Origin of the sequence: Flavobacterium sp., assembly GCF_031363805.1 — a bacterium.
In the GTDB taxonomy this organism is placed as follows: domain Bacteria; phylum Bacteroidota; class Bacteroidia; order Flavobacteriales; family Flavobacteriaceae; genus Flavobacterium.
The window spans coordinates 1-57,671 of record NZ_JANLVD010000052.1 but is presented as its reverse complement, the minus strand read 5'-3'; the positions used below and the strand labels follow the sequence as shown (position 1 = coordinate 57,671).

General features: G+C 32.1%; 50 protein-coding genes (1 of these 50 running past the window's edge). 36 read left to right on the top strand and 14 right to left on the bottom strand.

Annotated features, from left to right (window positions below; all coding sequences use genetic code 11):
• From porU to RMN92_RS03125, 5 genes are all read left to right on the top strand, one after another.
• A protein-coding gene (gene porU / locus RMN92_RS03145; protein WP_309608010.1) for a type IX secretion system sortase PorU crosses the window boundary here: on the top strand, positions 1-1,101 show its 3' portion. 2,727 nt of this gene lie to the left of the window's left edge; only the last 1,101 of its 3,828 coding nucleotides appear in the window; its start codon lies beyond the left edge, outside the window; its stop codon occupies positions 1,099-1,101.
• Between the two features lie 41 nt (positions 1,102-1,142).
• Positions 1,143-2,336, top strand: a complete 1,194-nt coding sequence (gene porV, locus RMN92_RS03140) for a type IX secretion system outer membrane channel protein PorV (RefSeq protein ID WP_309608009.1) — start codon at positions 1,143-1,145, stop codon at positions 2,334-2,336.
• A 71-nt stretch (positions 2,337-2,407) separates the two neighbouring features.
• Positions 2,408-2,890: a cytidine deaminase gene (gene cdd / locus RMN92_RS03135; protein ID WP_309608008.1), complete on the top strand. Its 483-nt coding sequence runs from the start codon at positions 2,408-2,410 to the stop codon at positions 2,888-2,890.
• A gap of 146 nt (positions 2,891-3,036) precedes the next feature.
• On the top strand, positions 3,037-4,035 hold the full coding sequence (gene pdhA, locus RMN92_RS03130; protein WP_309608007.1) for a pyruvate dehydrogenase (acetyl-transferring) E1 component subunit alpha: 999 nt from the start codon (positions 3,037-3,039) through the stop codon (positions 4,033-4,035).
• A 3-nt stretch (positions 4,036-4,038) separates the two neighbouring features.
• Complete coding sequence (locus RMN92_RS03125; protein WP_309608006.1) at positions 4,039-5,712, top strand: 2-oxo acid dehydrogenase subunit E2; 1,674 nt, start codon at positions 4,039-4,041, stop codon at positions 5,710-5,712.
• 64 nt (positions 5,713-5,776) lie between these two features.
• Here the strand turns inward: RMN92_RS03125 and RMN92_RS03120 are convergent, their stop codons facing one another.
• Positions 5,777-6,346, bottom strand: coding sequence for a GNAT family acetyltransferase (locus RMN92_RS03120; protein ID WP_309608005.1), 570 nt, complete (start codon positions 6,344-6,346; stop codon positions 5,777-5,779).
• Positions 6,347-6,508: 162 nt separating this feature from the next.
• Between RMN92_RS03120 and RMN92_RS03115 the strand changes: the two genes are divergently transcribed.
• The 5 genes from RMN92_RS03115 (at position 6,509) to RMN92_RS03095 (ending at position 10,261) form a co-directional block, all read left to right on the top strand.
• A complete protein-coding gene (locus RMN92_RS03115; protein WP_309608004.1) occupies positions 6,509-6,985 on the top strand; it encodes a GNAT family N-acetyltransferase in 477 nt (158 codons plus the stop codon).
• An 80-nt stretch (positions 6,986-7,065) separates the two neighbouring features.
• The gene (locus tag RMN92_RS03110; RefSeq protein ID WP_309608003.1) at positions 7,066-8,046 is read left to right on the top strand and encodes a M20/M25/M40 family metallo-hydrolase; all 981 of its coding nucleotides are present in this window, start codon (positions 7,066-7,068) and stop codon (positions 8,044-8,046) included.
• 75 nt (positions 8,047-8,121) lie between these two features.
• A complete protein-coding gene (locus RMN92_RS03105) occupies positions 8,122-8,799 on the top strand; it encodes an SDR family oxidoreductase (RefSeq protein WP_309608002.1) in 678 nt (225 codons plus the stop codon).
• Positions 8,800-8,822: 23 nt separating this feature from the next.
• Entirely contained in the window at positions 8,823-9,659 is an 837-nt protein-coding gene (locus RMN92_RS03100) for a Bro-N domain-containing protein (protein WP_309608001.1), read from the top strand.
• A gap of 2 nt (positions 9,660-9,661) precedes the next feature.
• Positions 9,662-10,261 carry a SprT-like domain-containing protein gene (locus RMN92_RS03095; protein ID WP_309608000.1) on the top strand — a complete coding sequence of 200 codons (600 nt, stop codon included), beginning with the start codon at positions 9,662-9,664 and terminating at the stop codon, positions 10,259-10,261.
• Here RMN92_RS03095 and RMN92_RS03090 read toward each other — a convergent pair.
• On the bottom strand, positions 10,258-10,527 hold the full coding sequence (locus RMN92_RS03090) for a hypothetical protein (protein ID WP_309607999.1): 270 nt from the start codon (positions 10,525-10,527) through the stop codon (positions 10,258-10,260). The two genes, RMN92_RS03095 and RMN92_RS03090, sit on opposite strands and share 4 nt — an antisense overlap.
• A gap of 13 nt (positions 10,528-10,540) precedes the next feature.
• On the opposite strand from RMN92_RS03090, the gene RMN92_RS03085 reads away from it, so the two are divergent.
• The 5 genes from RMN92_RS03085 to RMN92_RS03065 all read left to right on the top strand — a co-directional run bounded on the left by RMN92_RS03085 (position 10,541) and on the right by RMN92_RS03065 (position 18,947).
• Entirely contained in the window at positions 10,541-10,726 is a 186-nt protein-coding gene (locus RMN92_RS03085) for a hypothetical protein (protein ID WP_309607998.1), read from the top strand.
• A 573-nt stretch (positions 10,727-11,299) separates the two neighbouring features.
• A complete protein-coding gene (locus RMN92_RS03080; protein WP_309607997.1) occupies positions 11,300-13,285 on the top strand; it encodes a BspA family leucine-rich repeat surface protein in 1,986 nt (661 codons plus the stop codon).
• Positions 13,286-13,325: 40 nt separating this feature from the next.
• Positions 13,326-15,845: a T9SS type A sorting domain-containing protein gene (locus tag RMN92_RS03075; protein WP_309607996.1), complete on the top strand. Its 2,520-nt coding sequence runs from the start codon at positions 13,326-13,328 to the stop codon at positions 15,843-15,845.
• A 38-nt stretch (positions 15,846-15,883) separates the two neighbouring features.
• Complete coding sequence (locus RMN92_RS03070) at positions 15,884-17,545, top strand: T9SS type A sorting domain-containing protein (RefSeq protein ID WP_309607995.1); 1,662 nt, start codon at positions 15,884-15,886, stop codon at positions 17,543-17,545.
• A gap of 349 nt (positions 17,546-17,894) precedes the next feature.
• The gene (locus tag RMN92_RS03065; RefSeq protein ID WP_309607994.1) at positions 17,895-18,947 is read left to right on the top strand and encodes a mannose-1-phosphate guanylyltransferase; all 1,053 of its coding nucleotides are present in this window, start codon (positions 17,895-17,897) and stop codon (positions 18,945-18,947) included.
• 337 nt (positions 18,948-19,284) lie between these two features.
• Here the strand turns inward: RMN92_RS03065 and RMN92_RS03060 are convergent, their stop codons facing one another.
• The 4 genes from RMN92_RS03060 to RMN92_RS03045 all read right to left on the bottom strand — a co-directional run bounded on the left by RMN92_RS03060 (position 19,285) and on the right by RMN92_RS03045 (position 22,630).
• Positions 19,285-20,052 carry an ATP-binding cassette domain-containing protein gene (locus RMN92_RS03060; RefSeq protein ID WP_309607993.1) on the bottom strand — a complete coding sequence of 256 codons (768 nt, stop codon included), beginning with the start codon at positions 20,050-20,052 and terminating at the stop codon, positions 19,285-19,287.
• Positions 20,052-20,798 (bottom strand): ABC transporter permease, encoded by a 747-nt coding sequence (locus RMN92_RS03055; protein WP_309607992.1) that lies wholly within the window; start codon positions 20,796-20,798, stop codon positions 20,052-20,054. The genes RMN92_RS03060 and RMN92_RS03055 overlap by 1 nt, the downstream gene beginning before the upstream one ends.
• 127 nt (positions 20,799-20,925) lie before the next feature.
• Positions 20,926-21,684, bottom strand: a complete 759-nt coding sequence (locus RMN92_RS03050; RefSeq protein WP_309607991.1) for a hypothetical protein — start codon at positions 21,682-21,684, stop codon at positions 20,926-20,928.
• Between the two features lie 94 nt (positions 21,685-21,778).
• Positions 21,779-22,630 (bottom strand): glycosyltransferase family A protein, encoded by an 852-nt coding sequence (locus tag RMN92_RS03045; RefSeq protein WP_309607990.1) that lies wholly within the window; start codon positions 22,628-22,630, stop codon positions 21,779-21,781.
• A gap of 59 nt (positions 22,631-22,689) precedes the next feature.
• Between RMN92_RS03045 and RMN92_RS03040 the strand changes: the two genes are divergently transcribed.
• The 11 genes from RMN92_RS03040 (at position 22,690) to RMN92_RS02990 (ending at position 39,037) form a co-directional block, all read left to right on the top strand.
• Positions 22,690-23,565, top strand: a complete 876-nt coding sequence (locus RMN92_RS03040) for a glycosyltransferase family 2 protein (protein ID WP_309607989.1) — start codon at positions 22,690-22,692, stop codon at positions 23,563-23,565.
• A gap of 2 nt (positions 23,566-23,567) precedes the next feature.
• Complete coding sequence (locus tag RMN92_RS03035) at positions 23,568-25,019, top strand: hypothetical protein (protein ID WP_309607988.1); 1,452 nt, start codon at positions 23,568-23,570, stop codon at positions 25,017-25,019.
• Between the two features lie 751 nt (positions 25,020-25,770).
• Complete coding sequence (locus tag RMN92_RS03030) at positions 25,771-26,790, top strand: LacI family DNA-binding transcriptional regulator (protein ID WP_309607987.1); 1,020 nt, start codon at positions 25,771-25,773, stop codon at positions 26,788-26,790.
• A gap of 204 nt (positions 26,791-26,994) precedes the next feature.
• Positions 26,995-28,353 (top strand): MFS transporter, encoded by a 1,359-nt coding sequence (locus RMN92_RS03025; protein ID WP_309607986.1) that lies wholly within the window; start codon positions 26,995-26,997, stop codon positions 28,351-28,353.
• Positions 28,354-28,355: 2 nt separating this feature from the next.
• Positions 28,356-29,012 carry a beta-phosphoglucomutase gene (gene pgmB / locus RMN92_RS03020; RefSeq protein ID WP_309607985.1) on the top strand — a complete coding sequence of 219 codons (657 nt, stop codon included), beginning with the start codon at positions 28,356-28,358 and terminating at the stop codon, positions 29,010-29,012.
• Between the two features lie 87 nt (positions 29,013-29,099).
• The gene (locus RMN92_RS03015) at positions 29,100-31,403 is read left to right on the top strand and encodes a glycoside hydrolase family 65 protein (RefSeq protein ID WP_309607984.1); all 2,304 of its coding nucleotides are present in this window, start codon (positions 29,100-29,102) and stop codon (positions 31,401-31,403) included.
• Between the two features lie 100 nt (positions 31,404-31,503).
• Positions 31,504-33,879 (top strand): TIM-barrel domain-containing protein, encoded by a 2,376-nt coding sequence (locus RMN92_RS03010; RefSeq protein WP_309607983.1) that lies wholly within the window; start codon positions 31,504-31,506, stop codon positions 33,877-33,879.
• Position 33,880: 1 nt separating this feature from the next.
• Positions 33,881-35,533: an alpha-amylase family glycosyl hydrolase gene (locus tag RMN92_RS03005; protein ID WP_309607982.1), complete on the top strand. Its 1,653-nt coding sequence runs from the start codon at positions 33,881-33,883 to the stop codon at positions 35,531-35,533.
• A gap of 154 nt (positions 35,534-35,687) precedes the next feature.
• Positions 35,688-37,091 (top strand): alpha-amylase family glycosyl hydrolase, encoded by a 1,404-nt coding sequence (locus RMN92_RS03000; RefSeq protein ID WP_309607981.1) that lies wholly within the window; start codon positions 35,688-35,690, stop codon positions 37,089-37,091.
• Between the two features lie 69 nt (positions 37,092-37,160).
• The gene (locus tag RMN92_RS02995) at positions 37,161-37,820 is read left to right on the top strand and encodes a glycerophosphodiester phosphodiesterase family protein (protein WP_309607980.1); all 660 of its coding nucleotides are present in this window, start codon (positions 37,161-37,163) and stop codon (positions 37,818-37,820) included.
• Complete coding sequence (locus tag RMN92_RS02990; RefSeq protein ID WP_309607979.1) at positions 37,820-39,037, top strand: NAD(P)/FAD-dependent oxidoreductase; 1,218 nt, start codon at positions 37,820-37,822, stop codon at positions 39,035-39,037. The genes RMN92_RS02995 and RMN92_RS02990 overlap by 1 nt, the downstream gene beginning before the upstream one ends.
• Here RMN92_RS02990 and RMN92_RS02985 read toward each other — a convergent pair whose 3' ends face one another.
• Positions 39,038-39,514, bottom strand: a complete 477-nt coding sequence (locus RMN92_RS02985) for a TspO/MBR family protein (protein WP_309607978.1) — start codon at positions 39,512-39,514, stop codon at positions 39,038-39,040.
• A 57-nt stretch (positions 39,515-39,571) separates the two neighbouring features.
• On the opposite strand from RMN92_RS02985, the gene RMN92_RS02980 reads away from it, so the two are divergent.
• The 6 genes from RMN92_RS02980 to asnS are packed head-to-tail and all read left to right on the top strand — an operon-like array spanning position 39,572 to position 44,635.
• The gene (locus RMN92_RS02980; RefSeq protein WP_309607977.1) at positions 39,572-40,681 is read left to right on the top strand and encodes a diphosphomevalonate decarboxylase; all 1,110 of its coding nucleotides are present in this window, start codon (positions 39,572-39,574) and stop codon (positions 40,679-40,681) included.
• Positions 40,682-40,718: 37 nt separating this feature from the next.
• Entirely contained in the window at positions 40,719-40,937 is a 219-nt protein-coding gene (locus RMN92_RS02975) for a hypothetical protein (protein ID WP_309607976.1), read from the top strand.
• Positions 40,937-41,236, top strand: a complete 300-nt coding sequence (locus tag RMN92_RS02970) for a type II toxin-antitoxin system RelE/ParE family toxin (RefSeq protein WP_309607975.1) — start codon at positions 40,937-40,939, stop codon at positions 41,234-41,236. The genes RMN92_RS02975 and RMN92_RS02970 overlap by 1 nt, the downstream gene beginning before the upstream one ends.
• Before the next feature lie 13 nt (positions 41,237-41,249).
• A complete protein-coding gene (locus RMN92_RS02965) occupies positions 41,250-42,188 on the top strand; it encodes a mevalonate kinase (protein ID WP_309607974.1) in 939 nt (312 codons plus the stop codon).
• A gap of 46 nt (positions 42,189-42,234) precedes the next feature.
• Positions 42,235-43,152 carry a geranylgeranylglycerol-phosphate geranylgeranyltransferase gene (locus RMN92_RS02960; RefSeq protein WP_309607973.1) on the top strand — a complete coding sequence of 306 codons (918 nt, stop codon included), beginning with the start codon at positions 42,235-42,237 and terminating at the stop codon, positions 43,150-43,152.
• A 46-nt stretch (positions 43,153-43,198) separates the two neighbouring features.
• The gene (gene asnS / locus RMN92_RS02955) at positions 43,199-44,635 is read left to right on the top strand and encodes an asparagine--tRNA ligase (RefSeq protein WP_309607972.1); all 1,437 of its coding nucleotides are present in this window, start codon (positions 43,199-43,201) and stop codon (positions 44,633-44,635) included.
• Between the two features lie 567 nt (positions 44,636-45,202).
• Here the strand turns inward: asnS and RMN92_RS02950 are convergent.
• The gene (locus tag RMN92_RS02950) at positions 45,203-45,691 is read right to left on the bottom strand and encodes a dihydrofolate reductase (RefSeq protein WP_309607971.1); all 489 of its coding nucleotides are present in this window, start codon (positions 45,689-45,691) and stop codon (positions 45,203-45,205) included.
• Positions 45,692-45,696: 5 nt separating this feature from the next.
• Positions 45,697-46,026, bottom strand: coding sequence for a 2TM domain-containing protein (locus RMN92_RS02945; RefSeq protein ID WP_309607970.1), 330 nt, complete (start codon positions 46,024-46,026; stop codon positions 45,697-45,699).
• 231 nt (positions 46,027-46,257) lie between these two features.
• Between RMN92_RS02945 and rplM the strand changes: the two genes are divergently transcribed.
• From rplM to tsf, 4 genes are all read left to right on the top strand, one after another.
• Positions 46,258-46,713 (top strand): 50S ribosomal protein L13, encoded by a 456-nt coding sequence (gene rplM / locus RMN92_RS02940; protein ID WP_309607969.1) that lies wholly within the window; start codon positions 46,258-46,260, stop codon positions 46,711-46,713.
• Entirely contained in the window at positions 46,713-47,099 is a 387-nt protein-coding gene (rpsI, locus tag RMN92_RS02935) for a 30S ribosomal protein S9 (protein ID WP_309607968.1), read from the top strand. The genes rplM and rpsI overlap by 1 nt, the downstream gene beginning before the upstream one ends.
• A 253-nt stretch (positions 47,100-47,352) precedes the next feature.
• Positions 47,353-48,156, top strand: coding sequence for a 30S ribosomal protein S2 (gene rpsB / locus RMN92_RS02930; RefSeq protein WP_309607967.1), 804 nt, complete (start codon positions 47,353-47,355; stop codon positions 48,154-48,156).
• A 107-nt stretch (positions 48,157-48,263) separates the two neighbouring features.
• Complete coding sequence (gene tsf, locus RMN92_RS02925; protein ID WP_309607966.1) at positions 48,264-49,088, top strand: translation elongation factor Ts; 825 nt, start codon at positions 48,264-48,266, stop codon at positions 49,086-49,088.
• Between the two features lie 317 nt (positions 49,089-49,405).
• Here tsf and RMN92_RS02920 read toward each other — a convergent pair whose 3' ends face one another.
• From RMN92_RS02920 to RMN92_RS02900, 5 genes are all read right to left on the bottom strand, one after another.
• Positions 49,406-51,955: a sodium-translocating pyrophosphatase gene (locus RMN92_RS02920; protein WP_309607964.1), complete on the bottom strand. Its 2,550-nt coding sequence runs from the start codon at positions 51,953-51,955 to the stop codon at positions 49,406-49,408.
• Between the two features lie 425 nt (positions 51,956-52,380).
• Positions 52,381-52,983, bottom strand: a complete 603-nt coding sequence (locus RMN92_RS02915; protein WP_309607963.1) for a DNA-3-methyladenine glycosylase 2 family protein — start codon at positions 52,981-52,983, stop codon at positions 52,381-52,383.
• Positions 52,984-53,150: 167 nt separating this feature from the next.
• Entirely contained in the window at positions 53,151-55,631 is a 2,481-nt protein-coding gene (locus RMN92_RS02910; RefSeq protein WP_309607962.1) for a DUF5686 family protein, read from the bottom strand.
• 81 nt (positions 55,632-55,712) lie between these two features.
• The gene (locus RMN92_RS02905) at positions 55,713-56,690 is read right to left on the bottom strand and encodes a pyruvate dehydrogenase complex E1 component subunit beta (protein ID WP_309607961.1); all 978 of its coding nucleotides are present in this window, start codon (positions 56,688-56,690) and stop codon (positions 55,713-55,715) included.
• Between the two features lie 176 nt (positions 56,691-56,866).
• Positions 56,867-57,505 carry a hypothetical protein gene (locus RMN92_RS02900; protein ID WP_309607960.1) on the bottom strand — a complete coding sequence of 213 codons (639 nt, stop codon included), beginning with the start codon at positions 57,503-57,505 and terminating at the stop codon, positions 56,867-56,869.
• Positions 57,506-57,671 lie beyond the last annotated feature (166 nt).

Below are 57,671 nucleotides of genomic sequence, written 5' to 3'. Positions count from 1 at the left end.
AAACCTAAAGTGAGGCTAACCAAAATAAATGATGTGCAAATTAATGCCATCGTAGATCCTATAAAAGCTTTAAGTTATGCCAAACTTACTGGAGAAGTGGTAGATGAAATGGATAATTTACTTTCCAATTACAATGGTTCTTTGGCAGTAAATATATATGATAAAGAAATCCAAAGAGCAACTCTAGCCAATGATAATTTTATATATTTAGGCGTTCCTTTTATTTTACAATTCAAAACACTTGGAGAAACTATTTTTCGAGGCAATGCCTCTATAAAAAATGGTCAGTTTGAATTTGGATTTATAGTACCTAAGGATATTAAACTTCCTGTTGGCACTGGAAAAGTGAGTTTTTATGCCAAACAAACTGGGGTTTTAAATGACCAAACAGGTAGCGATTTTAATATAAAAATTGGTGGGTTAAATGAGAATGCTGTGGCTGATAATGTGGCTCCAAAAATCAGACTCTATATGAACGACGAAACATTCGTTTTTGGCGGAATTACCAACCAATCTCCACTATTTTTAGCATTTCTTGAGGATGAAAACGGGATAAATTCTGCCAGCGGAATAGGTCATGATATCATTGCTTTTTTGGATGGCGATGAAACCAAACCTATTGTATTAAATGACTTTTACGAAACCGAATTGGACAATTATAAAAATGGAAAATTAAAATACCAATTCAAAGATTTATCAGTCGGATTGCACACTTTAACTTTTAAAGCTTGGGACGTATACAATAATTTGGTCACTTCCGAGTTACAGTTTATAGTCGTAGGAAATGAAACGTTAACATTGAGCAATGTACTGAATTATCCAAATCCTTTTGTTAACCATACGGAATTTTGGTTCAGTCACAACAGGCCATTTGAGCCATTGGAAGTTCAAATACAAGTTTTCACCATAACAGGAAAAGTGGTATGGACAAAAAATGAAACTATAAACACTAACGGATTTTTATCAAGAAGTATCACTTGGGATGGTCGTGACGATTTTGGAGACAGAATAGGAAAAGGCGTTTATGTGTACAAATTGACGGTAAAATCAACGTTAACGGATAATAAAACTGAAAAGTTTGAGAAATTGGTAATACTTTAAGAAAAGAATATATATTTGTCGAATAATTTTAAACAAGCTAAATGAAAAAAATAATTTTAATACTATCCGCATCATTATTTGTTGTTCATGTATCTGCCCAATCTGAAAGGCCTATTACAACAGGGGTTCCATTTTTATTAATTGCTGCCGATGCCCGTTCTGCAGGTATGGCAGACAATGGCGTGGCTACTTCGCCAGATGCTTTTTCGCAACAATACAATCCAGCTAAATACGCCTTTTCTTTAAAAAAACAGGGTTTAGCCATCAGTTATACGCCTTATTTGACAAACTTGGTCAATGACATTTCTTTAGGTCAATTAAATTATTTTAACAGAATCAATGATCGTAGCGCTATTGGTACGAGTTTGAGATATTTCGGATTAGGTGAAATTCAATTAACAGACAATGAAGGCAATAATCTGTCAATTGTAAAGCCAAATGAGCTTGCCGTAGATTTATCATATTCATTACAATTAAGTGAAAAATTCTCCATGGCAGTAGCTGGACGTTACATTCGTTCAAACTTAAGAATAGCCAATGCAAGCAACAATGCTTCTGCTGCAAATAGCTTCGCTGTTGATATTGCAGGATTTTATCAATCGCCAGAAATTGCTTTTAATAGTTTTAATGGTCGATACAGAGGTGGTTTTAATTTGCAAAATTTAGGGCCGAAAATTTCTTACGACGGAAATTCTGGTGTTGAAAACAATGCCAATTTTCTTCCTGCTAATATGAGATTGGGTGGTGGCTTCGATTTTATTTTTGACGATTATAATAAATTGGGTGTCAATTTAGAATTTACTAAACTGTTGGTTCCAACACCGCAAATTCCAACTCCTAGAGATTTAAATGGCGATGGAGATACTTCTGACGCAGGCGAAAATGGGGTTTCTCAGGCCAACGAAGATTATAAATCTATAGGTTGGACTTCTGGAATATTCAAATCTTTTGGAGATGCGCCCGATGGTTTTAGCGAAGAATTAAAGGAATTTACCTATTCTCTTGGAGCTGAATACTGGTACCAAGATTCATTTGCATTAAGAATGGGTTATTTTAACGAAAGTGTACAAAAAGGCGCAAGAAAATATTTTACACTAGGTGCTGGTTTCAAGTACACAACAATTACGGTAGATGTTTCTTACTTATTTTCAGCATCAAAAATACCAAGTCCTTTAGAAAATACTTTGCGTTTTTCTCTGACTTTCAATTTTGGTGATGATTATGATCAATATTAAAAAATAAATTTATAAATTAAAAATCCAAATTTCAATACCATGAGATTTGGATTTTTTTTCCCTTAAAAATAATGAAAGAAATAATTACTCAAACCCAACTTTTTGTTTACGAAACATTTGAAGAATTGCCAACAGACATTCAAAACTTAATGAATCAAGCAGTTGAAATAAGAAAAAAAGCGTACGCACCGTATTCAAAATTTAGAGTGGGTGCAGCCTTGCTTTTGGATAATGGTAAAGTAGTTTTAGGTTCAAATCAAGAAAATGCTGCCTATCCTTCAGGTTTGTGTGCAGAACGAGTGGCTATTTTTTATGCAGGCGCCAATTATCCCGAGGCTAAAATTTTGAAAATAGCGATTTCTGCCACTTCAGATTTAACTTCAAATACAACGCCAATTCCACCTTGTGGTTCTTGCAGACAATCCATTGCAGAATATGAATTCAAACAAGAACTTCCAATAGAAATGTATTTTATGGGTGAAATGGGCGAAATTTACAAATCAAATTCACTTAAAAACCTATTGCCTTTCACATTCGACAAAAACTTCTTATAAAAAAGCTAAAATATACTACATAAATTTCTCTTCTTAATTTGAATGTGTTATTTTTGTGTTCGCAAATTTGTGTGAGGTCAATATTTTGCGTCTTGATAAATTCAAGATAAATTAGTAAAGCACAAAACATTTTAGAAATAAAAAAAATGAAAGAAGTTACAAAAGAAGTTTACTTAAAGTGGTACGAAGACATGCTACTTTGGAGAAAGTTTGAAGACAAGCTGGCAGCCTTATATATTCAACAAAAAGTAAGAGGATTTCTTCACTTGTACAATGGTCAAGAAGCAGTTCTTGCAGGTGCTTTGCACGCAATGGAGCTCGGAAAAGACAAAATGATAACGGCATATAGAAATCACGTTCAGCCTATTGGAATGGGAGTTGACCCTAGAAAAGTAATGGCTGAATTGTTGGGTAAAGTTACAGGAACTTCCAAAGGAATGGGTGGCTCGATGCATATTTTTTCTAAAGAAAAAGGTTTTTTTGGTGGTCACGGAATCGTAGGTGCTCAAATTCCTGTAGGTGCTGGAATGGCTTTTGCCGATAAATATTTTGGTCGCGATGGTGTGACTTTAACTTATTTTGGCGATGGCGCAGCGCGTCAAGGTTCACTTCACGAAGCTTTTAATATGGCGATGCTTTGGAAATTGCCAGTCGTTTTTATTGTTGAAAACAATGGTTATGCCATGGGAACTTCTGTCGAAAGAACTGCCAATCATACCGATATTTGGAAGTTAGGTTTGGGTTATGAAATGCCTTGCGGGCCAGTTGACGGAATGAATCCTGTAAAAGTGGCTGAAGCCATGCACGAAGCTATTGACAGAGCGCGTCGTGGCGATGGACCAACATTTTTAGAAATGAAAACGTATCGCTACCGCGGACATTCTATGTCTGACGCCCAGTTGTATAGAACGAAAGATGAAGTGGAAGAATACAAAAAAATTGATCCAATTACACAAGTTTTAGATGTAATTATGGACAAAAAATATGCTACCGAAGCAGAAATTGAAGCCATCGATGAAAAAGTGAAAGATTTGGTAGAAGAATGTGTAAAATTTGCTGAAGAATCTGCTTTTCCAGAAATACAACAATTGTATGATGTGGTTTACGAACAAGAAAATTATCCATTCATTCCTCATAGATTATAAATTATGGCAACAGTAATCACAATGCCTCGCTTGAGCGATACAATGACTGAAGGTACAGTAGCAACTTGGCTAAAAAAAGTGGGCGATAAAATTTCTGAGGGCGATATTCTTGCCGAAATTGAAACCGACAAAGCCACGATGGAATTTGAATCATTCAATGCTGGAACTTTATTGCATATTGGCATTCAAGAAGGTCAATCTGCACCAGTCGACTCACTTTTGGCAATTATTGGAAATGAAGGAGAAGATATTTCTGAATTATTAAAGGGAAAAACAAGTCCAGCTCCAGCAACTGAAGAAAAAAAGTCAGAAGAAACCAAAGTTGAAGAATCAAAATCTGATAATCCAGTTTCAAAACCCACAACCCAAAACCCAAAACCCGAAACCACTTTACCTAAAGGTGTAGTGGTAGTTACCATGCCTAGACTTTCTGATACGATGACAGATGGAACGGTTGCCAGTTGGTTAAAAAAAGTTGGAGATAAAGTAGCAGAAGGCGATATTCTTGCAGAAATTGAAACCGACAAAGCCACTATGGAATTCGAATCGTTCAATGCTGGAACTTTATTGTTTATTGGTATTAATGAAGGAGAAACTGCGCCTGTAGATAGTGTTTTGGCTATTATTGGTCCAGACGGAACAGACATTACTGGAATTGCAGAAAACTATAAAAAAGGTGGAAATGTTGCTGCGCCAGTGGCTGAAAAAGCTGCTGAAACCAGCACAGAAACTTCAAACTCCGAACTTCCAAGTTCCAATTCTTCAGAAAGAATTTTTGCTTCACCTTTGGCTAAAAAAATAGCCGAAGACAAAGGAATCAATTTATCTCAAGTGAAAGGGTCTGGTGAAAATGGTCGAATTGTAAAAGGCGATGTTGAAAATTATAAAGCGGAAGCTATTGTCGTACCGAGCGCAACTGTCATGCCGAGCGCAGTCGACACACAGCCCAACACCCAAGACCCAAAACCTGTAACCCAATTTGTTCCTGCCGGAGAAAAATTTACAGAAGAAATTAAAAATTCGCAAATGCGTAAAACCATTGCGAAACGTTTGGCAGAATCTATATTTACAGCACCTCATTTTTACTTAACCATCGAAATCATGATGGATGAAGCGATGAAATCTCGTGCAACAATCAATACCATTCCAGATACCAAAGTATCTTTTAACGATATGATTGTAAAAGCTTGTGCTATGGCTTTAAAAAAGCATCCACAAGTAAACTCACAATGGAGAGAAGATGCCATGTTGATTAACCATCATGTAAATATCGGAGTTGCCGTTGCTGTAGAAGACGGATTGGTAGTTCCCGTTTTAAATTTTACAGACCAAATGAGTTTGACTCAAATTGGAGCCAGTGTTCGTGATTTGGCTGGAAAAGCTAAAAATAAAAAATTAACTCCTGCCGAAATGGATGGAAGCACATTTACAGTGTCAAATCTTGGTATGTTTGGTATAACTGAATTTACATCTATAATTAACCAACCCAATTCTGCTATATTATCTGTCGGTGCTATTGTCGAAAAACCAATAGTGAAGGACGGTCAAATAGTTGTTGGAAACACGATGAAAGTAACTTTGGCTTGCGATCATAGAACTGTGGATGGCGCAACGGGAGCACAATTTTTGCAAACATTGAAACAGTTTATTGAAAATCCAGTGACTATGCTGGCATAGAAAAATCAATAATTTATATAAAAAATCTCATTTTGAAATTTCAGAATGAGATTTTTTTTGGTAATTATTCAGTGGCAATTTTCATATCATAAGCCAAAACAATGTAATCATTGTTATTAAAAGAAAATTCATCAATTATTTCCCATTTTAGTTTTTCTACATGTGCTTTTGTAGATGGAATATTAATTTTATTGATAAATGTCACCGCTATTGGATATTTTTTCACGGTGTGAATTCGCATAAATTCGAATAAGTCTTTGATTAATCCTTGACCGCGAAAATCTTTGTGAATGCAAACTGGACCATATTGAAAACTAGAAATGGTATTCATTTCAAAATCTCGAAATTTATATCTTGGAAACATCGAAATCATATATTCGAAAATTGGCCATTGAGAAAAAAATGCCCAACTCGCTGCAAAGGCGTAACCAATTATCTTGTTGTTTGATTTCGCAATAAAAATTCCTTCATCAGCAATAACCTCTTTCAATAAATCGATTGTAAATGGTGTGGTTACAAATCCAGCTTGTTTTTCTTCATCGTTTAAATTTGAAACTAAATACAACTCTTGTAGTTCAAGTATTCCAGAAATATCGGAATTGTTTGCAATTTCTAAAAAAATATTTTTTAACATTTTTAGTTTTTTTTATAAAATTACTCAATTTTAAAGATTAAGAAAAATATTTATTGTAGAATCATTTTGTATACATACAATTTAAATAAATGTATGATTACTGGGTTAAGTGATTTATATTTGATTAAGTTTTGAAACCTCAACAACAATAAAACTTTTATTTTGGAAAATATAAATAAAGACAAAGTCGAAATCATCGATTTTACAAATGATTTAAAAGATCATATTAAAATTCTTAATTATGAATGGCTCAATAAATATTTCCGAGTTGAAAAAAGAGATGAAATATCGCTTTCAAACCCAAAAGAAGAAATCATTGACAAAGGTGGAATGATATTTTATGCCAAACTCAATAATGAAATAGTGGGAACGGCTTCGCTAATTAAGAAAAATAATCAAGTTTTCGAATTGGGAAAAATGGCCGTGGCAGGTCATGTTCAAGGTTACAAAATTGGTACACTTTTATTAGAGCACTGTTTGAACACTTTAAAAGAAAAAAATGTTGAGAAATGCATATTGTATTCTAATACAAAATTGGAGTCGGCCATACATTTGTATCGCAAATACGGCTTTTTGGAAATAGAATTAGAATCTGGTGTTTACGAAAGAGCCAACATTAAAATGGAGAAGATTTTATAATTTTTCAGGAATAAACAAATCATTTCAAAAACATCATTTCTTAACAATAGAATTTTTATTTTAGCATAATAAATTTAAATATGAAAAATATAGTCCTTCTTTTTTCGATTCTTCTTTTTGGATGTGGTACTACTAAGAAATTTCTAAACAACACTGCGCCTCTTGAAAATTTTATTCAAAAAATTGGTAATGCTTTTAATTATAAGGTTGAGGAAAAAAACGTCGCCGAAACCTTAAAAACACTCTCATCTGATGCATTTGAAGGCAGAGAAGCTGGTGAGCCAGGTATTGAAAAAGCGGCAGTTTTTTTAGAAGAATTTCTTAAAAATAATAATGTAAAGCCCTATTTTGAAACTTACAGAGATAAATTATCAAATTTTGATAAACCAACTTTTAATATTGTAGGTTATATTGAAGGCAACGATCCTATATTAAAAAAAGAGTTTCTGGTTTTGGGTGGTCATTATGACCATTTAGGATTAACATCTGATGGAGACGACAAAATAAATAATGGCGCCAATGATGATGCTTCTGGCGTTACTGCTGTTGCAGAAATTGCAAAGTATTTTAGTGAATCCAAATCCAATAAACGAAGCATACTAGTTGTATTTTTCTCTGCGGAAGAAAAAGGATTATTGGGTTCCAAACATTTGGCAAAAAAATTAAAGACGAATGGCTTTAATTTATACACGATGCTCAATTTTGAAATGATTGGTGTGCCTATGACCAAAGATTATACTGCTTATCTTACTGGTTTCTCAAAATCGAATATGGCAACCAAAATGAATGACTATGCAGGTAGAAAATTTATTGGATATTTACCACAAGAATTGCAATATCAATTGTTTTCAAGGTCAGATAATTATTCTTTTTATAATGAATTTAAAGTACCATCGCAAACAGTATGTACTTTCGACTTTGAAAACTTCAATTATTACCACGATGTGAAAGATGAATTTGTATTGATGAATATCCAACACATGACTTCGTTTATCCAAAATATATTGCCTGTCGTAGAACAAATGGCAAATTCTGCTACTAGAGAAATTAAAATGAATTAATGAAATTTCATAGTTCAAAACCACAAACAATAATGAAGACAACATTCTCTTCTAAAAATTAACTAGCATCTATTTATGAAAAATATTATAATTACAGGAACTTCTCGCGGTATTGGTTATGAATTGGCTTTGCAATTTGCCCAAGCTGGACATCAAGTACTCGCTATTTCTAGAAAAACACCACAAGCTTTAATTGAGAATCAAAATATCACCTGTGTTTCAGTAGATTTAGCTTTAGATAATGACTTAGAAGTTGTTTCACAATTTCTTTCATCCATATGGAAAAAAGTAGATATTATTATTCATAACGCGGGTTCATTACTATTGAAACCTTTTGGAGAAATTACTTCGAAAGAATTTGAAAATATATACAAAGTCAACGTTTTTGGAGTAGCAAATTTAACTCGCATATGTTTGCCTTATTTACAAAAAGGCAGTCATATAGTTACTATAAGTTCTATGGGTGGGATTCAAGGAAGCGTCAAATTTGCAGGACTTTCTGCTTATAGTTCAAGTAAAGGTGCAGTTATTACTTTATCAGAATTGTTAGCTGAAGAGTATAAAGAACAAGGCATTGCTTTCAATGTTTTGGCACTTGGATCTGTAAATACCGAAATGTTGCAAGAAGCTTTCCCTGGCTATGAAGCACCATTATCGCCAAAGGAAATGGCAGATTATATTTTTGATTTTGCATTGACAGGAAATAAATATTACAACGGCAAAGTTTTGCAAGTAAGTTCTTCTACTCCATAATTTTAAATTAAATTTTACGCCATATGAAACAAGAAAATGCCATTCAATTATTTGAAAACAAAAAAGTAAGAACTGTTTGGGACACAGAACAGGAAAAATGGTTTATATCTATTATTGATGTAATAGAAGTTTTGACAGAAACAGACAGATCAAGAAAATATTGGAGTGATTTAAAAGCCAAGTTAGCAAAAGAAGGAAGTCAGTTGTCCGAAAATATCGGACAACTGAAAATGCAATCTTCTGATGGTAAATTTTATAAAACCGATGTAGCTGATACCGAACAACTTTTCCGACTTATTCAATCAATTCCTTCTCCAAAAGCAGAGCCATTTAAACTTTGGTTGGCACAAATAGCATCAGAACGATTGGATGAATTACAAGACCCAGAAATCACAATCGACAGAGCTTTAGCACAATATTTACAATTGGGTTATTCAGAAAGTTGGATCAATCAACGGTTGAAAAGTATCGAGATTCGAAAAGAATTGACAAACGAATGGAAAAGTAAAGGAATGAAAGAAGGACAACAATTCGCTACTCTTACAGATATTATTTCTAAAGCCTGGTCAGGAAAGACTACTAAAGAATATAAAATATTGAAAGGACTAAAAAAAGAAAACCTTCGAGATAACATGACCAACACTGAGCTTATTCTAAACATGCTTGCCGAGGCATCTACAAAAGATATTTCTCAAGCAGTAAATCCAAAAACTTTTCAGGACAACAAATCAGTGGCGGCGCAAGGCGGCAATGTCGCCAGAGTAGCACTAAAAGAACTCGAAGCCAAAACTGGCAAAAAGGTAGTTTCGGCTCTAACTGCAAAATCATTATTAGAAGAAAAAAAAGAAATTAATAGCTGATAATGAGAACTGTTTTAGAAAAATACATACCAGAACATTCAGTAGACATTTGTTTCGAGCTTATCAAACTCCATCAAGTGCATCTTAAAATCGTGAATGAAAGAGTCACTCGTCATGGCGATTATAGAAAAGGAGTTTCTGGAAAACATGAAATCACGGTGAATACCAGTCTGAATAAATACCGATTTCTAATTACATTAATTCATGAAATTTCACATTTGGTGGCTTTCGAAAAATATGGCAGAAATATAAAACCACATGGCGATGAATGGAAAATAACTTTCCAACGATTGATGGTGCCTTTTATTAGACCTGAAATATTCCCCAATCAATTGTTGCCATTATTAGCCAGACATTTCAGAAATCCAAAAGCGAGTAGCGATACCGATGCCACATTATCATTGGCTTTAAAACAATTCGATCCTGAAAATGATAAAAATTATGTATTCGAAATTCCATACGGAAGTGTGTTTCGCATTCATAATGGGAAAATTTTCAAAAAAATTGCGATAAGATCAAAACGCTTTGAATGTTTGGAAATTAGTTCTGGTAGAACCTATTTATTCAATCCAAATGCCGAAGTCGAATTATTGCCAAGTTAAACTTTGAAAATAAGTTTATTTCTATAAAAAATCCACAGAATAAAAGACCAAATGGTTACATATATGACTGCGCCAGCCAAAGATGCATTCATTGGATTTTCAAAATTTGGAACTATCCAAAATTTATACAAATAATTTTGAAGATTGATTTCTTCCGATGCGTTTTCTGGATTTTGAACCAGAATCATTGATAACAATCTTGGTATTATTCCTGAAAAGAAAAAAACAATCATGGCCAATCTGCCACCATATTCAGGATCAATCACACAAGCAGATATATTGACTGAAATATACAGAAATCGTTGTATTGAATTGTATATGTCAGGACTTAAATTGGAAGATAGTAGAAGATTCAGCCGTCCTGCAGCCGGAGTTACTGGAGCAGAAAGAAATCGCAACTGGTATCCTTATCCAATTTCTGAAAGAATTAACAATACTAATACACCAGCTGATCCAGCAAATTAAGAATTAGTTAAATCTATTTTAAATCGAGATGTAAAATTTTACATCTCGATTATTTTTATGGCATAAACATAATCATCCCTGATTTTATAACTGGCGCGTTAGTATGCATGGTGGTAAAAGTACTATAAATCGTATTATGAACCTTTTTGTAAGATCAATTCCAATTAAGATTAAAAATTTCCATATTATCAAGGTCTAAAATTCAATTTCAAATGTGAATAATTTTTTTTAAACTTACACACAATATGTTAAGAAAAATAGTATATTTGCACTTTTATTTTAATAATTCTGTATGAAGAAAAATTTACTATTTATAATACTATTTATTGGTTTTCTACAATATGCATATACTTCATCTAGCGAAAATTTGGTCAAAATAATTACCTATTTAAGAAATCCCTAAAAACATTTTGACAATCTCGATCCTAAGATTGCACTGAAACAACGATTCAATACAAAAGACAAATTCAAATCTCTTAAGCGTCTTAAACAAACACATGATCCGATTCGTTAAAAATATTACAATAGTTATTTGCAATCAAAAAATTTAATTTAATATTCACAAATAATCTTATGAAAACAAAAATTACCTTTATTATGTTATTGTGCACACTTTTTACTTTTGCACAAAATGAATTTATTTCTATTTGGAAACCTTCAAATCCTTCGAAACCAGCAACTGGAACAACAAGTACACAAATTAGTCTGCCAGTTTTTGGAGCAAACTACAGTGTTGTTTGGGAAGAGGTAGGTTATCCAGCACACAGTGGTAATATATTAAATCAAAACACCAATGTTGTTGTAGATTTTGGGGTGCCTAGTAATCCTGTTGCAACGAATGCAACTTATCTAGTTAAAGTTACAGCAACAAATGCTGGTCTATCATTTAGCCCAGCAAGTTTTGGTGACAATGAAAAAATTATAAGAGTAACACAATGGGGAACAAATGTCTGGTCCAATTTAACAGGCGCATTTTTAAACTGCAAGAATTTGGATATCACAGCAACGGATGTGCCTAATTTGAGTAGTATCGTTAATTTGAGCGGTATGTTTAATGGTTGTACATCCTTAATTTACAATTCTAATTTAAATAATTGGAATACAAGTACTGTAACAGATATGTCAAGTATGTTTCAGGGAGCAACTTTATTTAATCAAAATATAGGCGCTTGGAATACGAGTAGCGTAACAAGGATGGATTCAATGTTTTTTAATGCTCTTGCCTTCAACCAGAATATAGGTGCTTGGATTACTGCCAACGTTACCAATATGGCATTTATGTTTTATAATGCAACAGTTTTTAATCAAAATATTGGAAATTGGAATACAATTCTAGTTATAGATATGAATGCAATGTTTTACAATGCTATTGGATTTAATCAAAGCATAGGCTCTTGGAATACTGGTAATGTGGTCAATATGTCTAATATGTTTTATAACGCTAAGATATTTAACCAAAACATAGGTGGTTGGAATACAATTAAAGTTACCAATATGACTAGCATGTTTACATTGGCAATTGCTTTCAATCAAAATTTAAATTTATGGAATACTGCAAATGTAACTAGCTTGGCAGGTATGTTTGCTAGCGCAACTGCATTTAATCAGAATATAAGTTCTTGGAATACGATTAAAGTCACTGCCATGCAATTAATGTTTAGTGGTGCATCCGCATTCAACCAAAATATTGGCGGTTGGAATACCGGTAATGTTACAAATATGAATAAAACATTTAATAATGCAGCTGTTTTTAACCAAAACATAGGAACTTGGAATACCATAAAGGTGATAAACATGGATTCTATGTTTTTAGGAGCAACAGCTTTTAATCAAAATATTGGTTCTTGGAATACTGCCAATGTAACCACTATTAAGTCTATGTTTGAAAGTGCCTCTGCATTTAATCAAAATATTGGTTCTTGGAACACAGGAAATGTGACCAATATGAATGGAACTTTTTTCAGTGCTTCTGCATTTAATCAAAATATAAGTACTTGGAATACTATAAAAGTAACCAACATGTCGTTTATGTTTGCTGGCGCTTCTGCATTTAATCAAAGTCTAGGAAACTGGAACTTAATTGCCATACCAAATATGGCAAATATGTTAACAAATAGTGGCATTGATTGTGTAAATTATGATAGCACTTTAATAGGTTTTCGCAATAATGTAAACACACCAAATAATATTACTTTTGGAGCCTCTGGCAGAGTTTACAGTTCAACTACAGCTCAAGCTGCTAGAAACACATTAATTACTCAAAAAAGCTGGGTAATATCTGGCGACAGTTTCAATTCAACCTGTGCAGCTTTAGGGAATGAAAATTTTGTAACATTAAACACAAAAATTTATCCAAATCCTGCTCAAAATATTGTGAATGTAGAAGTTGATGGATTAAATGAAGTGGAAGTTTATGATATTAATGGTCGCTTTTTAATCAAAAAACAAATATCAGATAACAAAAACGCAATCGATATTTCTTCACTTTCAAATGGAATATATGTTTTAAAAGTTTCAACTGAAAATGGTATTGGAAACTTTAAAATTATAAAAGAATAAATTCTAAGACAAAAAATAAAATTAATTTAAATAATTCAAAATGAAAAAAACATTATTATTACTACTTGCCATTTTTTCTTCTCTTGTAAATGCGCAAGATGGCAGCATTGACACCTCTTTCAATGCAAATGATTTTGGATTTAATTCTGGATTTGGCGCAAATGCAATCATAAGCACAACAGCTATTCAAGCAGATGGCAAAATCATTATTGGGGGACTGTTTACAGCATATAATTTAACTCAAAAGGGTTATATTGCTAGATTGAATACCGATGGAACTTTGGATACTACTTTTGCTTTAGGTTCGGGTTTTAGTAAAGGTTTAACTACCCCAAATTTGAATGCAATTGTAATTCAACCAGATGGGAAAATTATTGTTGGGGGCTTTTTTACCGCTTATAACGGAATAAACAGAAATTATATTACAAGATTAAATTCAGACGGTAGTTTAGACACAACTTTTAATCCAGGATTAGGAGCAAATAACAATGTTAATTCATTAGTGCTATTGCCAGATGGAAAGATTATTTTAGTTGGAAGTTTTACATCATATAACGGCATTGCAAGAAATAGAATAGTACGTATAAATTCCGACGGTAGTTTAGACGCTACTTTTGATCCAGGACTGGGTGCAAATAATTTTATTTTTGCAATAAAAATTCAATCGGATAGTAAGATTATAATTGGAGGAAATTTTACTTCATATAATGGCATTTCAAAAAATTATATTGCAAGGTTGAATATTGATGGAACATTAGATACAACTTTTACTCAAGGAACTGCAACAAATAGCAGTATTTATTGTGTAGATATACAATCTGACGGAAAAATAATTATTGGCGGAGCTTTTACTTCTTACAATGGAATCGTAAGAAATTATATTGCAAAATTAAATACAAACGGAACTTTAGATACCGCCTTTAATATTAATTCTGGCCCTTCAAATGGTACAATTACTACCGCAATTTCATTTGTATCCATACAACAAGACGGAAAAATAATTATTACAGGACTTCTAAATTCGTACAATGGTATTGCTAGAAAAGGTATTGCTCGTTTGAATTTAGATGGTACTTTAGATCTTTTTTTTGATCCAGGATTGGGAACAAATAATAATGTTAGTAGTACAACTGTACAATCAGACGGGAAAATTATAATTGTAGGCAGTTTCACTACTTATAACGGAAAAAATAAGTTTGGGATTAATAGATTGGAGATAAATGGCGATTCAGATTCTAGTTTTAATCCTGGTTTAGGATCTGAATCTACCATTAGAAAAACATTTTTAGAATCAAGTGGAAAGATTATAATTGGAGGGGATTTTACATCGTATAATGGAGAGCCGATTAACAAATTTGCAAGATTAAATGTTGATGGTGGTGTAGATGCTACTTTTGTTACAGGAACAGGTCCTGATAATTCTGTAAGTTTTATAGATGAACTCTCTAATGGTAAATTTATAATTGCAGGAGATTTTTCATCTTATAACGGAATTCCGATAAAAAAAATTGCAAGATTGAATACAGATGGAACTTTAGATACTACTTTTAATACAGGAACAGCAACTAATAATGGGATATTTTCAATGGGTTTACAAACCGATGGTAAAATTTTAATTGGAGGCTTTTTTACTTTTTATAACGGTATTGCATCCAATAGAATTGCACGCTTAAATACTGATGGCAGCTTAGATAGTAGTTTTAACGTAGGTACTGGTCCGAATAGCTCTATCACAGCAATTGTAATACAAGCTGATGGTAAAGTAATAATAGGTGGGGAATTTACTTCTTTTAACGGAATTGGGGTAAATAGAATTGCACGTCTGAACACTGATGGTATTTTAGATACTACTTTTAACGTTGGAACAGGTTTAAACAATATAGTTTATTCTCTTCTTTTGCAAGCTGATGGCAAAATTATTGCTAGTGGGGCTTTTGATAATTTCAATCAAATTAACAGAAAAAACATTGCTCGATTAAATTCTAATGGTACTTTAGACACTAGTTTTAATCCTGGAAATGGACCAAGCAACTCTCCATTCGTTTCTAATATTCAATATGCTGCCAAACAAACCGATGGAAGAATTATTATCAGTGGTAGTTTCACATCTTTTAATGGAATTTCAATAAAAAAATTGGCTAGATTAAATGCAAATGGAAGTTTGGACAATACTTTCAATCCTGGTACTTCCGCAGATGGGATTAAAACATTAACGGTTCAATCTGATAACAACATAATAATTGGTGGAGATTTTACATCTTATAATGGCACTGGAAGAAATCGTATTGCACGAATAAATTCAAGTACTTTATCTAATTATGATTTTGCTTTTTTAAGCAACACAAAAATTTATCCAAATCCTGCTCAAGATATGGTAAACGTAGAAGTTGATGGATTAAAAGAAATTGAAGTTTATGATATTAATGGTCGATTTTTATTAAAAAAACAAATGTCAGAAAACAAAAACGTAATTGACATTTCTTCACTTTCAAAAGGCATATATGTGTTAAAAGTTTCAACAGAAAATGGCATTGGAAACTTTAAAATTATAAAAGAATAAATTTAAAACAAAATTATAATTAATCTAAATAAAACAAAATGAAATACAAATTATTATTATTAATGCTCGTTTTAACAGCATCTAAAACTTTTTCGCAAACTACATTTACTTTCAATGGCATTGGTGATTGGACAAATACAGCAAACTGGAGTCTAGGCAATTATCCAGGCACAACAGTTGATGCCAACGAAATTGTTGAAATTTATGGAAAAGTAACTGTTGATCAACCAACTATTATTACTAATAATGGTGCAATTTCGAGTTTTAGTTCTGCAAATGGCGATAATTCAGAAATAAATATATTTGGTGGATTAGTAAATAATAAAAACATCAATTTTAGTCGAGCAACAATAACTGTTGCTGTTGGCGGTAGGATAGTAACTAATGGTACATCTGAATTAGTAATTACAAACAGTACACAACTAACTAATACTGGAAGGATTGTAATATTTGGAGGATTAATAAGTATAAATAGTTTATCGTCTTCTATTATAAACGATGGTACTGGAGCTGTAAGTAATTATGGAATATTGAAAGTATTAAGTGGTACATTCGAAAATAAATCTACTGTGAATAATTCTATTTACAACAACGGTATGTTTGAAATTGCTAACGGAAACGTTATTAATAGAGGTGTTTTTTTTAATGACGTAAACGGAGTTTTGTTAAATTCAAAAACTTTCAGTAATGAATCGACTGGAAGAATCGATAATAGTGGACAAATAACTGTTACAAGTTTTGGTGCTGCAATTATTAATTCTGGCAATTTGAATAATAATAAGAATATAAGTTTACAAGATTCTTCTAAACTTAATATGGCGATTAGCAGTAGTATATTTACTAACCAAGATACAGGTATTGTTGTAGTTTCTAATAATAGTAGTATTGAGAATAATTCGTCTGATTTCTCGATACGTGGCGGAAAAGTTATTAATGGAGGAACTATAGATAATAATACTTCGATATTTATAGGTGGTGTTGGCGAATTAGAAAATAATGGAACTCTAAATAATAACTTTGGAGCAACAATAAATAATTTCGGAAGGCTAAGCGGCATAAATACAGTACACTCTGGCAGTTTTACAAATGGAAGTATTTTATCTCCAGGAAATACAAATGATGCAACAGGTTTATATAAGTTAGATAGCTTTTTTACAAGTTACGTTCAAACCGTAAGTGGTTCTTTAAATATACAGTTAGCTGGAAATGTGGCTGGCGATAATTATGATCAAGTGATTGTAAATAGAGACGCGACTCTAAACGGAACATTAAACGTTTCATTATTAAATGGATTTGAACCTAATACAGGCGCAGTTTTTACAATTTTGCGCGAAGGAAGAAATCTTTCAGGCACATTTGCAACAGTCAATTTACCAATACTTACTGGAGGAAAGGTTTGGAATGCTGTTGAGTATAATAATACCGATGGTGTACGAATTTCTGTAAGTACAGCCTTAAGCGTTGCAGATATTGATAATGAGTCTTTGAAATTTAAAATTTATCCTAATCCAGTTACTGATAAAATTTATGTTTCAGGAGTTTCAACTATTTCAAATGCGTCTGTTCATGATTTTAACGGAAGAAGAATTCTGGAAACTGAATTATCAAATGTAAATTCAAGTATTGATTTGAGTATGCTTCCTTTTGGAGTTTATCTGTTAAAAATAAAAGGACAGACTTTTAAGTTTGTAAAAATATAGTTTTAGATTTAAATAACTAAGAGTATATAATTCTCACATCATTTTAATATAAGTGGTGTGAGTTTTCATTTTAATTTTTTTAGTTCAAGATATCTGGTTGTAGGTTATGTTTATACTGAGAATATTACTTCTCTGTTATTAACTTTAATGGATCCTCAAATAATTTTAATTCATAGTTAAATCAAACTCAAAAAATAAACTTCGTTAAATAATCTTGCATAATTATGTTAAATTTTATATCTCGTTTTTTTTAATATTGTAATTATGTAAAAAAAAATTATCAGTATTCAATAAATCATTTAGTATTTTTGTAGCATTCTTAAAAGTAATAAAATTAGAATATCTAGAGATGAACAAAAATTATTATGCAATATTAATGGCTGGTGGCGTTGGATCAAGATTTTGGCCAGTAAGTACCGCAGATTTTCCGAAGCAATTTCATGATATGTTGGGTTCTGGCGAAACGCTAATCCAAAAAACTTTCAGCAGACTTTCAAAAGTTATTCCAGTCGAAAATATTCTTATTTTAACCAATCAGAACTACAATCATCTAGTTTTAGAGCAATTGCCACAAGTAAAGCAAGAGCAAATTTTGTTGGAACCTGCCATGCGAAATACAGCTCCATGTATATTGTATGCGTCTTTAAAAATTCAGAAAATGAATCCTAATGCGGTAATGGTTGTGGCGCCCAGCGATCATTGGATTGAAAATGAAGATGCTTTTTCTAGAAATTTGATTGAATGTTTTGATTTTTCTGCAAAAGAAAGTGTACTCTTAACACTGGGCATCAAACCTACTTTTCCAAATACAGGTTTCGGATATATTGAATATGACAAAACCGACAATAACAACATCAAAAAAGTATTTCAATTTAGAGAAAAACCTGATTACAAAACGGCAAAATCCTTTATCGATTCTGGCAATTTTCTTTGGAATGGTGGTATTTTTATTTGGAGTGTCAAGTCAATCACCGAAGCTTTTGAAAAATTTCAACCTGCCATGAATGTCTTATTTCAAAAAGGAATTGAAAGTTATAATACATCCAAAGAAGCAGCATTTATAGAAAATAATTATGGTTTGGCTGATAATATTTCTATTGATTACGCCGTCATGGAAAAATCCAAAAATGTCTATGTACTTCCTGCTACATTCGATTGGAACGACCTTGGAACTTGGGGTTCGCTTCATGAAAAATTGGAAAAAGACGAAAATAATAATGCCGTTGTCAATGCTAAAGTTATTTTGGAAAATGCCTCCAACAATATAATAAGTTCCGATGCTGATAAACTCATTATTATTGATGGATTGAATGATTATATAATTGTGGATAAAGATGGAATTTTATTAATTTATCCAAAAAGCAAAGAACAGGATATTAAGAATTTAGTTTCAAAGATTTAGAGTGACAAAGTTATAAAGTTTCAAAGTTTCAAAGTTATAAAGTTTCAAAGTTTCAAAGTTTCAAAGTTTCAAAGTTTCAAAGTTTCAAAGTTTCAAAGTTTCAAAGTTTCAAAGTTTCAAAGTTTCAAAGTTTCAAAGTTTCAAAGTTTCAAAGTTATATAATAAGGTAAGATAGTCTAAAATTGCTGATAATTTTAAACTTTACTAACCTACTAACCTACTAATTTAAAGCTTTTAAGCTTTTAAGCTTTTAAGCTTTTAAGCTTTTAAGCTTTTAAGCTTTTAAGCTTTTAAGCTTTGAAACTTCATAACTTTTACACTTCATAACTTTTACACTTTACGACTTTTCACTCAAAACCGCTTCTCTTACTTTTTTGAATAATTCGGATGAATATACAAAATCAGTAACCGCTTCATTGTCGGTTCTAAAAATCTCATCTTTGGTGCCTTCCCAAGCTTTCAAACCATTTTTCAAGAAAACAATTTTATCGCCAATCTCCATCACTGAGTTCATATCATGGGTATTGATAACCGTTGTTATATTGTATTCTGCGGTAATTTCTTGAATCAAATTATCAATTAAAATAGCTGTATTTGGATCTAAACCAGAGTTTGGCTCATCGCAAAACAAATATTTTGGATTGTTTACAATGGCTCTGGCAATGGCTACACGTTTTTGCATTCCACCCGAAAGTTCCGATGGTTTTTTGGCATTTGCATCTACGAGATTAACTCTTTTTATTACAAAATTGACACGCTCTTTAATTTCGGCGGGTGTTTTTTTGGTAAACATTTTCAAAGGGAAACCTACATTTTCCTCCACAGTCATCGAATCAAAAAGGGCACTTCCTTGAAAAACCATACCAATTTCTGTTCGTAATTCTCTTTTTTCATCGGCATTTAATTCTGAATAAATTCTACCATCAAACGAAATCGAACCTACTTCGGGCGTATGAATTCCTAGCAAACTTTTTAGCAATACTGTCTTCCCTGAACCACTCTGACCAATAATCAAATTGGTTTTTCCTGTTTCAAAAATAGTGGAAACTCCTTTCAGAACTTTACTATCACCAAACGATTTTTCTACGTTTTTTACTTCAATCATTATGTTAAAAGTAATTGTGTTAATATATAATTTACTAAAATTATAGTTACCGATGTCCAAACAAATGCAACAGTACTTGCTTTTCCTACTTCAAGAGCTCCACCTTTCATGTAATAGCCATGAAATGAAGGTATGGTTGCCAAAATTAAGGCAAAAATAAAAGTTTTTATAAACGCATAAGCAATATGAAAAGGGATAAATTCTGTTTGAATCCCGACTACAAAATCATCACTGCTTCCAAAACCACCGTAAACACTGGCTACAAAACCTCCGGCAACGCCTAAAAACATGGCAATTCCAATCAAAAATGGGTACAATAGCAAAGCCATCAATTTTGGGAAAACCAAGTAGTTTAATGAATTGACTCCCATAACTTCCAAAGCATCAATTTGCTCAGTAACACGCATGGTTCCTATACTCGAGGTGATAAATGAACCCATTTTTCCTGCCATAATTATGGAAATAAAAGTGGGTGCAAATTCTAAAATAACCGATTGTCTTGTGGCAAAACCTATTAAATATTTTGGAATTAATGGATTGGTTAAATTTAGCGCAGTTTGAATGGCTACAACGCCACCCACAAAAAAGGAAATAAAAGCTACGATTCCGAGTGAATCAATAATTAAATCGTCAACTTCTTTAAAAATCAAAGTCCGCATGACAGACCATTTGGTTTGCTTTTTAAATATTTCTTTAAGCATTATAAAATATCGACCTATTTGCGATAAATAACGAATTAGCATCATGGTTTTAAAATATATTCAAAAATAGTTATAAGTTATGAGTTACCTGTTATGAGTTATGAGTTTTTTAGGAATCAGAGAAAAACTAAGGGAAAAATAAGTACTATGTAATCAATAAATCAACAATTGACTATTTAGATTTTATGGACAAGTTTTGTAAAGACGCTTTTTTATATTCTTGGTTTTTGGTAATATAAAAATCCATAACACCCATAATATTTTTCTCATCTACAATTTGCTTCGATTTTGGATCGGCAGTACAAAATTCTAGAAAAAGATATACTTCCTCTTCTTTCAATTCTAAAGTTTGCGTAAAAAAGCTTTCGCTGAAAGTACTAGTAGAAAATTCTTTAAAATCAATTTCTTTGACTTTCTTTTTATCGTAGCCTTTTTTCTTTTTAAAAAGTTTGATAAGCTCTTTCCCCATTCTTACAAAATCCATACCATTTTCTATGGATCCATCATATACCAACCTATTTTTTGGAGAAGAATATCTATCTGGAAAATATTGTCCATCTACATATTTCTGTGTATTTTTTGTCAAAGGAGTAATCGATTTATTTTCTTTTATGACAACTTCTTTTAGCGGTATAGCTTTTTTGGTTAATGAAATAATTAAATTATTTTTATTTATATCTTCTTGAGTCAGTTGCATTCTATAATAGTCATAATTATCTGCAATAAAAACAAGCACATCATCAGCTTTAACTACAAGAGAAAATTCGCCTTTTTCGTCTGTAGCCCTCATTTCTTTAGAATCTGGGTTTATGATATCTGCTACGACAAATAAATTTTTGTGTACCACTTTGCCAACTAAACGTTTTTTAGTTTGAGAAAAATTTGACTGACAAATAAAAAAAATCAATACAAGAAACAGTTTGATTTTCATAAAATGTAATTAGTGTTAATAGCAAAGATACTCATTGGCAAAGGATGTTTATCTAATGAAATTGTAATTTTAGGTTAATTCTTTTTACAATAAATTAATGCGTTAACTTGACTTTCATTTTCTCCCATCGATATTTTCTAATAAATTTTGCCTGTTCTTTTGAAACCAAAAGTGGTTTTTTTTCTGATTTTGCTTTCCAAAAACCTTTTATATAATCTACAAACAACAATGGTTTGCGTTTCATAAACGCCAATTTCGCGGAAGCAATGGCGGTAATTATAAAACCGTATCCTAAAGTATAAAAAGCTTCTCCTTGTTTATATTGTGCCAATTTATTATAGTTCGCGCCAGTTGGTTTTAAGTGTTTTACTTTGAGTGTTGCATCAGTAACCACTTTCCAACCGTGAAATTTCGCCAACAATTCATCGACAGTATCCCAACCCATAGCTGGTTTTAAGCCATCAATATCCTGAAAACATTTTTTTCTGTAAGCTTTAAACGCACCGCGAATATGATCTTTATCGGTTAAATTTTCTAAAATCCACTCTCCATTTTTTTCGATGTAAGCAAATCCGCCCGCCATTCCTATAGTTGAATCAAATTTGAAATAATTCAAAATTGTTTCGAAATAATGACTTGGTAAAATTAAGTCTCCGTCCAATTTTACAATAATATCATAATCATCATCAATAGTTTCCAATCCTTTTTGAAACGCTTGAATGACCTTGCTTCCTGGCAAATGTATGGCTTCCGATGTTTTATTTACCAGAGTGATGTTCGGATTGTTTTTTGCAAAATCCAGAACAATTTCAGCAGTCTTATCGGTCGAGTTGTCATTTACAACTACTATTTTTGAAGGTAAAATAGTTTGTTCTACAAGCGATTGCAAAGTCAAGCCAATAAACTTTTCTTCGTTGTGCGCTGGAATTATGATGTAATATTTCATTTTATGCTTAAGTCGAATGCAAATATCCTTATTTTTGCAGGATAATAAAAATATTGGCTTTGAATAAAAAGATTTTTGTGATTATCGTAACCTACAATGGTTCAAAATGGATTGAAAAATGTATTTCATCTGTTTTGAACTCTTCTTATTCGGTAGAAATCATCGCAATCGACAATTATTCGATTGACAATTCTGTACAACTTTTGAAGCAATTTCCTCAAGTACATTTAACAGAATCTCAAGAAAATTTGGGTTTTGGTAAAGCCAATAATTTGGGAATTGATTTGGCTGTACAAAAAAATGCAGATTATGTTTTTCTGCTCAATCAAGACACTTGGATTTTTGAAGATACAATTTCAAATTTAGTTTCAGTTGCAGAAAACAATCCAAATTTTGGAATTTTAAGTCCGATGCATTTTGCAGGTGATGGTGTAAACCTTGATCAAAGCTTTAGAACTTATTACAACCGAAAAATCGAAAAATCTGAAAATCAAAGTGTTTCAATTGTACCTTTTGTAAATGCTGCCGCTTGGTTGGTTTCAAAATCATGTTTGGAAAAAGTTGGAAAATTTGAACCTCTTTTTTCTCATTATGGAGAAGATAGAAATTTTTGCGATAGAGTTGCCTTTCATTATTTTAAAATTGGCATTGTAGAAAATTCCAAAATTTGCCATGATCGAATAATTTCTCGAACGTTTAAAAAAGATTTCATTCAATCCAAATATTCCATTTTATCAAAAGTGTTGAATATCAACCAAAGTTTATTTGCTAGTTATTTTGATGCGCTAAAATCGGTTTTTGGATTGCCTAAATATTTTAGTAATTCCTATGGTTTTTTAAAAGTTATAAATTTGTTTTTCAAATTATTGTTTTACTATATTGCACTTATTTTATCAATGTTTACAATCATAAAAACGCGTCAAAGTTTTAAATAATTATGGAAAACAAAGCCTCTCAAAAACAAGCTTTTCTATTTACCATAATCAATTATGTTGGCATTTTAATAGGCATAATTTCTACGCTTTTTATATATCCAAAAAACAAAGAATTGCTTGGTGTTTTTAGGTATGTTGAAGCACTTGCGTTGACATTATTTCCTGTTTTGTTATTGGGAGCTTCACAAGCATTGATAAATTTTTCACCCAAATTGGATGAATTAAAAAGGAGAAAATTATTCAATTATAGTATTTCTTCAATTATCATAATTAGTATAATTATGGGAGTTATTATTATGATGGTTCTTTATTTTGGATGGACGATTTATATATTGTGGGCATATCCAATTGCAATTTGTTTGGCTTTTATAGAACTATTAAAAAAACAGTCGGCTATAATTCAGAGAATAGCGCTACCTACTTTTTTTGATAATATAATTCCTAAAATATCATTGCCAATTATTTTTATACTGCTGCTACACAAGTCTATTTCTGAGATTCAGTCATTACAATTATACATTATTTCTTATGCTTTAATTATTATTTTTATTTTTAGTTATGTTTTTTATCATTTCAAACCCAAATTTGATATTAATTATAAATTGTTGTTTAGTGAAATTTCAAAAAAAGAATATTATCGCTTTTCACTATTTGCCTTTGCAGGAAGTTTGGGATCTGTTTTTGCTTTTAGAATAGATGCTTTAATGATTCCGAAATTTATTTCTATGGAAGCTTTGGGAACATTTAGTATTGGTGTGACTTTGGCATCTGCTTTGGCCGTGCCGGCTACAGGAATTTTTACACTTTATGCGCCTATTATTTCCAATTATCTCAAAACTGAAAACTACACCGAATTGAACATGAAATACAAAGAAGTATCGAAACTACTTTTTTTTATAGGAGCCATTTTGTACAGTTGCATTTTTTTAGGAATTGAAAATTTATTTATGCTATTGCCAACACATGAAAATTTGATAGCTTCAATTCCGGTTATACTCATTTTAGGATTTAACGTTTTGGTCAATATGGGAACAGGTTTTAATGGCGAAATCATTACTTATTCAAAATATTATAAATTCAATTTAATAGCTATATTACTTTTAGTTATTTTGAATATAAGTCTGAATTTATTATTTATACTTTATTTTAAACTTGGAATTGAAGCCGTTGCCGTTGCCTCACTATTATCTATGGTCGTTTTTAATTTGGCAAAACTTTTATTCGTTTATAAAAAATTTAAACTTTTTCCTTTCGATAAATCCTATTTAAAATTGGTTGTGATATCTTCAAGTATTTTGATTTTGATTTATTTTTTACCGAATTTTAATTCAATACTTTTAAACTTAATTTATAAAATCACGCTCTGTGTTTTTCTGAATATAATTATTGTTTATAAATTGAAACTAATTTATCAGATTAATTTTTGGATTAATAAGATTATTTATTTGAAATAGTATGTTTACTGTTAGATTTTGACTTGACATTACAAGGATAATTCTCTGATTAATATTTTAGTATACGTTATAATAAAAAGTTTTTATAGTTTGTATTGAGAGAAAAAAGTACATTAAAAATTAAAATGATATTGTATTGATTGAATTTAACCAAAAAGTTTCAAGTTTGATGAAATATAAGTAATATTTGCAAAAAAAATGATCTGCAACCGAATTTATATACAGTTACATTTCAATCATTTAAATTTAATAAATGAATGGTAAGTTAAAAATACCTTTCTTTTCATCAACCAAAAATCTTATTAAAATAGGTGGGAAATTTTTTTTTTTAGAATAAAGTAACTTTTAGCAACACCTCGAAATACTACAACATAACTCGCAAAATTGCGGCATCATCAGTTCAATAAAAATTGACATGAAAAAAGGCTGTCTTTTACGAACAGCCTTCCCGTTAGTGTACTTTGTGCAAGCAAACTAGCTGGAAGAAACAGCAATATAAGTAAGTACTTTTTATACAATGTTTTCATACAATTTGTTTGGATTTTAATTAAGCTTTATTTGGTATATTTTTACTTCGAAGTTTAAAATTAATTAAATAAATGAATAAAATAAATAAACAATTATTAATAGCCTTACGAAAACGTTTTCGTGTTGAAAACTTTCTTAAAAACACAATATTTTAAGGCTAAAATTGTCAATAACAAAAATAAAATATACCTTTATTTTCAAATATATATTTATTGAATCCATAATGAAAAGAAAAGTTACCTTAAAACAAATTGCCAAAGAACTTGATGTATCCATCTCAACTGTCTCAAAATCATTAAGAAACAGCCCAGAAATTAGTGAGGATACTCGTGTAAAAGTGCAAGCTTTTGCCAAATTATACAATTATAGACCAAACAATATTGCGCTAAGTTTAAAAAATAGAAAAACAAAAACCATTGGCATTATTATACCTGAAATCATACACCATTTTTTTGCTACCATTATAGGTGGAATTGAACAAGTGGCAAATGAAAATGGTTATAGTGTCATTGTGTGTCTTTCCAATGAATCTTTTGATAAAGAAGTTATTAATATGGAAATGCTTGCTAATGGTAGTATTGATGGATTCATCATGTCATTGTCCAAAGAAACACAACAAAAAAAGGATTTTCATCATATTTTAGAAGTTACTAGTCAAGGCATGCCCGTGGTTATGTTCGATAGGATAACAAACGATATTTTCTGCGATAAAGTTATTATTGATGATAAGGCAGCGGCTTATGAAGCTATTGAATTTTTAATCAATAAGGGAAATAAAAAAATAGGTTTGATAACTACTATAGATTATGTAAGTGTAGGAAAATTAAGGACCGAAGGTTATATTTATGCTTTGCAACAAAATAATATAGAATACGACGAAAAACTAGTTCTTAAAATTGAAGACATTGAAAATTGCAAAGAACAAATTCAACAGTTTATTGAACAAAACGATATAGATGCCATATTTGCTGTGAATGAACTTTTTGCAGTTACAGCTATAAAATTAGCAAATCAGATTGGGAAAAATGTTCCAAATGACTTGTCTGTAATTGGATTTATAGATGGAATTATTTCTCAATATTCATCTCCTTCTATTACTACTGTGAATCAAAACGGCTATTTGATGGGTCAAAAATCTGCAAGATTGCTCATCGAAAGATTGGAAAATGATGATGAAGATGAGGAATTTTATACCACAGAAATAATAGAAACAGAGTTGGTAGAAAGAGAATCGACAAGATAAAATATATTGTAAAGAAAAAGATTATCATTTTATGAAACTACAACGTTTTAGTTCATTTTTTTTTGGAAAAAATCTAAATCTAAAATTTAAAATCTAAAATCTTTTATATATTTACACCTATCAAAATGTATATTTTACTTCGAAAATAAATTATGTTTTGATAAGCATCGCGCTTATCGTATTATAAATCATTAAATTACGATAATGGAAAAGCGTAAATTAGGTTTCTGGGAAATCTGGAACATGAGTTTCGGTTTCTTGGGAATACAATTCGGTTTTGCACTGCAAGGCGGATTTATGTCTAGAATATTTCAAACCCTAGGAGCAAGCCCAGACGAAATTCCAGCTTTATGGATAGCCGCACCGCTTACAGGATTATTGGTTCAACCTATTATTGGATATCTAAGTGATCATACTTGGCATCCAAAATATGGCAGAAGAAAACCTTATTTCCTTTTTGGGGCTGTTTTAAGCTCATTTGCATTATTCTTTGTACCCTATTCCTCTGCATTATGGATCGCAGCTGGTTTTTTATGGATTCTAGATGCTTCCATTAACATATCAATGGAACCTTTTAGAGCTTTGGTTGCAGACAAATTGCCAGAAGAACAGCGTTCCTATGGGTTTGTATTGCAAACGCTAATTATTGGAATTGGGACTTGGGTAGCTTCAAACTTGCCGTGGCTGGTAGAAAAAATGGGGTTTACTCAAGAAGCTCCTGCAGGTGTTGTACCTGAATATGTAAAAATAGCATTTGGCATTGGCGCCTTGGTTTTTTTAATTAGTATTTTATATACCGTTTTGACAACCCGAGAATACCCACCAAAAGATTTGGAAGAATTTAAAAAACAAAAAAAAGAAAATAATTTTTTCAAAGATTTGAAGGTATCATTTAGCACAATGACTTCTACCATGAAAAAATTAGGCGTAATTCAATTTTTTAGTTGGTTTGCTTTTTTTACGATGTGGAGCATGGCTACACCAGCTTTAACAAATTTCGTTTTTCATGCACCCGCACCAGATAAAAAAGCATTCGATTTTACAATAGCTTCACAAGAAGCAACTTTCAATATTGCAAATAAACTATACCAAACAGCCGCAGACAGTGTCGGCTCCGCCATGGGATTGTATGGATTATCATCAATGGCATTTGCTTTAATTTTAACTTTTTATGCCTCACGGGCAAAAGTAAATAGAAAATACATTCATATGTTTTCTTTGATTGCAGGAGGCGTTGGCTTTTTGATCATGGGAATTTTGCCAAGTCCAATTTATTTAAATATTTCATTTCTGTTAATAGGACTTTCATGGGGTAGCATTTTATCCATGCCATATGCTATGCTTTCCAGTTCTGTTGATGAAAATCGAATGGGAATGATGATGGGCCTATTTAATATGTTTATTGTTATTCCACAAATTATAGCTGCTTTAGGAGGCGTTATTTTCCTTTCAAAATTATTTGGATCTTCCCCAATTGCACCCATGCTATTGGCAGGAACTTCATTAATAATTGCTGGTTTATGCAACTTTTTAATAACCGAAGAAAAAGCAATAAAAGGATAATAATGAATAAAAAAGCATTTATATTCGACCTCGACGGTGTCATTGTAGACACTGCAAAATACCATTTTTTGGCGTGGCAAAAACTTGCCGAAGAAATTGGAGTCGATTTTACACCAGAACACAACGAAGAACTCAAAGGTGTGAGTCGAGTTCGTTCATTAGAAATAATATTAGGATTGGGCAACTTTCAATCTTCCCAAGAAGATAAAGACAAGTGGTTGCATCAAAAAAATGTAGACTATTTGGCTTATATCAAAAAAATGGATGAATCAGAAATACTTCCAGCTGTATATGAAACTTTAACATTCATAAAAGAACACAATCAATTCATAGCTTTGGGTTCCGCTAGTAAAAATGCAAGACCTATTCTAGAAAAAGTGAAATTATTGCACTTTTTTGACGCTATTGTCGATGGAAATGACGTAACCAATGCCAAACCAGATCCTGAAGTTTTCCTTCAAGCTGCAAATTTGGTGGGTGTTTCCAATGAAAATTGTATTGTTTTTGAAGACTCTCAAGCTGGAATTAAAGCTGCCAATATAGCTAACATGACAAGTATAGGAATTGGTGATGCATCAATTTTAAAGGAAGCTAGATACTGTTTCCCGAATTTTCTGCACATAGACAGCAGTTTTATAGATACATTATTGAAAGATTAAATAAAGAAATTAGAAACAAGAAACAAGATTTTAAGTTTCAGAAATCTTGCATCTTGTTTCTTTCTTCTTTTAAAAATTAAAAAAAGAATGAACCAAGATTATATAAAACCAGACAACTGGTCCATCATAGAAGAAGGATTTGATACAGACAGTGTAAAATCCTCCGAAAGCCTTTTCAGTATTGGAAACGGCGCTATGGGGCAACGCGCCAATTTCGAAGAACAATATACTGGAGAAACTTTCCAAGGAAGTTATATTGCGGGCATTTATTATCCGGATAAAACTAAAGTGGGCTGGTGGAAAAATGGTTATCCAGAATATTTTGCCAAAGTGCTAAATGCACCAAATTGGATTGGAATTGACATTGAAATTAATGGTGAAAATCTAGATTTAAACACTTGCGTAGATGTAAAAAATTTCCGTCTCGAATTGAATATGAAAGAAGGTTGGTACCATCGTTCGTTTGAAGCGATTTTGCAAAACGGCACTGAAATTTCTGTAAATATTCGTCGTTTTCTTTGTTTGGATTTAGACGAAGTGGGCATCATTAATTACGAAGTTACACCCATTAATAAAGCGGCAAAAATAGTTTTCAAACCTTATATTGATGCTGGCGTTCATAATGAAGATGCCAATTGGGAAGAAAAATTCTGGGAAATTCAAGATTTAAATTACTCACAAAATGAAGCTTTCGTAACTGCAAGAACATTCAAAACACATTTTATTGCCACCACATTTATGCAAAATAGCATTTTGTTGCAAGATAAAAATTTGAGTCTACAACCTTCAAAGGTTTCAAGTTCATCAGATAAAATTCAATTTGAATATGAAGTAAATGTCGCTCAAGGCGAAAAATTAAGCATTCAGAAAATAGGTGGATACACAGTTTCACTAAACCATGAAAATACAGAAGTTGCCGCAAAAAATGTTATTCAATCCGCATTAAACAAAGGATATGGCATATTACTAAACGATCAGATTACTGCTTGGGCAAAAATTTGGGAAATGTCAGATATTACCATTGATGGCGATGTGAAAGCACAACAAGGTATTCGTTTCAATATTTTTCAACTCAATCAAACCTATTTAGGAAAAGATTCTAGATTGAATATTGGTCCAAAAGGTTTCACAGGCGAAAAATACGGTGGTTCCACGTATTGGGATACCGAAGCGTATTGCATTCCGTTTTACATGGCAACCAAAGACCAGCAAGTCGCCAGAAATTTGTTAACATATCGATACAATCATTTAGAAAAAGCCATCGAAAATGCAGAGAAATTAGGTTTTAAAAATGGAGCCGCTTTGTTCCCAATGGTTACTATGAATGGTGAAGAATGCCATAACGAATGGGAAATTACTTTCGAAGAAATTCACAGAAATGGAGCCATTGCATTTGCTATTTACAATTACCATCGTTTTACTGGTGATTATAGCTATATCCCTGAAAAAGGATTGGAAGTTTTAATTGGAATCGCTCGTTTTTGGCACCAAAGAGCTACATATTCTACCAAAAGAAATCAATATGTAATTCTTGGAGTTACTGGTCCAAATGAATATGAGAATAATGTAAACAATAATTTTTATACCAATTATATTGCAAAATGGTGCTTGAGTTACACTTACGATCAAATTAAAAAAGTTGCCTTAGAATATCCATCAGACCACAAACGCATTACTGAAAAAGTTAAAATAAGTGATACAGAATTGCACTCTTGGAAAAAAGTTTCAGATAATATATATTTCCCTTATTCCAGAGAACACAATGTTTATTTACAACAAGATGGATTTTTGGACAAAGAATTAGTAAAAGTGGCAGATTTAGATAAAAGCCAACGACCTATTAATCAAAAGTGGTCTTGGGACAGAATTTTGCGCTCGCCATACATCAAACAAGCCGATGTTTTGCAAGGATTTTATTTCTTCGAAGATCATTTTTCTAAAGAAGAGCTAGAACGTCATTTCGATTTTTACGAACCATTTACCGTGCATGAAAGTTCGCTTTCACCTTGTGTGCACTCTATTCAAGCCGCAGTTTTAGACAAAATGGACATGGCATACACTTTTTATTTAAGAACTTCTCGATTGGATTTGGACGATTATAACAAAGAAGTGGAAGAAGGGTGCCATATTACATCTATGGCTGGAACTTGGATGAGTATTGTAGAAGGTTTTGGTGGCATGCGAGTCAAAAATGATGTACTACATTTTTCACCAAAAATCCCAAAAGAATGGAATGGTTATTCCTTTAAAATAAATTTTAGAAATCAAATTTTAAAAGTTTCAGTAAACAAAAATGAAACCCAATTTTCATTGGAAGGTAATGCTGAAATTATAGTTTTTGTGAATGATAGAAAAATTGTGGTTGAACCGAATAGTTTGGTTACAGTATAAATTAAAGTTATTACACAGAGATACACCAAGTTTCTCAAAGATGCACCAAAACTTTGTGTGACTCTGTGTAATACTTTGTGAATCTTTGTGAAATAAAAAAATGAAAAAGTTTTTAATTTTATTACTAATTTCAATATGTTCTTTTGCCCAAAACGCAAATAGAAAATTTGAAAAAGCAACGTTAAAAGAAGGTGTTTTAACCATAAACACTTCCGATGGAGATTACTTAGTAAAAATTATTTCCGAAAAAATAATGGAAACATCCTTTATTTCCAAAGGAGAAACCTTTAATCCTATTTCGCATGCTGTAGTTTTAAAACCAAAAACGGGCAATTTAATTCTCAACGAAACTTCCAAAAAACTCGATTACTATAGCGATGGAATTGCTATTAATATTCAGAAAAATCCTTTTTTAATTTCATATTCGTATAAAAAAAATCCAGTCGTTTCTGAAAAATTAGGCTACATCAAAAAAGATTCAACCGAAATTTTAGAATTCAATATCGACAAAACAGAAATTCTTTATGGCGGCGGCGCAAGAGCCATCGGAATGAACCGTCGAGGCAACCGATTGCAATTGTACAATCGAGCGCAATATGGTTATGAAACCCGAGCCGAATTGATGAATTTCACGATGCCAATCGTCATGTCGTCAAAAATGTATGCGATTCATTTTGACAATGCACCTATTGGGTATTTGGATTTGGATTCTAAAAAAGACAATACCTTACAATACGAAACTATTTCTGGCAGAAAAACCTATCAAGTTATTGCAGGTGATTCTTGGGAAGATTTAATTTCGAATTATACCGATTTAACAGGAAAACAACCTTTGCCAGCACGCTGGACATTAGGAAATTTCTCCTCTCGTTTTGGCTACCATTCACAGGAAGAAGTAGAAAAAACAATCAAAAAATTTGAGGAAGATCAAATTCCAGTCGACGCTATTATTGTCGATTTATATTGGTTTGGAAAAACTATAAAAGGCACTATGGGAAATTTGGAATTTGATAAAGACAATTTTCCAAATCCAACCAAAATGATGTCTGATTTGAACAAGAAAGGCATCAAAACCGTCTTAATTACCGAACCGTTTGTACTTTCAACCTCAAGCAAATGGCAAGAGGCAGTAGATAAAAAAATATTGGCTAAAGACAAAACGGGCAATCCAGCTACGTTTGATTTTTATTTTGGAAATACGGGCATAATCGATATTTTTAAACTCGAAGGCAAAACATGGTTTTGGAATATCTACAAAGATTTAATCAATAAAGGGGCTGGCGGATTATGGGGCGATTTAGGCGAACCCGAAGTTTTTCCTTCAAGTGCGATTACTGCTGGTGGTAAAGCCGATGAAGTACATAATATTTATGGACACAACTGGGCAAAATTAGTTCAAGAAGGTTATAAAAATGATTTTCCATTGGTGCGCCCTTTTATTTTAATGCGTGCTGGATATTCAGGAAGTCAACGTTTTGGCATGATTCCATGGTCAGGCGATGTGAGTCGCTCGTGGGGCGGTTTACAATCGCAAACCGAAATCGCGCTCCAAATGGGAATGCAAGGCATGGGCTATATGCACTCGGATTTGGGCGGATTTGCAGGCGATTACTTCGATAATGAACTTTATATTCGTTGGTTGCAATATGGCGTTTTTCAACCAATATTTCGTCCACATGCACAAGAAGAAGTGGCTTCCGAACCTGTTTATAAAGACATAGTAACCAAAGCTAAAGCCAAAAAACAAGTCGAATTGCGTTACCAAATGCTACCGTACAACTACACCTTAGCTTTCGAAAACAATCAAAAAGGAATTCCGCTCATGCGCCCATTATTTTTTGAAGAACCTAATAATAGAGATTTATCGACCGTTTGTGAAACCTATCTTTGGGGCAACGATTTTCTTGTTACACCTATTACAAAAGCGGAGGCAAAGACGACTTCGGTTTACTTTCCAAAAAACAACAATTGGTTCGATTTTTATAGTAATAAAAAACAACTTGGAGGAACTACAGGAACTATTGTTGTTGAAGAAGATCATATTCCTGTTTTTGTTCGTGGTGGCAGTTTTATTCCCATGATTAAAACCATTCAAAATACTTCAAAATATTCATTGGAAAACTTCGATTTGCATTATTATTTTGATGAAAAAACAACAAAATCAGAAGGGAAATTATACAATGACAATGGATTAACTCCAAACGCTTTTGAAAAAGGTGAATTTGAGATTCTCAATTTCAATAGCAATTACAATGTCAATAAAAATTTAAAAACAATAACATTAAATTTCAATACTGAAATAGGTAAAACATATCAAACATCCGATAAAAACATCAATTTGGTAGTGCACAATTGTAAAGCAAAAACCATTACAATTGATGGGAAATCTGTAACATTTAAAAACAATAAAACTTCGATTGAAATTCCAGTTTCTTGGCTAAAAGGAACGTCAAAAGAAATAAAAATCCAGTTATAAAATGCAAAAAATAAACAAACTCTTAGTATTGGCATTAGTTTTATTTTCAATCACTACTATTGCTCAAAAAAACAAAAAAGCAGTACAAAGACCTTTCGTATGGGAAGGAGCCAATTTATATTTTTTGATGACAGATCGTTTTAATAATGGTGACAAAACCAACGATGTGAATTTTGGCAGAGTAAAACCAACAGGGAAAGAACGTGGTTATCAAGGTGGTGATATTCGTGGAATTATTCAAAAAATAGACAATGGTTATTTCGAAAAATTAGGCACTAATGTTATTTGGATGACACCGATTGTCGAGCAAGTAAAAGGCGGAGTCGATGAAGGAACAGGATTAAGCTATTCTTTCCATGGTTATTGGACTCGTGATTGGACAAATCTTGATCCTAGTTGTGGATCTAAAAAAGATTTAGCAGAACTTGTTAGCAAAGCACACGCAAAAGGCATACGTATTATGCTTGACGCGGTAATTAATCATACGGGGCCAGTGACTGATTTTGATTCGGTGTGGCCGTCTACTTGGGTGCGAACTGAGCCCGTTTGTACTTATAACAATTACCAAAACAATACATTATGCGCTTTGGTCAAAAATCTCCCAGACATTAAAACCGAAAGCGATGAAAATGTTGAATTGCCTTCTTTTTTAATCGAAAAATGGAAATCGGAAGGACGTTATGAAAAAGAAGTCGCTTCATTGGATGCCTTTTTTAAAAGAACAGGTTATCCAAAAGCACCAAAATATTACATCATAAAGTGGTTAACGGATTATATTTTAGAATTTGGAATCGATGGCTATCGTTGTGATACAGTGAAACATACCAATGAAGATGTTTGGGTCGCTTTCAAAGCACAATGTGACTATACATTTGCTACTTGGAAGAAGAATAATCCGAAAAAAGTATTAGATAACAATCCGTTTTATACCATTGCTGAGGTTTATGGTTACGGAATAGGTGGCGGAAAATTATATGACTTTAGCGATAAAAAAGTCAATTATTTCGAAAAGGGATTCAACTCGATGATTAATTTCAGTTTCCGTTGGGATGCTGATAAAGATTATGAAACGATTTTTTCCAGTTATTCTAATAGTTTAAATACTACTTTAAAAGGAAATTCGGTATTAAATTATTTATCCTCTCATGACGATGGAAATCCGTTTGATGCAAAACGAACAAAACCATTCGAAACCGCTACAAAATTATTATTATCTCCAGGAGCATCTCAAACGTATTATGGAGACGAATCGGCTAGAAGTCTCGTTGTTGAAGGAACAATTGGCGATGCTACTTTGAGGTCGTTTATGAATTGGAATGATTTAAAATCGAATCCCGAAACTCAAAAAATACTATTACATTGGCGAAAATTAGGTCAGTTTAGAAGAAATCATGCTTCAATTGGAGCAGGAATTCACAAACAGATTTCTGTACAGCCGTATGTTTTTTCTAGAATATTTTCTAAAGAAAAAATAAATGACGCAGTGGTTATTGGATTAAATTTGCCATTGGGTAAAAAAGAAATTTCGATTGAAACAATTTTTAAAAATGGCACAAAATTGAAGGATGTCTATTCTGGAAAAACAACAAGTGTTGTCAATGGGAAAGCTTCTATTGATTCGCAATTTGACATCGTATTATTAGAGAAAAACTAAACATTAAGAAGTTAAGAATGAATTAAGGGTTTCATTAAGACTTAATTTTCTTAATGTAAAACTTAACTTCTTAATGGTAAAATTTAAACAGTTAGGATTTCAATAAAGCTTATTTTCTTAATGGTAAAAAAATAAAAAACTAAATTTTAAAAAAATGAAAAAAATAATTTTAACAGCATTAACACTAGCGTCATTAGTTAGTTGCAAAAAAGACCCTGCAAAAGCACTTTTAAATGATAAAGTAGAAATTGAAGCTGTAAAACCAGAATTGGCAGAGAATGCAGTTATTTATGAAGCCAATATTCGCCAGTTTTCGCCTGAAGGTACTTTTAATGAATTTACTAAAGACATTCTTAAACTAAAAAAAATGGGCGTAAAAGTGCTTTGGCTGATGCCGATTCACGAAATAGGAATAAAAAACCGAAAAGCAAAAGGAGATGTATCTATTGAAGCCATTACAGATACTATTGAAAAGAAAAAATACCTAGGAAGTCATTATTCTGTAAAAGATTATAGAAGTTTAAATAGCAATTATGGGACCAAAGAAGACTTTCAAAAACTAATAAATGAGGCACATAAAAATGGCATTTATGTTATAATTGATTGGGTTGCCAACCATACATCTTGGGATCATGAATGGATAACCAAACATCCAGAATATTATACTCGTGACAAAGCAGGAAAAATGATTGCACCCTTTGATTGGACAGATGTTGCCGAGTTAGATTTCAACAACAAAAATCTTCGCAAAGCCATGATTGATGATATGAAATATTGGCTTAGCGAATTTAATATCGATGGTTTCCGTTGCGATGTTGCTGGAGAAGTTCCAACCGATTTTTGGGATACAGCAACTGCCGAATTAAACAAAATAAAACCTGTATTTATGCTAGCTGAAGCCGAAAAGGCAGAATTGCAAGTTAAAGCTTTCGATATGGGTTATGGCTGGGAAGCACACCATATTTTTAACGGAATTGCAAAAGGTGAAAAAACAGTTAAAGATTGGGATAATTATGTTATAAAATTGGATTCCGTTTTACAAAAAGACGATATTAATATGAATTTTACTTCCAACCACGACGAAAATTCATGGAACGGGACTGAATATGAAAGATTGGGCGATGCTGTCGAAGTCTTCGCAGCAATGAGCTACGCCGTTCCTGGCATGCCATTAATTTATAATGGACAAGAATACGATCTTAAAAAGAGATTGCGTTTTTTTGAAAAAGATACCATTCCACATACAGAAGGAAAAATGGGCTCGATATATGAGAAGTTAGGAAAGTTAAAAGTCGAAAACGAAGCATTAAATGGCGGAAAAAATAAAGCATCTTACAAAAGGATTGCTACTTCAGACAATCTATCAATTTTAGCTTTTGAAAGAGAAAAAAATGGTAAAAAAGTTATTTTTATTGCCAATTTATCGAAAACTCCTAAACAATTTACTTTGCCAACAGAAGGTATTTATACTGATAGTATGAGTGGTCAAAAAATAACGTTGTCCAAAGGTCAAAAACATGATTTCAAACCTTGGCAATATTTAATTCTGACGAATTAAAAATATTTGGCAAAAAAGTAAAAAAGCGCAAATCAGATAATGGTTTGTGCTTTTTTTATACATTTGGTTATGTTAAAAATTGGACATCGCGGAGCAAAAGGCTACGCTGCTGAAAATACTTTGGCTTCATTTGAAAAAGCCATAAATTTAAATGTTGATGGAATCGAACTAGATGTTCATGTAAGCTTGGATGGCGAAGTTATGGTCATTCACGATGAAACAATCGATAGAACAACAACATCAACTGGATTGGTTAAAAATTTATCATCTACAACTTTAAAATCTTATGGAATTCCTACGCTAATGGAAGTTTTAAATTTGATAAATAATAAGTTATTGGTCAATATTGAACTAAAAAGTAATAATTCAGTCGAAAAAGTTATTGATATTATTAATTTTTATATTTCCGAAAAAAAATGGAATTCAGAAAATTTTATCATTTCAAGTTTTAATTGGGAATTGCTATTGAAAGTAAAAACACTAAACAAAAACATAAAAATTGGCGTTTTAACCGAAGAAAAACTGCAATCAGCAATAGCTTTCGCTAAGGAAAATAATGCTTTTTCTATAAATCCGTACTTCAAATTACTAAACATAGAAAATGTGCAAATAATGCAAAAAGAAGGATTTCAAGTGCATACTTGGACTGTGAATTCATTTGAAGACATTACCTTTGTCAAAAAAATGAAAGTCGATGCTATAATTTCTGATTTTCCAGATAGAATATAATGAACACAAAATACGATATAATAGTAGTTGGTGGCGGTGCAGCTGGTTTTTTTACAGCCATCAACATCGTCGAAAATAATCCAAAATTAAAAGTTGCCATTTTGGAACGTGGACAAGAAGTGCTAACCAAAGTTCGTATTTCTGGTGGAGGTCGTTGCAATGTGACGCATGCTTGTTTTGTCCCTCATGATTTGGTGAAGTTTTATCCTCGTGGGGAAAAAGAATTGCGTGGTCCATTTCATCAATTCTGTTCTGGCGATACTATTGATTGGTTCCAAAAGCGTGGCGTAGAACTCAAAATTGAAGATGATGGCAGGATGTTTCCTATTTCAAATTCATCACAAACCATTATAGATTGTTTTTTGGAAGCCAGTAAAAAACTTGGAATAGATATTTTGATTGGACAAAGTGTGCAATCACTTTTTAAAAGTGAAGACTATTGGAAAGTAGAAACCAATCACGAAACTTTTGCTTGCAAAAATTTAATTATGACCACCGGAAGTAATCCAAAAATATGGGAAATGCTCCAAAATTTAGGACATAAAGTTATTGAACCTGTTCCATCTTTATTTACTTTCAATATAAAAGATGCAAGAATAAAAGATTTAATGGGACTTTCTGCTCTTGCAACAGTCAAAGTAAAAAATTCTAAACTAGAAGCTTCAGGTCCATTATTGATTACACATTGGGGAATGTCTGGACCAGCAATATTAAGACTTTCTGCTTGGGGTGCCATCGAATTGGCAGAAAAAAAATACCAATTTGCAATACTAGTCAATTGGTTAAACGATAAAACATTTGAAGAAACTGCAACAATTTTAAGAGAATTAAAACTCGAACATTCAAAAAAAGCGGTTTCTAAAAAATCACCATTCGATTTTCCAAACAGATTATGGGAAAACATCGTTTCAGCATCGCAAATTGATGCAGAAACAAAATGGTCAGATTTGAATAAAAATCAATTGACAAATTTAACCAATCAACTCACCAATGCCGAATTTCAAGTCAACGGAAAAAGCACATTCAAAGAAGAATTTGTCACCGCTGGCGGCATCGATTTAAAAGAAATCAATTTTAAAACCATGGAAAGCAAGATCTTGCCTAACTTATATTTCGCTGGAGAAATTGTAAATATTGATGCGATAACAGGCGGATTCAACTTTCAAAATGCCTGGACAAGTGGATTTATTGTAGCAGATAATTTTGGTGATGATTAATCACTTATTAAGCCACCAAATACTTCCGTTCAAAATCGTAGCAAAACTTACCCATGCCAAATAAGGATATAGTAACTTTGAAGCCAAACCATCAATAGGTTTAAAAACTTTAATCGTTTCAAAAATAAACAACCAAAGCAATAAAATTTCAATAAAAGCTAAAAGCGGATTGCAAAGTCCGAAGAAAAGAATGGACCACAAAGCATTTAAGCCCAATTGTATTCCGAAAATAATCATAGCAGATTTTACGACTTTTTTATCTTTAAAATTACTCGACCAAATCAATCCAAAAGCAATTCCCATCATTATATATAAAACAGTCCAAACTGGCGCAAAAAGCCAACTCGGCGGATTAAAAAATGGTTTATTTACTGTCAGAAACCAAGTTTTTACAGAGGATTGTGTTGCAAAACCAGATAAAAATCCTACCAGAACACAAACAGAAATCGAAATTATAATTTTTACAGATTTATTCATATCGCAAATTTACTTACAAATAAACAAAAAAAGTATCTTTGAAGAAATTTTTACAATATGCTTTCAGAAAAAGATTTTATTTTTAATACCAATATAAATTACATAGAAAACGGAAGTTTTGAATGGAGTTCTCCAAGTAATATTGCTTTAGTCAAATATTGGGGCAAAAAACAGCATCAAATTCCAGCCAATCCATCAATAAGTTTTACTTTAAGTAATTGCAAAACTATTACAAAGTTGGTCTTTTTAAAACGTAATATCTCGACTGCGCTCGATATGACAACTTCAAATTTCTCTTTCGATTTATTATTTGAAGGTAAACCAAAAGAAGATTTCAAACCAAAAATTCAAAAATTTTTCGAACGAATTTTTGAATATTGTCCTTATTTGAAAGATTATCATTTTACGATTGATACCCAAAATACGTTTCCACACAGTTCAGGAATTGCTTCGTCAGCTTCAGGAATGGCAGCTTTGGCAATGAATATTATGAGTTTGGAAAAAGCTTTAAATCCATTAATATCTGAAGATTATTTTTATCAAAAAGCATCTTTTTTGGCTCGATTGGGTTCAGGTAGCGCTTGCAGAAGCGTGAAAGGAAGTATTGTGGTTTGGGGAAAAAATAATTCAATAGTGGAAAGTTCCGATTTATTTGGAGTTGAATTTCCAACAACAATTCATCAGAATTTTAAAAACTATCAAGATACAATTTTACTAGTTGACAAAGGCGAAAAGCAAGTTTCGAGTACGGTTGGACATGATTTGATGCACAATCATCCGTACGCAGAAAGACGATTTGAACAAGCGCATTACAATTTATCCAAAATAAAAACTGTTCTTGAAACTGGAAATTTAGTAGAATTCATCCAAATTGTAGAAAGTGAAGCCCTGACTTTGCATGCTATGATGATGACTTCCCTACCCTATTTTATTTTGATGAAACCCAATACTTTAGAAATAATCAATAAAATTTGGAGATTCAGAAATGAAACTAAAATTCCAGTATGTTTTACGCTCGATGCAGGTGCCAATGTTCATATTTTGTATCCCGAAAACGTTGTAAATGAAGTTTTGCAATTTATTAAGAACGAATTAGTTGGCTATTGCCAAAATGGTCAGTACATTTGTGACGAAATTGGAAATGGAAGTCAGTTGATAATAGAATAATATTTTTTTATATCTTTATATTCTGAAATAGTAAATTATGGACATTCAGTTAGAAAAAAAAGCTTTAATTAAAATGATAGAAGAAACGAATGATTCTTCCATTATAGCTTCTATAAAAAAGATTTTTAAAACGGAGAAAAAAGATTTTTGGGATGAGTTGACAGATGAGCAAAAATTTGAAATTGAGGAATCTGATAGGGAAATTGAAAGAGGAGAATATGTTAATTTTGAAGATTTTATTAAAAAATATATTTAATGAGGGAAATAATAATTTCTACTCGTGCTCAAAAAAATATAGCTAAGTTACTTGAATATTTAGAATTAAAATGGTCTGAAAAAGTTAGAAAAGAGTTTGCAGTAAAATTATATAATGCAATAAAAATAATTAGGAATAATCCAGAAAGCTTTCCAAAATCAGAAATTAATTCGAAGTATAATAAATGCGTAATAACAAAACAGTCAACTATTTATTATCGTTATAATTTAAATCAAGTTAGAGTTTTATCACTATTCGACACAAGACAAAACCCAATAAGAATTAAGAAAATAAAATAATTTTCAAAAATATATGAAAGGACCCTTATTTTACTCAAAAATACTACTTTTCGGAGAATACGGAATTATTCGCGATTCAAAAGGATTGTCAATTCCGTATAATTTTTATAATGGTGCGTTGAAAACTGATGGAAATACTTCATCAGAAGCTATAAAATCAAATGGAAATTTGAAACGTTTTGTTGCTTATTTAGAAACTTTACAAAATGAACAACCAGCATTGGTTATCTTCAACTTAGAAATTTTAAAAGCAGATGTTGAAAATGGGATGTATTTTGATTCTAGTATTCCTCAAGGATATGGCGTAGGAAGTAGCGGCGCCCTTGTAGCAGCTATTTATGATAAATATGCGCAAAATAAAATTACTGTTTTAGAAAATCTTACTCGTGAAAAATTATTGACTTTGAAAAATATTTTTTCTCAGATGGAATCTTTCTTTCATGGAAAAAGTTCTGGCTTAGATCCTTTAAATAGTTATTTAAGCATTCCTATTCTAATTAATTCCAAAGACAATATTGAAGCGACAGGAATTCCGACCCAAAGTTTAGACGGGAAAGGTGCTGTTTTCTTGTTAGATTCAGGAATTGTTGGTGAAACTGCTCCAATGGTGAGTATTTTTATGGAAAAATTGAAAGATCAGGGTTTCCGAAAAATGCTAAAATCTCAATTTATTAAATACACAGATGCTTGTGTAGAAAACTTTTTGGGTGGCGATATGAAATCTTTATTTGCCAATACCAAAAAATTATCAAAAGTGGTATTAAATAATTTTAAACCTATGATTCCTGAGCAATTTCATCAATTGTGGCAACGCGGAATTGATTCAAATGATTATTATTTAAAGCTCTGTGGATCTGGCGGCGGTGGTTATATTTTGGGTTTCACGCAAGATTTAGAAAAAGCAAAAGCTTCGCTTAAAGAATATAAATTGGAAGTAGTTTATCAGTTTTAAATTTCTAGAAAATTTAAAGAAATTTAGTCCATCAAAATTAAAATTCATGCTAAAAAGAAAATCAAAACTGCTACTGATGAAAATCTTCAGTTTATTTTCTGTGGTTCGTGGCTATAATATTCCAATCATTGTTTTAGCACAATATTTGTCCTCTATTTTTATATTAGACAAAGAAAGAAGAACTTTGGATATTATATTGGATTGGCGACTTTTTATCATCGTTTTTGTTTCGACCCTTACCATTGCTTCTGGTTATATTATCAATAGTTTCTACGATTCTGCCAAAGATTTAATCAATCGTCCAAAAAAATCTATGCTTGACAGATTGGTAAGTCAAAAAACCAAATTGCAAGTATATTTTGGCTTAAATTTTTTAGCCGCAGCTTTAGCATTTATAGTTTCTTGGCGTGCATCGCTGTTTTTTTCTGTTTATATTTTTCTAATTTGGTTCTATTCACATAAACTAAAAAAGTATCCCATTGTTGGCAATTTAACCGCATCATTATTGGCCGTTTTACCATTTTTTGGTATTTTATTATATTTTAAAAACTTTTATCCAGAAATTTTCGCACATGCTAGCTTTTTATTTTTGTTAATTCTAATACGTGAAATGATTAAAGATTTAGAAAATATAAAAGGGGATATTGCCAATGATTATCAAACAATTCCTGTGCGATTTGGCATCAAGGTTTCAAAAAATATGATCACTTTACTAACTTTTTTAACCATTATTCCAGTGTATGTTTTAATTGAAAAATATGATGTTGGTTATATGGACATTTATTTTTATGTTAGTTTAATGGTACTAGTTTTTTTCTGCATTAAACTTTGGAAATCAGAAACTCAAAATGACTATCTTGAATTGCATAACATTTTAAAAACCATAATTGTTGCAGGCGTTTTTTCAATTGTTTTGATTGATCCATCGGTATTATTGCATGGAAAAACTTTATTGAAATTCTAACAAATCAATTATATTTGCAAATATTATCACCTTTTTTAAAATTACAATGAAACATACAAAAATACTTGGCTTACTCGATAGCGACAAAACAATTCAAGAAGTAAACGCCAAAGGATGGGTTAGAAGTTTTAGAAACAATCAATTCATCGCTCTAAACGATGGATCTACAATAAATAATATTCAATGCGTTGTCGATTTTGAAAACACACCTGACGACATATTAAAAAGAATTACCACTGGAGCCGCAATTTCTGTTACAGGAGCTTTGATTGAAAGTCAAGGTGCTGGACAAAAATATGAAATTCAAGTTTTAAAATTAGAAATCCTTGGCGATTCAGATGCTGAAAAGTTTCCAATACAACCAAAAAACAAACCTAGCTTAGATTTTTTACGTGAAAACGCACATTTGCGTGTAAGAACCAATATGTTTGGCGCTATTATGCGAGTAAGATCGGTTTTATCATTTGCCGTACACAGCTATTTCCAAGAAAAAGGTTTTGTATATGTAAACACGCCTATAATTACTGGAAGTGACGCAGAAGGTGCTGGAGAAATGTTTAAAGTAACCGCTTTACCATTTGACAATACACCAAGAACTGAAGATGGAAAAGTAAATTATAAAGAAGATTTTTTTGGAAAGGAAACCAATTTAACAGTCTCAGGACAATTGGAAGGAGAAACTTTTGCAATGGCTTTAGGTCAAATTTACACTTTTGGACCTACTTTTAGAGCAGAAAATTCGAATACTTCCCGCCATTTGGCTGAATTTTGGATGATTGAGCCCGAAGTGGCTTTCAATGATTTGAATGACAATATGGATTTGGCAGAAGATTTTATAAAATATGTTGTAAAATATACTTTAAACAAATGTGCCGATGATTTGAAATTTTTGGAAACTCGTTTAATCGATGAAGAAAAGTCAAAACCACAAGCAGAGCGCAGTGAAATGTCTTTGTTAGAAAAATTAAATTTTGTTTTAGAAAATAATTTCAAACGCGTTTCTTATACTGAGGCTATTGATATTTTAAGAGATTGTACACCAAATAAAAAGAAAAAATTCAATTATATTATTGACCAATGGGGAGCGGATTTACAATCTGAACATGAACGCTATTTAGTTGAAAAACACTATAAATGTCCAGTAATTTTGTTTGATTATCCAGCCAATATCAAAGCATTTTATATGCGGTTGAACGAAGATGGAAAAACAGTTCGTGCTATGGATATTCTTTTTCCAGGCATTGGAGAAATAGTTGGTGGATCGCAGCGTGAAGAACGTTTGGATGTTTTAGTCGAAAAAATGAAAGCATTGGGTATAGATGAAGAAGAATTGTGGTGGTATTTGGATACACGACGATTTGGAACAGCTGTTCATTCTGGTTTCGGTCTAGGATTTGAACGCTTGGTACTTTTTGTAACAGGAATGACCAATATACGCGATGTAATTCCTTTTCCTAGAACGCCATTAAATGCAGAATTTTAAATAAAATAAAGTCTTTAGAAACTAAATTATACTTTAAAATTTAAGCATATTCACAAAAAATTTGTGTTTTTAAAATATTTAAAGAAATTACTATATCGAACATATTATACTTAAAATAATTATCTGTTAATTCATGTCAAAATAAAAAATATTTTATTGATAACATTCTGTTGAATTAATTTATTTTTTATAACTTCTAACTAAAATTAGTGAGTAAATAAAATACTAAAAATTAGGGATTGTGTATTCTAAAACAGTTTATTATTTTTGACAAGAGATAAAGGTATTAATAGAATTTCTGAAGTAAGATATTTAGGTGTAGTAGGCTAAATTTTTTATTTCAACAAATCAGATCAGTTTTCTATTGAGTATTAAAGTGTTTTTGGATTAAGTTAGTTTTAGTTTTTTTTAAGAAATTTTGGTTTAATTGTATTTCGATTGTGGTATTTTGAAATGCGAAGTTTAAAATGGTAATTACCATTTGTACTTAATATAAAACCAGATTAAGATTCAAAATTTTATGAACCCTCTTTATTAATTTAAACACCTTTCGAGGTGTTTTTTTATTTAAAGTTTACGATTGTAGGTTTCAAATGTGAAACTATATTTGTGTTTTTCATCTATTGAATGAAATTCAGATTTTACTAAATTCCACTCATACATATTGATTTCTGGAAAAAATGCATCAGCTTCAAAGTTACCATTCACACGAGTCAATTCTATGCAATTTGAAATATCGAGAGATTGGTTGTAAATTTCGCCTCCGCCAATAATAAAAATATTTTCATTTTTCGGACACATGGCGATTGCCTCCTGAACTGAATTGGCAATAAAACATCCATCAGTAATTTTATAATTTTTATTTCTAGTAATTACTATATGGGTTCTATTTGGCAGGGGTTTTGGAAAGCTTTCAAATGTTTTTCTTCCCATAATAATATAATGTCCAGAGGTGATGTTTTTAAACCTTTTAAAATCATCTGGCAAGTGCCAAATTATTTTATTGTCTTTTCCCAATTCATTGTTTTGACCTACTGCTGCAATTATTGTAATCATTAAGTTTATTGATTTTTTTGGTCTAAATCTTTTTGAAACTGTTCTATTTTGCGCTCTTGTTTTTGAATCAATTTGTCAATTTGGGTGCGTTCCCAGTTTTTATTCATAAAACTATCGGTAATAAATATCCGAATAAAATGCATGATGAATATAAAACTTAGAATAGTAATAACCCACATAAACCAATGGTATTCGTAATAAATTTTTAATAATTTATTTACTATAATCGAAAATATACTAACCAATACAAAAATCACAAAGTGAAAATACAAGCGTTTTTTTTGCTTTAAACGTTGCCTAGCGTATTCGTATTGTTCGTGTTGACTTTGATCCATATGAACTTTAAATAAAGGCTAAAGGTAAAATTATTTTTTTAAATAATAAATTTTATTTAAAACATAACCAAAGCCAATATGATACATCTTTAAGCAAAGAAAATTAATTTTTGTAAACATCTGAAAAGCAACAAAAAAGAATTTTACGATAGCAGTTTGCATTATAAAAAAATATTTGTACTTTTGCGCTCCCTTTATTGGGAATGGAATGTTTAATTAAAATAAATTATTGTGAACGCATTAAGCTACAAGACAGTTTCAGCAAGCAAAGCAACCGTATCCAAAGAATGGATTGTGGTAGACGCTGACGGTCATAACTTAGGTCGTCTTGCTTCAAAAGTCGCTATGATCTTGAGAGGTAAGTACAAACCAAGTTATACACCACACGTGGACTGTGGAGATAACGTAATAGTTATCAACTCAGAAAAAATTAACCTTACAGGTAACAAAATGGATGAAAAAACATACATCCGTCACACAGGTTACCCAGGAGGACAAAGAAGTTTGACTGCAAAAGTATTGCAATCAAAAAATCCTGCTCTATTAGTAGAAAAAGCAGTAAAAGGAATGTTACCTAAAAATAAATTAGGAGCAGAGCTTTTTAGAAATTTAAATGTTGTTGTTGGTACAGAGCACAAACAAGGTGCGCAAAAGCCAAAAACAGTTAACCTTAACGATCTTAAGTAATGGGAGTTATTCACAAAATCGGTAGAAGAAAAACAGCTGTTGCACGTGTATACGTTTCTGAAGGAACAGGAGTAATCACTGTAAACAAAAAAGCATTTGCAACTTATTTTCCAACAGCTACTTTACAGTACAAAGTTTTACAACCAATGTCTTTGACAGAAAATGTAGGCAACTTTGATATTAAAGTAAATGTATACGGAGGAGGAAGCACAGGTCAAGCAGAAGCTGTACGTATGGCAATTGCTAGAGTTATGTGTGAAGTTGGAGAAGGAAACAGAGCCATCTTGAAACCAGAAGGATTGTTAACGAGAGACCCAAGAATGGTTGAACGTAAAAAATTCGGTCAGAAGAAAGCTCGTAAGAGATTCCAATTCTCTAAACGTTAATATTCAATCTGAACTCGTTTCAGATTCTCAAAGAGATGCTGAAAAAATTTCAGCATAAATATTTAAAAACAAAGTTATTGTTGCTCTTCCTGTTGAGACAGGAAATTAGTTTAGCATCTAAATGATTTTAAGTATTGAAAGATTGAAAGATTGAAAGATTGAAAGATTTGAAAAAATCGAAGAATCAAAAAATCAAAAAATCGAAAAATCGAAAAAAACATTGCTAATACAACAGAACGTAAACTATTACAAAATGGCAAATAAAATTGAAGTTAAAGACTTACTAGAAGCAGGTGTTCACTTTGGACACATGACTAGAAAATGGGATCCAAACATGGCTCCTTATATTTATATGGAACGTAATGGAATTCACATTATAAACCTATATAAAACTGCAGCAAAAATTGAAGAAGCAAATGAAGCTCTGAAAAAAATTGCCGCATCAGGTAGAAAAATACTTTTCGTAGCTACCAAAAAACAAGCAAAAGACATTGTAGCTGAAAAAGCTGCTGCTGCAAACATGCCTTACATCACTGAAAGATGGCCAGGCGGAATGCTTACAAATTTCATTACTATCAGAAAAGCCGTTAAAAAAATGGGAACTATCGATAGAATGAAAAAAGACGGAACTTTCATGACATTGTCAAAAAAAGAACGTTTGCAAGTAGACCGTTTGCGTGCGAAATTAGAAAAAAACTTAGGTTCTATTTCTGATATGTCAAGATTGCCTGCTGCATTATTTGTAGTAGATATCAAAGCTGAACACATTGCAATTAAAGAGGCTCAAAAATTAAACATTCCAGTTTTTGCTATGGTAGATACCAACTCAGACCCACGTCTAGTTGAATACGTTATCCCAGCAAATGATGATGCCTCTAAATCAATCGATAAAGTTTTAACGCTTGTAACTGCTGCAATCATTGAAGGTCTTTCAAACAGAACTTCGGATAAAGAAGGAGATGCTCCAACAGATGAAGTTACTACTGAAGTTGTTGAAGTTGCAGATACAAAAGCTGAAGAAGCGGCTGTAGTTGCTGAAGCTAAAACAGAAGAATAAATAAATTTGAAGATTGAAAGATTGAAAGATTAAAAAATTGAATGCAGTTTTGCAAATCAATTAAGTCTTTCAATCTTTTTATCTTTTAATCTTTAAATAAAAAAATTATGGCAACAATTACTGCTGCAGACGTAAATAAATTAAGAACCATCACCGGAGCTGGAATGATGGATTGCAAAAAAGCATTAGTAGAATCTGACGGAGATTTTGATTTAGCGATCGAAAACCTACGTAAAAAAGGTCAAAAAGTAGCTGCAAATCGTTCTGATAGAGAATCTACAGAAGGTGCTGCAATTGCTGTTGTAAACGAAGCAAAAACTGCTGGAGTTGTCATCACATTGAACTGTGAAACTGACTTCGTAGGTATGAACGAAAATTTCGTTAAAATGGCTACCGAAATGGCTCATTTGGCTTTAAACTTTAATACAAAAGAAAAATTTTTAGCTTCCGATTTTCACGGAATTAGTGTTGCTGATAAATTAATTGAGCAAACAGGAGTTATCGGAGAAAAATTGGAAATCAGAACTTTCGAAAAATTAGAAGGTGCTTTTGTTGGTTCCTATATTCACTCTGGAAATAAAATTGCTACTTTAACAGCATTATCTGCAAATGTTGCAGGTGCAGAAGAAGCAGCAAGAAATATTTCTATGCAAGCTGCGGCTATGTCTCCAATTGCTTTGAATGAAGAAGGAGTTGATGCAGCTGTTATTGCAAAAGAAATTGAAATTGCAAAAGATTTGCTTCGTCAAGAAGGAAAGCCAGAAGCTATGATCGAAAATATTGCCAAAGGGAAACTAGGGCGTTTTTTCAAAGATAATACATTAGTAAACCAAGATTACATCAAAGATAGCTCAATGAGCGTTGCAACTTATGCAAAATCTATCGATGCAAACTTAATTATTACAGGTTTCAAAAGAGCTGCTTTAGGATAATTCTTAATAGCCTATTATATCAAATCCCATCTGCTTTAAATAAGCTAGATGGGATTTTTTTATTTTGTCCGTTTCTTAAATTTAAATTACGTTAAAAGATTTAAACCAATTTATACAAACAATTTATACAATATAAATAAGGTAAAGTATTGAGATGGAAAGTCTACAGATAAAGAAAGGAAGTGGGAAGACTTGAAAAATAAAGCCTGCCGCGAAGTTTTTTACGAAGAGCCTGTCCCAAATAACAATACCAAACTATAAGACATAAAAAAACCTCGAGAAATTCTCGAGGTTACTATTTTATAAATATGCTATTTTTATTTTAAAGCGTCAATCTTTGCTTTAACCTCTGCTTGTGTTCCTTCAAAAGTTTGAACCCCAGCTTCTGTAGTTACAGTTGCTTTTGATTTTCCATCGGTATTTGTAACTTCAATTCTAACCGTCTTTTCTGATTTATTTTCAATGGTAATCATTTTTTCTTGAGAAGCAATAAACTTTCCAGTCTCATCATAATGAGACATACATGCCGATTTTTCTTCAGCACTGCAACCTTTTTCATCACACATTGCAGCACATTCTTCCTTAGTCATTGTTGCCATTTTAGTCATATCGCATTTTGAACTAGCGTATGATTTCATTTCACTTTTAGCTTCTGATGTATCACAACAAACTGCTTTTTGGATATTGGCATGACTTCCATTTCCTAAAATTGGTGCAATTACCAATCCAATTAAACAAGTCAATTTAATTAAAATATTCATTGAAGGTCCAGAAGTATCTTTAAATGGATCTCCAACAGTGTCCCCAGTTACTGCGGCTTTGTGCGCATCTGAACCTTTGTATGTCATTTCGCCATTGATCATTACTCCTGCTTCAAAAGACTTTTTAGCATTGTCCCAAGCACCACCTGCATTATTTTGAAAAACTGCCCAAAGCACACCAGACACGGTAACTCCAGCCATATATCCACCCAACATTTCAGCTATTAATTGGTTATTATCTCCGTAAACCAATTTGCCTAAAAGTACAATAGCGATTGGAAAACCAATGGTCATAATTCCTGGCAACATCATTTCGCGTAGCGCGGCTTTTGTTGAAATATCTACACATTTTGCATATTCTGGTTTTCCAGTTCCTTCCATAATTCCTGGAATTTCCTTGAATTGACGACGTACTTCGTACACCATATCCATAGCTGCTTTTCCAACAGAATTCATCGCTAATGCAGAGAAAACTACTGGTATCATTCCACCAATAAACAACATAGCCAAAACTGGCGCTTTGAAAATATTAATTCCATCAATTCCTGTAAAGGTTACATAAGCTGCAAACAAAGCCAATGAAGTTAATGCAGCCGAAGCAATTGCAAAACCTTTTCCTGTTGCCGCAGTTGTGTTTCCAACTGAATCTAAAATATCTGTTCTAGTTCTAACTTCTTTAGGCAATTCACTCATTTCAGCGATTCCACCAGCATTGTCAGAAATTGGTCCGAAAGCATCAATTGCCAATTGCATTGCAGTTGTAGCCATCATTGCCGATGCAGCCAAAGCTACTCCGTAAAATCCTGCAAAAGCATAAGATGCCCAAATTGCTGCAGCAAATAAAATTACTGTTGGAAAAGTAGAAATCATTCCTGTTGCCAAACCAGCAATTACGTTAGTCCCTGCTCCTGTTGATGATTTTTGTACAATAGCCATAACTGGTTTTGTACCCAATCCTGTGTAATATTCAGTTACTGATGAAATTGTTGCTCCAACAACCAATCCTACTATTGTTGCATAGAACACTCTCATTGAAGAAATATCTTTTATTCCTTCACCGAAGAAACTCATTTTCATAGTTTCTGGCAACATGTATTTTACTAAAACATAACAAGAAATAGCTGTTAAGGCAATTGAAATCCAGTTTCCTATATTTAAAGCTTTTTGAACCTGTGCTTCTTTTGCATTGTCATCAGAAATTTTCACAACCATTGTTCCAATGATAGAGAATAAAATTCCGAAACCAGCTATAGCCATTGGTAATAGGATTGGTCCAATTCCCCCGAAAGCGTCCTGAATATTTCCACCCATATCTTTAATTACATAGTTTCCAAGAACCATGGCTGCTAAAACTGTTGCAACGTAAGAACCAAATAAATCGGCACCCATACCAGCAACATCACCAACATTGTCTCCAACGTTATCTGCAATTGTAGCAGGATTACGAGGATCGTCTTCTGGAATTCCAGCTTCAACTTTACCCACTAAGTCGGCCCCAACATCTGCAGCTTTTGTATAAATTCCTCCACCAACACGTGCAAACAATGCGATAGACTCAGCACCCAAAGAGAAACCAGCTAATGTTTCTAGAACAATGGTCATATCTTCTGTAGATGTCCAAACACCATTCATGAAAAATTTGAAAAAGAAAATAAAAAATCCTGTCAAACCAAGAACTGCAAGACCTGCAACACCTAATCCCATTACTGTTCCACCACCAAATGAAACTTTCAATGCTTGTGGCAAACTAGTACGTGCGGCTTGAGTAGTACGAACATTGGTTTTAGTAGCAATTTTCATTCCCATATTTCCAGCCAAAGCTGAGAAAAATGCTCCAAATATAAATGCTACAACTATTAATATATGTGTAGTTGGTACCAAGAAAGAAATCCCAGCCAAAACAATACTTGCCAAAACAACAAATATGGCTAGTAAACGATATTCTGCTTTAAGGAAAGCCAATGCACCTTCATAGATATAATCTGAAATTTCTTTCATTTTTCCATCGCCAGCATCTTGTTTTAATACCCAACTTCTTTTGATTGCCATAAAAATCAATCCGATGATTGCCATTACAATTGGCACATAAATCATTATTGTATTCATAAATTCAATTTTTGTTATCAATTTTATCGGGTGCAAAAGTAAGAAAATTTTAAGAAATAATGTGAGTTATGATAAAAATGTGTACTTTCAATGTTATAAATCTGTTATTCAATTTTTTACGATGCATAAAAACCTTGAAAATTATGACATTAAACCACTGTAAATAAAATTCTTTAGTGGTTTTGGGTTTAATAAAATTATAATGTTAGTGAAGATTTATTTTACTACAATTTTTTTAATCCTTCCAAATTTATCGTTTCTTATTCTAATTAAATAAATCCCTGAAGATGCATAACTCATGTCTAAATCATAACTGTAACGACCATTTATATTTTGAATTCTGTGGTAAACTAATCTTTTTTTGACTTTCAGTTAATTATGAAAATTATTTGTACTATTTTTAATGTAAATTAAAATGAAAACATTTAATATTCTATACTTCTATTTCTTTTTTGCAAATAATGATGCCATAAGAAAAAGGTAGCCATAGATCTGTATGGAGCCCATTTTTGAGTGTAAACTTCCATTTCTTCTTTATTGTGAATGTCTAGCAATTCTTTTATTGTATTGACAACCGCAATATCTCCAAGTGGAATAATATCAGGTGTTTTAAGGCAAAACATAAGATAAATATCGATAGTCCAATTTCCAATACCTTTAATTTTAATGAGTTCGAAACGTACTTGGCCTGAGGATTTTGATGGTAAACTTTCTAAATCAATTGTTTTTTCTATTATGGCTTCTGCGAGGCATTTTATATATTTGGTTTTCTGTCTGCTTACGCCAATATCTCTAAATTCTTGATCAGGCAAATTTATTAATGTAGAAGGTTCAAGGTTTTTTACTGTATTTTTTAATTTTAAAAATGTGGCTTTGGCAGAATTGATAGACACTTGTTGCTCCAAAATTAATAATACTAATGTTTCGAAACCTTGTGGTCTTGATGGAATAATGGGCAAACCATAGGTGTTTTTGATGGTTTGAAAAATTGGTTCATTTGCTGTTAAAAAATCGATGGCTTGTTGCATATTATTATTTATTTTAGCCGCGGTTGTAGCGGAAAGCCTTTTGAAGAATCACTATATTTTTTCTTATACTAAAAAAGCGACCAATCCCGATAGCTATCGGGACTTTTTGGTATTTAGAAAAAAATAATGATTCGAAAAAGCTTGAAGCGAAAAACGGGAAATAGCTTCTAGAAATAAAACCCAAACGAACCTTTTATGGTGAATTTTTTGGCATCGGGCAACTCTAAATAGCTACCTCGCCAAGAAAAATCTATACGAAAAACTTTGAAAATATTGGCTATTCCAGCATTGTACTCCCAGTAGCCTTTGGTTGGCGCCACATAATTTATTCCTGATGCGTTGATGGCTTTGTTTTCGTCTGAAATGCTTCCGTAGACACCTTTTACACCCACTATTTCACGCCAGTTTAGCTTTTTCATGAATGGAATTCTAGAAAATATTTTGCCGCTAAAATGGTGCTCCAAATGTATGGATGTGTATTGATCTGTTATGAATTCGTAATAATTCATCAAATTGTAGGTATTGTCGATTGTAAAATAGGATTGATTTCCTGGCACAACCGCCATAAGCCCTAAAGGTACAGTTCCGAAAATTTTGCCAACCTCAACAGTGGTTACCAATCGACCCAAACCGCCCACCAATATGGGCTGACGATAGTAAAGTTGCAATTTTTGGTATTCAAAATCGCTATTGAAAATGCCTTTCAAGCCTTGACTTAAATTTACAAATACTCGAGGATAAAAACTTTCTACCTCTAGCCTATCCACGCCATAGCCAACTGTTAATCTTTTTGGCGTGTAGTCGAGCCCAACTGTAAATTCATATTGTTTCACTTTTGAAGCTATTTCGCCTGTTTCTAAATTTTTAAAATAGTTTAAACTGAATGTTTGCGAGGCAGATTCCAATTTTCTAAATGAGAAACCTGCATTGAAAACTAAGTTTTTGAATGGTTCAATTTCTGCACCTACCGTTGTTAAATTTACATTGGTCAACTTGCTATTATCGCCGCTGGCAAAAAAGGAAGAAGATGCAAAACTTCGTCCTAAAACATCGTTGGAAGTGGTTAGGCTTACTCCTATTTGCTCAATATCTGTTCTATTTCCTGCGGATAGTATTAATCGATTTTTTTTGTCAACCATCCACCTTGCTGAAACACCGTATTTTAGTTTATTATCTTTCAATCCATAGGCTGAGTAACCTTGAATTCTCCAAAGGTCGTTTGGTCCAAAATAGGTTCTACCTCCTACTCTGATTCTAACTCCTTCGATATCATTGTATCCAAAAGTTGAAAATAATGGACCATAATCAAATTTCCCTAATTGATAGTATCCGCTTGCCAAAACAGTGACAAAATTATACATCTGTTTGAACTTTTTTACGGTTTTGAGTGTATCGAGCATTTTATAAACCCCAGCTTCGTTTTTACTCAAAGATTCCATACGGTTTTCTTGCCAATATTCATCAGATTTATTGAATGCTTGTTGGTCGTAACTATTTACTTCTTGTTTGTAGAATTTATCCGGCTTGACTATATCAAATTTATAATCACTATAGAGTGTTGTTCGTTTGCCATAAACACCTTTTGATTTTTCTTTTTTATTTAATGAAAAATCAGACATCATGTGGTCGCGTTTTAATAGAAAAACAGAGTCGTTGAGTACATCAAATTCTTGCTCTACATAAATATCTTTGACCCAGTTTATATTTGCACTTTTGGTTGCTGCCATATTTATTTTTTTGATGGCAAATGTAGTGTCGCTCACCCAAAAGTCACCTTTGAAAGTGAGTTCGCCTTTTCTTCGAGGATAATATACAATATTGAAACATCGTTTATTATCTATGTAGGCTGTGTCGCTCAAAACATAGTTATAGGTATTGATACCAGTAGTCGACAATGGACTTACAAAGTTTTTATCGAAGAAAGTAAGGTAATTGTTGTAAATATTATATTCAGAATATAAATCTTTCACAAAAGTATCTACACCATTTCCGGTTCCAAGTCCAGAATTTTTATTGGCTTTTAAAATTTCTTTCTTTTTATCTAATCCGGTATTATCGCCGTAAACTTCATAAATAGATTCGTTTATAAATATGGGCAAAAAGGTTTTTCCTGTAATTTTGGAAGTATCTATTTGTTTAAAAATAAATTCAAGTCCTTTAAAAACCCTGTTTTTCATAAAAGCCGAATCGATAGTATTCATATCGAACTCCACTTTTTCATACTTATTCATTTCGTATTGCTTAAATATTTGCAAACCGTTTTTACGTTTTCGTTCCCAGATTTTTCTTAAAATATCAACTGCTGGATTGTTTTTCTTTGAAGTTTTTCCACTATAAATTTTAACTTCTTCAAGAGCATTTGCGCCAGAAAAAGTAATATTCATATTATAGTTAACTGCTTTTATTAAAGTAATTTCTTTGTTTTTGAAACCTACATAGGAGATTACGAGAATTTTTTGGTCTGAATCTGATTCGATATAAAATTTCCCGTTTTCATCTGTGGTTACACATTGCTTATTGCTTTTAAAGCAAACATTTGCATAAGGTATGGTTGCTTTAAATTCATCATAAACCACACCACTTACTTTGGTTTGCGCGACAATTCCAACTGAAAATAAGATTATAAATTTGAATAGAAATTTCTTCATATAAATTTTAAAATAAAAAACTTCACCAGTTTACGATGAAGTTTCAAATATAGTTATTGATTATTTGAAAAATCAAACAATCTACTTGTACATTACTTTTTTAACTGCTTTTATAACATCTTGTGCGTTAGGCAACCATTCTTTTAATAAAGTTGGTGCGTACGGCGCAGGCGTATCTGCAGTAGTGATACGTTGAATAGGTGCGTCCAGAAAATCGAAAGCACGCTCTTGAACGATATATGTAATTTCAGAAGCCACACTTGCAAAGGGCCAAGCTTCTTCCAAAACTACCAATCTATTTGTTTTTTTTACAGATTTTAAAATGCACTCATAATCCATTGGGCGAACGGTACGCAAATCAATAATTTCACAAGAAATATTTTCTTTGGCCAATTCATCGGCGGCAATGTGTGCTTCTTTTATAATTTTTCCAAATGAAACTATCGTTACATCTGTTCCTTCTCTTTTAATATCTGCAACACCAATTGGAATAATATAATCTTCCTCTGGTACTTCTCCTTTGTCTCCATACATTTGCTCCGATTCCATAAAAATAACTGGATCATTGTCGCGAATAGCAGCTTTTAAAAGACCTTTGGCATCATAAACAGTACTAGGTACAATAACTTTTAAACCGGGTGTGTTGGCAAACCAGTTCTCAAAGGCTTGTGAATGTGTTGCGCCGAGTTGACCAGCAGATGCAGTTGGTCCACGAAAAACCATCGGCATTGGAAATTGACCCGCAGACATTTGGCGCATTTTTGCAGCATTATTTATTATTTGATCAATTCCAACTAACGAGAAATTGAAAGTCATGTACTCTACAATTGGTCTGCAACCATTCATAGCAGATCCTACAGCAATTCCAGCAAAGCCAAGTTCCGCAATTGGAGTATCAATTACTCTTTTGGCTCCAAACTCTTCAAGCATACCTTTAGAAGCTTTGTATGCTCCATTGTATTCTGCAACTTCTTCACCCATTAAATAAACTGACTCATCTCTGCGCATTTCCTCGCTCATTGCTTCACAAATAGCTTCTCTAAATTGTATCGTTCTCATATATTTTGTTGTATGATTGTAAAATTGAATGACAAAAATAATTATTTAAAACGATAAAAATGTTTTTTAAGTAGATTTTATAATTCGTTAATTAAAAAAAGTTGATTTTAATATAATAAAATCAGAAAAGTGACTTACAAAGTGTCGCTTTTTTTATTCTATTATGAAACTGTATTTTATTGAAACACTATATCTATAAATGGAATAGAATTATTATTGTCGTTTGCACTTACTTGCCCATTAAGATTTTGAGTATAGAAATCAGAGTCTGTAATCGTTAAATTAACAAATGTTTTGGGAAAACTCACATTTCCAGCACCTGTTACATTATTGCTAACGCAACGACCTGCTCCATTTGGATTGGCTACTGTTGCAGGTCCGTATCTTTTTATTTTGTAGGATCTTCCTGCAACTAATACTAGAGGCGTAGTTAAAGCCGTATAACTTGTGACTGTAGAAGAAAAAGTAGATGTTATTGTCCTAGCAACCGTATTATTAACAGTATCATAAATATCTATTACGTAGTTTTGACTGGCTAAAGTGGTTTGACTTTGATAGCCAATACTACAAATAGTGGCCGCATTTGTTACATTAAAAGTATATTCGTGAGTGACTGCATTATTATAACCTGATAAATTTTCAGGAAAAGCAGTTGTATTTAATGGGTTGTACAATTGCTGAAATAATGTGTTTGTTGAAACGCAAGAAGCATTATTAGCCGGAATAATAGTGGGCGCAGAGTCGTTTGAACTACAACTTGCAATTGCTATTGAAGATAATAGTAAGAGGCTAATTTTTTTTAAATAATTTTTCATAATTTGGGACTTAATATTCATATAATATCATTGTTGTCCGATAAAAAATATCAGAGGGTTAATTTTTCTTTATATTCATTTACTTTACGAGGTTTTAGCTTATCTTAACTTGTATTTCACTACTGCCTTTAGAGTTCGATAAACGAAAAAATATAATTTTTAGTTT

Bases quoted from the DNA above. Each gene is read 5' to 3' on its own strand.
- porV (WP_309608009.1), top strand. From the start codon at position 1,143: ATGAAAAAAATAATTTTAATACTATCCGCATCATTATTTGTTGTTCAT.
- cdd (WP_309608008.1), top strand. From the start codon at position 2,408: ATGAAAGAAATAATTACTCAAACCCAACTTTTTGTTTACGAAACATTT.
- pdhA (WP_309608007.1), top strand. From the start codon at position 3,037: ATGAAAGAAGTTACAAAAGAAGTTTACTTAAAGTGGTACGAAGACATG.
- RMN92_RS03125 (WP_309608006.1), top strand. From the start codon at position 4,039: ATGGCAACAGTAATCACAATGCCTCGCTTGAGCGATACAATGACTGAA.
- RMN92_RS03120 (WP_309608005.1), bottom strand. From the start codon at position 6,346: ATGTTAAAAAATATTTTTTTAGAAATTGCAAACAATTCCGATATTTCT.
- RMN92_RS03110 (WP_309608003.1), top strand. From the start codon at position 7,066: ATGAAAAATATAGTCCTTCTTTTTTCGATTCTTCTTTTTGGATGTGGT.
- RMN92_RS03105 (WP_309608002.1), top strand. From the start codon at position 8,122: ATGAAAAATATTATAATTACAGGAACTTCTCGCGGTATTGGTTATGAA.
- RMN92_RS03100 (WP_309608001.1), top strand. From the start codon at position 8,823: ATGAAACAAGAAAATGCCATTCAATTATTTGAAAACAAAAAAGTAAGA.
- RMN92_RS03095 (WP_309608000.1), top strand. From the start codon at position 9,662: ATGAGAACTGTTTTAGAAAAATACATACCAGAACATTCAGTAGACATT.
- RMN92_RS03080 (WP_309607997.1), top strand. From the start codon at position 11,300: ATGAAAACAAAAATTACCTTTATTATGTTATTGTGCACACTTTTTACT.
- RMN92_RS03075 (WP_309607996.1), top strand. From the start codon at position 13,326: ATGAAAAAAACATTATTATTACTACTTGCCATTTTTTCTTCTCTTGTA.
- RMN92_RS03070 (WP_309607995.1), top strand. From the start codon at position 15,884: ATGAAATACAAATTATTATTATTAATGCTCGTTTTAACAGCATCTAAA.
- RMN92_RS03065 (WP_309607994.1), top strand. From the start codon at position 17,895: ATGAACAAAAATTATTATGCAATATTAATGGCTGGTGGCGTTGGATCA.
- RMN92_RS03060 (WP_309607993.1), bottom strand. From the start codon at position 20,052: ATGATTGAAGTAAAAAACGTAGAAAAATCGTTTGGTGATAGTAAAGTT.
- RMN92_RS03055 (WP_309607992.1), bottom strand. From the start codon at position 20,798: ATGATGCTAATTCGTTATTTATCGCAAATAGGTCGATATTTTATAATG.
- RMN92_RS03050 (WP_309607991.1), bottom strand. From the start codon at position 21,684: ATGAAAATCAAACTGTTTCTTGTATTGATTTTTTTTATTTGTCAGTCA.
- RMN92_RS03045 (WP_309607990.1), bottom strand. From the start codon at position 22,630: ATGAAATATTACATCATAATTCCAGCGCACAACGAAGAAAAGTTTATT.
- RMN92_RS03035 (WP_309607988.1), top strand. From the start codon at position 23,568: ATGGAAAACAAAGCCTCTCAAAAACAAGCTTTTCTATTTACCATAATC.
- RMN92_RS03030 (WP_309607987.1), top strand. From the start codon at position 25,771: ATGAAAAGAAAAGTTACCTTAAAACAAATTGCCAAAGAACTTGATGTA.
- RMN92_RS03025 (WP_309607986.1), top strand. From the start codon at position 26,995: ATGGAAAAGCGTAAATTAGGTTTCTGGGAAATCTGGAACATGAGTTTC.
- pgmB (WP_309607985.1), top strand. From the start codon at position 28,356: ATGAATAAAAAAGCATTTATATTCGACCTCGACGGTGTCATTGTAGAC.
- RMN92_RS03015 (WP_309607984.1), top strand. From the start codon at position 29,100: ATGAACCAAGATTATATAAAACCAGACAACTGGTCCATCATAGAAGAA.
- RMN92_RS03010 (WP_309607983.1), top strand. From the start codon at position 31,504: ATGAAAAAGTTTTTAATTTTATTACTAATTTCAATATGTTCTTTTGCC.
- RMN92_RS03005 (WP_309607982.1), top strand. From the start codon at position 33,881: ATGCAAAAAATAAACAAACTCTTAGTATTGGCATTAGTTTTATTTTCA.
- RMN92_RS03000 (WP_309607981.1), top strand. From the start codon at position 35,688: ATGAAAAAAATAATTTTAACAGCATTAACACTAGCGTCATTAGTTAGT.
- RMN92_RS02995 (WP_309607980.1), top strand. From the start codon at position 37,161: ATGTTAAAAATTGGACATCGCGGAGCAAAAGGCTACGCTGCTGAAAAT.
- RMN92_RS02990 (WP_309607979.1), top strand. From the start codon at position 37,820: ATGAACACAAAATACGATATAATAGTAGTTGGTGGCGGTGCAGCTGGT.
- RMN92_RS02985 (WP_309607978.1), bottom strand. From the start codon at position 39,514: ATGAATAAATCTGTAAAAATTATAATTTCGATTTCTGTTTGTGTTCTG.
- RMN92_RS02980 (WP_309607977.1), top strand. From the start codon at position 39,572: ATGCTTTCAGAAAAAGATTTTATTTTTAATACCAATATAAATTACATA.
- RMN92_RS02975 (WP_309607976.1), top strand. From the start codon at position 40,719: ATGGACATTCAGTTAGAAAAAAAAGCTTTAATTAAAATGATAGAAGAA.
- RMN92_RS02970 (WP_309607975.1), top strand. From the start codon at position 40,937: ATGAGGGAAATAATAATTTCTACTCGTGCTCAAAAAAATATAGCTAAG.
- RMN92_RS02965 (WP_309607974.1), top strand. From the start codon at position 41,250: ATGAAAGGACCCTTATTTTACTCAAAAATACTACTTTTCGGAGAATAC.
- RMN92_RS02960 (WP_309607973.1), top strand. From the start codon at position 42,235: ATGCTAAAAAGAAAATCAAAACTGCTACTGATGAAAATCTTCAGTTTA.
- asnS (WP_309607972.1), top strand. From the start codon at position 43,199: ATGAAACATACAAAAATACTTGGCTTACTCGATAGCGACAAAACAATT.
- RMN92_RS02950 (WP_309607971.1), bottom strand. From the start codon at position 45,691: ATGATTACAATAATTGCAGCAGTAGGTCAAAACAATGAATTGGGAAAA.
- RMN92_RS02945 (WP_309607970.1), bottom strand. From the start codon at position 46,026: ATGGATCAAAGTCAACACGAACAATACGAATACGCTAGGCAACGTTTA.
- rpsI (WP_309607968.1), top strand. From the start codon at position 46,713: ATGGGAGTTATTCACAAAATCGGTAGAAGAAAAACAGCTGTTGCACGT.
- rpsB (WP_309607967.1), top strand. From the start codon at position 47,353: ATGGCAAATAAAATTGAAGTTAAAGACTTACTAGAAGCAGGTGTTCAC.
- tsf (WP_309607966.1), top strand. From the start codon at position 48,264: ATGGCAACAATTACTGCTGCAGACGTAAATAAATTAAGAACCATCACC.
- RMN92_RS02920 (WP_309607964.1), bottom strand. From the start codon at position 51,955: ATGAATACAATAATGATTTATGTGCCAATTGTAATGGCAATCATCGGA.
- RMN92_RS02915 (WP_309607963.1), bottom strand. From the start codon at position 52,983: ATGCAACAAGCCATCGATTTTTTAACAGCAAATGAACCAATTTTTCAA.
- RMN92_RS02910 (WP_309607962.1), bottom strand. From the start codon at position 55,631: ATGAAGAAATTTCTATTCAAATTTATAATCTTATTTTCAGTTGGAATT.
- RMN92_RS02905 (WP_309607961.1), bottom strand. From the start codon at position 56,690: ATGAGAACGATACAATTTAGAGAAGCTATTTGTGAAGCAATGAGCGAG.
- RMN92_RS02900 (WP_309607960.1), bottom strand. From the start codon at position 57,505: ATGAAAAATTATTTAAAAAAAATTAGCCTCTTACTATTATCTTCAATA.